Source organism: Bradyrhizobium barranii subsp. barranii, assembly GCF_017565645.3.
Classification (GTDB): domain Bacteria; phylum Pseudomonadota; class Alphaproteobacteria; order Rhizobiales; family Xanthobacteraceae; genus Bradyrhizobium; species Bradyrhizobium barranii.
Map to the genome: position 1 here is coordinate 1 of NZ_CP086136.1, position 57,671 is coordinate 57,671.

The 57,671-nt window shown below is 64.4% G+C and carries 47 protein-coding genes and 2 pseudogenes (1 of these 49 running past the window's edge); 37 read left to right on the forward strand and 12 right to left on the reverse strand.

The window, feature by feature from the left end; translation table 11 throughout:
- The 10 genes and pseudogenes from dnaA to gyrB all read left to right on the forward strand — a co-directional run bounded on the left by dnaA (nt 1) and on the right by gyrB (nt 13,816).
- A complete protein-coding gene (gene dnaA / locus J4G43_RS00005; protein WP_063980098.1) occupies nt 1-1,413 on the forward strand; it encodes a chromosomal replication initiator protein DnaA in 1,413 nt (470 codons plus the stop codon).
- Nucleotides 1,414-1,542: 129 nt separating this feature from the next.
- Complete coding sequence (locus J4G43_RS00010) at nt 1,543-1,689, forward strand: hypothetical protein (protein WP_157791208.1); 147 nt, start codon at nt 1,543-1,545, stop codon at nt 1,687-1,689.
- Between the two features lie 4 nt (nt 1,690-1,693).
- The gene (gene dnaN, locus J4G43_RS00015) at nt 1,694-2,812 is read left to right on the forward strand and encodes a DNA polymerase III subunit beta (protein ID WP_014491013.1); all 1,119 of its coding nucleotides are present in this window, start codon (nt 1,694-1,696) and stop codon (nt 2,810-2,812) included.
- A gap of 109 nt (nt 2,813-2,921) precedes the next feature.
- The gene (recF, locus tag J4G43_RS00020) at nt 2,922-4,058 is read left to right on the forward strand and encodes a DNA replication/repair protein RecF (RefSeq protein WP_208083690.1); all 1,137 of its coding nucleotides are present in this window, start codon (nt 2,922-2,924) and stop codon (nt 4,056-4,058) included.
- Nucleotides 4,059-4,177: 119 nt separating this feature from the next.
- Nucleotides 4,178-4,921, forward strand: a complete 744-nt coding sequence (locus J4G43_RS00025; RefSeq protein ID WP_071917050.1) for a hypothetical protein — start codon at nt 4,178-4,180, stop codon at nt 4,919-4,921.
- 106 nt (nt 4,922-5,027) lie between these two features.
- Nucleotides 5,028-7,196: a hypothetical protein gene (locus tag J4G43_RS00030; protein WP_208083691.1), complete on the forward strand. Its 2,169-nt coding sequence runs from the start codon at nt 5,028-5,030 to the stop codon at nt 7,194-7,196.
- A gap of 143 nt (nt 7,197-7,339) precedes the next feature.
- On the forward strand, nt 7,340-9,880 hold the full coding sequence (locus J4G43_RS00035; RefSeq protein ID WP_208083692.1) for an arylsulfatase: 2,541 nt from the start codon (nt 7,340-7,342) through the stop codon (nt 9,878-9,880).
- Between the two features lie 148 nt (nt 9,881-10,028).
- Nucleotides 10,029-10,215 (forward strand): annotated as a pseudogene (locus tag J4G43_RS55820) (hypothetical protein); the annotation flags it as partial.
- 139 nt (nt 10,216-10,354) lie between these two features.
- A complete protein-coding gene (locus J4G43_RS00040; RefSeq protein WP_208083693.1) occupies nt 10,355-11,098 on the forward strand; it encodes a hypothetical protein in 744 nt (247 codons plus the stop codon).
- A gap of 282 nt (nt 11,099-11,380) precedes the next feature.
- Nucleotides 11,381-13,816 carry a DNA topoisomerase (ATP-hydrolyzing) subunit B gene (gyrB, locus tag J4G43_RS00045; RefSeq protein WP_063980103.1) on the forward strand — a complete coding sequence of 812 codons (2,436 nt, stop codon included), beginning with the start codon at nt 11,381-11,383 and terminating at the stop codon, nt 13,814-13,816.
- A 213-nt stretch (nt 13,817-14,029) separates the two neighbouring features.
- Here gyrB and J4G43_RS00050 read toward each other — a convergent pair whose 3' ends face one another.
- Both J4G43_RS00050 and J4G43_RS00055 read right to left on the reverse strand, forming a co-directional pair.
- A complete protein-coding gene (locus tag J4G43_RS00050) occupies nt 14,030-14,644 on the reverse strand; it encodes a MarC family protein (protein WP_063980104.1) in 615 nt (204 codons plus the stop codon).
- Between the two features lie 272 nt (nt 14,645-14,916).
- Nucleotides 14,917-16,184 (reverse strand): annotated as a pseudogene (locus tag J4G43_RS00055) (IS256 family transposase).
- Nucleotides 16,185-16,573: 389 nt separating this feature from the next.
- Between J4G43_RS00055 and J4G43_RS00060 the strand changes: the two are divergent.
- The 7 genes from J4G43_RS00060 (at nt 16,574) to J4G43_RS00090 (ending at nt 24,150) form a co-directional block, all read left to right on the forward strand.
- Complete coding sequence (locus J4G43_RS00060; protein ID WP_187387846.1) at nt 16,574-17,068, forward strand: hypothetical protein; 495 nt, start codon at nt 16,574-16,576, stop codon at nt 17,066-17,068.
- A gap of 161 nt (nt 17,069-17,229) precedes the next feature.
- Entirely contained in the window at nt 17,230-17,658 is a 429-nt protein-coding gene (locus tag J4G43_RS00065; protein ID WP_208083694.1) for a hypothetical protein, read from the forward strand.
- A 627-nt stretch (nt 17,659-18,285) separates the two neighbouring features.
- Nucleotides 18,286-18,753 (forward strand): hypothetical protein, encoded by a 468-nt coding sequence (locus J4G43_RS00070; RefSeq protein WP_208083695.1) that lies wholly within the window; start codon nt 18,286-18,288, stop codon nt 18,751-18,753.
- A 355-nt stretch (nt 18,754-19,108) separates the two neighbouring features.
- Nucleotides 19,109-20,404, forward strand: a complete 1,296-nt coding sequence (gene murA, locus J4G43_RS00075) for a UDP-N-acetylglucosamine 1-carboxyvinyltransferase (RefSeq protein ID WP_208083696.1) — start codon at nt 19,109-19,111, stop codon at nt 20,402-20,404.
- A 221-nt stretch (nt 20,405-20,625) separates the two neighbouring features.
- Nucleotides 20,626-22,020 (forward strand): MATE family efflux transporter, encoded by a 1,395-nt coding sequence (locus J4G43_RS00080; RefSeq protein WP_208083697.1) that lies wholly within the window; start codon nt 20,626-20,628, stop codon nt 22,018-22,020.
- A 22-nt stretch (nt 22,021-22,042) separates the two neighbouring features.
- On the forward strand, nt 22,043-22,693 hold the full coding sequence (locus J4G43_RS00085) for a 2-hydroxychromene-2-carboxylate isomerase (RefSeq protein ID WP_208083698.1): 651 nt from the start codon (nt 22,043-22,045) through the stop codon (nt 22,691-22,693).
- A gap of 143 nt (nt 22,694-22,836) precedes the next feature.
- The gene (locus tag J4G43_RS00090; RefSeq protein ID WP_208083699.1) at nt 22,837-24,150 is read left to right on the forward strand and encodes an SMI1/KNR4 family protein; all 1,314 of its coding nucleotides are present in this window, start codon (nt 22,837-22,839) and stop codon (nt 24,148-24,150) included.
- A gap of 4 nt (nt 24,151-24,154) precedes the next feature.
- Here J4G43_RS00090 and J4G43_RS00095 read toward each other — a convergent pair whose 3' ends face one another.
- Entirely contained in the window at nt 24,155-25,270 is a 1,116-nt protein-coding gene (locus tag J4G43_RS00095; protein ID WP_208083700.1) for an FUSC family protein, read from the reverse strand.
- A 119-nt stretch (nt 25,271-25,389) separates the two neighbouring features.
- Here J4G43_RS00095 and J4G43_RS00100 point away from each other — a divergent pair, with 119 nt between their 5' ends.
- Nucleotides 25,390-26,757: an MmgE/PrpD family protein gene (locus J4G43_RS00100; RefSeq protein WP_208083701.1), complete on the forward strand. Its 1,368-nt coding sequence runs from the start codon at nt 25,390-25,392 to the stop codon at nt 26,755-26,757.
- Between the two features lie 189 nt (nt 26,758-26,946).
- On the opposite strand, the gene J4G43_RS00105 is transcribed toward J4G43_RS00100, so the two are convergent.
- From J4G43_RS00105 to J4G43_RS00115, 3 genes are all read right to left on the reverse strand, one after another.
- On the reverse strand, nt 26,947-28,374 hold the full coding sequence (locus tag J4G43_RS00105) for a serine hydrolase domain-containing protein (protein WP_208083702.1): 1,428 nt from the start codon (nt 28,372-28,374) through the stop codon (nt 26,947-26,949).
- A gap of 145 nt (nt 28,375-28,519) precedes the next feature.
- Complete coding sequence (locus tag J4G43_RS00110) at nt 28,520-29,584, reverse strand: helix-turn-helix domain-containing protein (RefSeq protein WP_208089215.1); 1,065 nt, start codon at nt 29,582-29,584, stop codon at nt 28,520-28,522.
- A 62-nt stretch (nt 29,585-29,646) separates the two neighbouring features.
- Nucleotides 29,647-30,219 (reverse strand): GNAT family N-acetyltransferase, encoded by a 573-nt coding sequence (locus tag J4G43_RS00115; RefSeq protein WP_166347542.1) that lies wholly within the window; start codon nt 30,217-30,219, stop codon nt 29,647-29,649.
- Nucleotides 30,220-30,283: 64 nt separating this feature from the next.
- Here J4G43_RS00115 and J4G43_RS00120 point away from each other — a divergent pair, with 64 nt between their 5' ends.
- The 3 genes from J4G43_RS00120 to J4G43_RS00130 all read left to right on the forward strand — a co-directional run bounded on the left by J4G43_RS00120 (nt 30,284) and on the right by J4G43_RS00130 (nt 34,809).
- Entirely contained in the window at nt 30,284-31,201 is a 918-nt protein-coding gene (locus tag J4G43_RS00120) for a pirin family protein (protein WP_038935859.1), read from the forward strand.
- Nucleotides 31,202-31,279: 78 nt separating this feature from the next.
- Nucleotides 31,280-32,194 carry a phosphoribosylaminoimidazolesuccinocarboxamide synthase gene (locus J4G43_RS00125; protein WP_208083703.1) on the forward strand — a complete coding sequence of 305 codons (915 nt, stop codon included), beginning with the start codon at nt 31,280-31,282 and terminating at the stop codon, nt 32,192-32,194.
- Nucleotides 32,195-32,592: 398 nt separating this feature from the next.
- Nucleotides 32,593-34,809 carry an SLC26A/SulP transporter family protein gene (locus J4G43_RS00130; RefSeq protein ID WP_208083704.1) on the forward strand — a complete coding sequence of 739 codons (2,217 nt, stop codon included), beginning with the start codon at nt 32,593-32,595 and terminating at the stop codon, nt 34,807-34,809.
- Nucleotides 34,810-34,854: 45 nt separating this feature from the next.
- Here the strand turns inward: J4G43_RS00130 and J4G43_RS00135 are convergent, their stop codons facing one another.
- Together J4G43_RS00135 and J4G43_RS00140 are read right to left on the reverse strand one after the other, a co-directional pair.
- Nucleotides 34,855-35,208, reverse strand: a complete 354-nt coding sequence (locus J4G43_RS00135; RefSeq protein WP_167767947.1) for a nuclear transport factor 2 family protein — start codon at nt 35,206-35,208, stop codon at nt 34,855-34,857.
- A gap of 8 nt (nt 35,209-35,216) precedes the next feature.
- Nucleotides 35,217-36,137 carry an NAD(P)H-binding protein gene (locus tag J4G43_RS00140; protein ID WP_208083705.1) on the reverse strand — a complete coding sequence of 307 codons (921 nt, stop codon included), beginning with the start codon at nt 36,135-36,137 and terminating at the stop codon, nt 35,217-35,219.
- 306 nt (nt 36,138-36,443) lie between these two features.
- Between J4G43_RS00140 and J4G43_RS00145 the strand changes: the two genes are divergently transcribed.
- Complete coding sequence (locus J4G43_RS00145; protein ID WP_208083706.1) at nt 36,444-37,067, forward strand: helix-turn-helix domain-containing protein; 624 nt, start codon at nt 36,444-36,446, stop codon at nt 37,065-37,067.
- An 11-nt stretch (nt 37,068-37,078) separates the two neighbouring features.
- Here J4G43_RS00145 and J4G43_RS00150 read toward each other — a convergent pair whose 3' ends face one another.
- Both J4G43_RS00150 and J4G43_RS00155 read right to left on the reverse strand, forming a co-directional pair.
- Nucleotides 37,079-38,572, reverse strand: a complete 1,494-nt coding sequence (locus J4G43_RS00150; RefSeq protein WP_208083707.1) for an NAD-dependent succinate-semialdehyde dehydrogenase — start codon at nt 38,570-38,572, stop codon at nt 37,079-37,081.
- Nucleotides 38,573-38,664: 92 nt separating this feature from the next.
- The gene (locus J4G43_RS00155) at nt 38,665-39,003 is read right to left on the reverse strand and encodes a hypothetical protein (protein WP_208083708.1); all 339 of its coding nucleotides are present in this window, start codon (nt 39,001-39,003) and stop codon (nt 38,665-38,667) included.
- Between the two features lie 347 nt (nt 39,004-39,350).
- Between J4G43_RS00155 and J4G43_RS00160 the strand changes: the two genes are divergently transcribed.
- Together J4G43_RS00160 and J4G43_RS00165 are read left to right on the forward strand one after the other, a co-directional pair.
- A complete protein-coding gene (locus tag J4G43_RS00160; RefSeq protein WP_208083709.1) occupies nt 39,351-40,544 on the forward strand; it encodes a serine hydrolase domain-containing protein in 1,194 nt (397 codons plus the stop codon).
- Between the two features lie 118 nt (nt 40,545-40,662).
- Entirely contained in the window at nt 40,663-42,357 is a 1,695-nt protein-coding gene (locus J4G43_RS00165) for an AMP-binding protein (RefSeq protein WP_208089216.1), read from the forward strand.
- 154 nt (nt 42,358-42,511) lie between these two features.
- Here J4G43_RS00165 and J4G43_RS00170 read toward each other — a convergent pair whose 3' ends face one another.
- On the reverse strand, nt 42,512-43,513 hold the full coding sequence (locus J4G43_RS00170) for an adenosine kinase (protein WP_208083710.1): 1,002 nt from the start codon (nt 43,511-43,513) through the stop codon (nt 42,512-42,514).
- Between the two features lie 125 nt (nt 43,514-43,638).
- On the opposite strand from J4G43_RS00170, the gene murJ reads away from it, so the two are divergent.
- From murJ to J4G43_RS00190, 4 genes are all read left to right on the forward strand, one after another.
- A complete protein-coding gene (gene murJ / locus J4G43_RS00175) occupies nt 43,639-45,189 on the forward strand; it encodes a murein biosynthesis integral membrane protein MurJ (RefSeq protein ID WP_208083711.1) in 1,551 nt (516 codons plus the stop codon).
- A gap of 75 nt (nt 45,190-45,264) precedes the next feature.
- Nucleotides 45,265-46,317 (forward strand): tryptophan--tRNA ligase, encoded by a 1,053-nt coding sequence (gene trpS, locus J4G43_RS00180; RefSeq protein ID WP_208083712.1) that lies wholly within the window; start codon nt 45,265-45,267, stop codon nt 46,315-46,317.
- Nucleotides 46,318-46,427: 110 nt separating this feature from the next.
- Nucleotides 46,428-46,922, forward strand: a complete 495-nt coding sequence (locus J4G43_RS00185) for a universal stress protein (RefSeq protein ID WP_063980124.1) — start codon at nt 46,428-46,430, stop codon at nt 46,920-46,922.
- Nucleotides 46,923-47,183: 261 nt separating this feature from the next.
- Nucleotides 47,184-47,753, forward strand: coding sequence for a NifU family protein (locus J4G43_RS00190; RefSeq protein ID WP_208083713.1), 570 nt, complete (start codon nt 47,184-47,186; stop codon nt 47,751-47,753).
- Nucleotides 47,754-47,863: 110 nt separating this feature from the next.
- Here J4G43_RS00190 and J4G43_RS00195 read toward each other — a convergent pair whose 3' ends face one another.
- Nucleotides 47,864-49,549, reverse strand: a complete 1,686-nt coding sequence (locus tag J4G43_RS00195) for a methyl-accepting chemotaxis protein (protein WP_208083714.1) — start codon at nt 49,547-49,549, stop codon at nt 47,864-47,866.
- 306 nt (nt 49,550-49,855) lie between these two features.
- Between J4G43_RS00195 and tsaB the strand changes: the two genes are divergently transcribed.
- The 9 genes from tsaB to lnt form a co-directional block, all read left to right on the forward strand.
- Nucleotides 49,856-50,551 (forward strand): tRNA (adenosine(37)-N6)-threonylcarbamoyltransferase complex dimerization subunit type 1 TsaB, encoded by a 696-nt coding sequence (gene tsaB, locus J4G43_RS00200; RefSeq protein WP_208083715.1) that lies wholly within the window; start codon nt 49,856-49,858, stop codon nt 50,549-50,551.
- Complete coding sequence (gene rimI / locus J4G43_RS00205) at nt 50,548-51,033, forward strand: ribosomal protein S18-alanine N-acetyltransferase (protein ID WP_208083716.1); 486 nt, start codon at nt 50,548-50,550, stop codon at nt 51,031-51,033. The genes tsaB and rimI overlap by 4 nt, the downstream gene beginning before the upstream one ends.
- A gap of 39 nt (nt 51,034-51,072) precedes the next feature.
- Complete coding sequence (locus J4G43_RS00210) at nt 51,073-51,528, forward strand: Fur family transcriptional regulator (RefSeq protein WP_028150589.1); 456 nt, start codon at nt 51,073-51,075, stop codon at nt 51,526-51,528.
- Nucleotides 51,529-51,580: 52 nt separating this feature from the next.
- The gene (locus J4G43_RS00215) at nt 51,581-52,261 is read left to right on the forward strand and encodes an HAD family hydrolase (RefSeq protein ID WP_208083717.1); all 681 of its coding nucleotides are present in this window, start codon (nt 51,581-51,583) and stop codon (nt 52,259-52,261) included.
- A gap of 189 nt (nt 52,262-52,450) precedes the next feature.
- Entirely contained in the window at nt 52,451-53,845 is a 1,395-nt protein-coding gene (gene miaB, locus J4G43_RS00220) for a tRNA (N6-isopentenyl adenosine(37)-C2)-methylthiotransferase MiaB (protein WP_208083718.1), read from the forward strand.
- A gap of 64 nt (nt 53,846-53,909) precedes the next feature.
- A complete protein-coding gene (locus tag J4G43_RS00225; RefSeq protein ID WP_071908935.1) occupies nt 53,910-54,905 on the forward strand; it encodes a PhoH family protein in 996 nt (331 codons plus the stop codon).
- 80 nt (nt 54,906-54,985) lie between these two features.
- Complete coding sequence (gene ybeY, locus J4G43_RS00230) at nt 54,986-55,474, forward strand: rRNA maturation RNase YbeY (protein ID WP_225004544.1); 489 nt, start codon at nt 54,986-54,988, stop codon at nt 55,472-55,474.
- A 1-nt stretch (nt 55,475) separates the two neighbouring features.
- Complete coding sequence (locus J4G43_RS00235; RefSeq protein WP_225004546.1) at nt 55,476-56,594, forward strand: hemolysin family protein; 1,119 nt, start codon at nt 55,476-55,478, stop codon at nt 56,592-56,594.
- A protein-coding gene (gene lnt / locus J4G43_RS00240) for an apolipoprotein N-acyltransferase (protein WP_063980133.1) crosses the window boundary here: on the forward strand, nt 56,591-57,671 show its 5' portion. 533 nt of this gene lie beyond the right edge of the window; 1,081 of the gene's 1,614 nt are visible here — the first part of the coding sequence; its start codon is at nt 56,591-56,593; the stop codon falls past the right edge of the window. The genes J4G43_RS00235 and lnt overlap by 4 nt, the downstream gene beginning before the upstream one ends.

Consider the following 57,671-nt stretch of genomic DNA (forward strand, 5'->3'; position numbering starts at 1 on the left):
ATGAACACATCGGAACAGGATCGCTGGTCACGCGTGAAGAGCCGGCTGCGCTCGAACGTAGGCGAAGACGTCTACACGAGCTGGTTCGCCCGTATGGATCTGGAAGGCGTGCAGGAGGAGAGCGTACGGCTCTCGGTGCCGACGCGCTTCCTGAAGAGCTGGATTCAGGCGCATTATGCCGAGCGCGTACTGTCGTGCTGGCAGGCCGAGGCGCCGGAAGTGCATCGCATCGATCTCACCGTTCGCTCCGCGGTGCGCCCGGTCGTGCAGCAGAAGGAGACGCCTGCGCCGGTCGAAACACGCCGCGCGCCCGCGCCGGAACTGCGCTCGACGGCGACAGCGCCGGTCTCCGCAAATCATGACGCGCTCGGCGGCTCGCCGCTCGATCCGCGCCTGACCTTTGCAAGCTTCGTCGTCGGCCGCTCCAACACGCTGGCGCATGCGGCGGCTCGTCAGGTCGCCGAAGGGCGTCGCGGCGACCCCGTCATGTTCAACCCGCTCTACATCCATGCCGGTGTCGGCCTCGGCAAGACGCATCTGTTGCAGGCCGTGACCTGGGCCGGCAATTCCGGCAACGAGCGCAAGGTGCTGTATCTCACGGCCGAAAAATTCATGTACGGCTTCGTCGCCGCGCTGAAGACGCAGACGGCGCTCGCCTTCAAGGAAGCGCTGCGCGGCATCGACGTGCTCGTGATCGACGACCTCCAGTTCCTGCAGGGCAAGTCGACCCAGGCCGAGTTCTGTCACACGCTGAACGCGCTGATCGATGCCGGCCGCCAGGTCGTGATCGCGGCCGACCGTCCGCCGTCCGACCTCGAAAGCCTCGACGATCGCGTGCGCTCGCGTCTCGCCGGCGGTCTCGTGGTCGAGATGGGCTCGCTCGGCGAAGAACTGCGACATGGCATCCTGAAGTCGCGCGTCGCCGCGGCTCGCGCCCATCACGCCACCTTCGACGTGCCGGAGGAGGTGTTGCTCTATCTGGCGCGCACCATCACCCACAACGGCCGCGACCTCGAAGGCGCGATCAACCGGCTTCTCGCGCATTCGAAGCTGAACAACCAGCCAGTGACGCTGGAGATGGCCGAGCGCGAGGTCCGCGATCTGGTCCGGCCGCAGGAGCCGAAGCGGATCAAGATCGAGGACATCCAGCGCGTGGTGGCGCGGCAGTATAATGTCAGCCGTTCCGACCTCCTGTCCTCGCGCCGCACCGCCAACGTGGTCCGTCCGCGCCAGGTGGCGATGTATCTCGCCAAGACGCTGACCCTGCGCTCGCTGCCCGAGATCGGCCGCCGCTTCGGCGGGCGCGACCACACCACGGTGCTGCACGCCGTGCGCAAGATCGAGGCGCTGGTCAACAAGGACACGGCGCTGTCCGAGGAAGTCGAGTCGCTGAAGCGCCAGCTTCAGGAATAAACGCCTAAGGCTCCTGCCATTCTCCCGCCGCCCCGGCCATGCCTGGGCGGCGGTGTTCGTTTGTCGGGACGGCCGCCCTCCTTTTGGGCTGTAAATCGTGGGGAACCACCCCGCAATCCCTTGAAACGGATGGCTTTCCGCGCCACCTTGCGCGACCCTGACGGCTTTGGTCATATCGGCTGGATGATCCGGCTTTTCGGGGTCTTCGATGCCGTGGCGCGCGTCCCGCCGCCCGGCTTTTCCAACGTTGTGTTTCCTTGGGGATCGGGCGAGTAGTGCAATGAAGGTTACGGTCGAACGCGCGCAACTCCTGAAATCGCTGGGTCATGTCCACCGCGTGGTCGAGCGCCGCAACACCATTCCGATCCTCGGCAACGTGCTGGTCCGCGCCGAGAACGCGAAATTGTCGCTGAAGGCGACTGACCTCGACCTCGAGGTGACGGAGACGCTCCCGGCCGAAACCGCGACCGCGGGCTCCACCACGGTGCCGGCGCACATGTTCTACGACATCGTGCGCAAGCTGCCTGACGGCTCGCAGATCGTGCTGGAGGCCGACGGCGACCGCGCCGTGCTGGCGATCCGCGCCGGCCGCTCGCGCTTCACGCTGCAGACCCTGCCGGAGAATGATTTCCCGGATCTTGCCGCCGGCGACATGTCGCACTCGTTCTCGCTCGCCGCCAAGGACGTCAAGCGGCTGATCGACCGCACCCAGTTCGCGATCTCGACCGAAGAGACGCGCTATTATCTCAACGGCATCTATCTGCACGCCGCGGGCACGGCCACGGCCGCCACCCTGCGCGGCGTTGCCACCGACGGCCACCGGCTCGCCCAGCTCGACCTGGTCCAGCCCAAGGGCGCCGACGGCATGCCCGGCGTGATCGTGCCTCGGAAAACCGTCGGCGAGGTGCAGCGCCTGATCGAGGACAACGAGGCCGAAGTCACGATCGAGCTGTCGCAGGCAAAGATCCGCTTCACCATCGGCAATGTGGTGCTGACCTCGAAGCTGATCGACGGCACCTTCCCCGACTATGGCCGCGTGATCCCGCAGGGCAACGACAAGGAACTCGTCGTCGACAAGAAGGATTTCGAGAACGCGGTCGACCGCGTCTCCACCATCTCCAGCGAGCGCGGCCGCGCCGTGAAGCTCTCGCTGTCGCCGGGCAAGCTGGTGCTATCGGTCACCAACCCGGATTCCGGCAGCGCGACCGAAGAGCTCGAAGTCGAATACGCCTCCGACGCCCTCGATATCGGCTTCAACTCGCGCTACCTCCTCGACATCGCCGCCCAGATCGAAGGCGACGTCGCCACGCTGAAGCTCGCCGACCCCGGCTCGCCGACGCTGGTGCAGGACAAGGACGACAAGAGCGCGCTCTACGTGCTGATGCCGATGCGGGTGTGAGGCCTACCGGCCTCCTTCGCATTGACTACATGCGTCATGGCCGGGCTTGTCCCGGCCATCCACGTCTTGGGAGCCTGAGAACGTGGGTGCCCGGCAATGACAGAGTGATATGACCCCCTCCCGCATTCAACGCCTGACGCTGACGCATTTTCGCAATTACCGGGCGGCGGGGCTCGAGACGGCGGCTGACATGGTGGCGCTGGTCGGGCCGAACGGGGCCGGCAAGACCAATTGCATCGAGGCGATCTCGTTCCTGTCGCCGGGCCGCGGCTTGCGGCGCGCCACGCTGGAAGATGTCGCCGACAACCAGGGCGACGGCTCCTGGGCGGTGTCGGCGCAGGTCGAGGGTGCGCTGGGGCTCGCTACGCTCGGCACCGGCATCGACGCGCCGCGCCCCGACAGCACGATCAGCCGGCGCTGCCGCATCGACCGCGAGCCGGTGAATTCGGCCACCGCCTTCGGCGACCATATCCGCATGGTGTGGCTGACGCCGGCGATGGACGGGCTGTTCATGGGCGCGGCCTCCGAGCGGCGGCGCTTCTTCGACCGCCTGGTGCTGGCGATCGACAGCGAGCATTCCAGCCGCATCTCGGCGCTCGAACGCTCGTTGCGTTCGCGCAACCGCCTGCTCGAGACGCGCAATTACGACGACCATTGGTGTGACGCGATCGAGCGCGAGACCGCAGAGCTTGCGGTCGCGGTCGCCGCAACGCGCGGCCAGACCGCAGCGCGCCTCACCGGCATGCTCAACGCCCGCGCGCAGGAATCCGCGTTTCCGTCCGCTCAAATCGCGCTGGACGGCTGGATGGAGAACGCGCTGCTCACGGAGACCGCGACGTCGGTCGAGGACCGCTACCGCCAGATCCTGCGCGACAACCGCCCGCGCGATGCCATCGCCGGCCGCACCACCGACGGCCCGCACCTCACCGATCTCCAGGTGATCTATGCGCCGAAGAGCATGCCGGCGCGCGATGCCTCGACCGGCGAGCAGAAGGCGCTGCTGATTGGCCTCGTGCTGGCGCATGCAAGCCTGGTCGCCGAGATGACCGGCATCGTGCCGCTGCTGCTGCTCGACGAGGTCGTCGCGCATCTCGATCCGAACCGGCGCGCGGCGCTGTTCGAGGAGCTGCGCAAGCTCGGCGCGCAGGTGTGGCTGACCGGCGCCGACCCCGCCGCCTTTGCCGACATTGGCGTAGGCGGCGATGTCTTTGACGTCGAGAGCGGACGTGTCTCCGCACGGCGCTAGACCGCGCCGTTGAACCCGGCCGTTTGTAATCGCGACTAGCCTTTGAGGCCGCGGCGATGCCTGTCACGGCCTTCGCCAGCGCGCAAATGACGTCACGCGCGAAAACCCTGGAGAATGAGATGCGGACGGTAAGGACCGGGGCGCGAGTCCCGGCTCAATGGCTGGCCTTTGCGTGCGGCCTCCTCTTGCTCGCGGTCTGCATGCTCGCAGCAAGCGCCAGCGCCTGGGTGCCGCATCTGTCGCCGCTGTTCGCGTCGGCGCTCACGCCGGACCCCGCTGCCAAGCTGCCCGCGCCCACCCGCTACAGCTACCGAGGAACGCACACCACCGTCGTCAAGGGCGTTGAAACGCCGCTCCGCACAAGGCTGGAGGCCACCGTGCCCGCCGAGCTCGGCGACGTCCTCGCCTTCTACCGCACCGAGCTCAGCAAGCTCGGCTGGCAGGAGCAGCGCGATGGCGCGGTGGTCTCCGCCGATCACGTCAAGCTCGCCTTCGCCTCCCCGCTCGGACCTGGCATGCTGGCGCTCGACCGCAAAGACGCCAGCACCGCCGTCAATCTCGTGCAGAAGAATGCATCTGTCGCGGCCAATGCGAACGTGATGCCCGAGCCCGGCCAGGCGAAGCTGGTGTTCTCCAATATCAGCGAAACGGAAGCCACGCTCACGATCAACGACCGGACCATCAGGCACGCCGCCGGCGCCTACGCGGTTTCGCTGGATCTGCAGCCCGGCAGATATTCCTACGAGGTGAGCGTGCCGGGCCATCCAGCCACGACGAACATCCTCAACTTCGCCGCCGGCGATACCTGGGAGCTTACGGTCGGGCGCGACGGAGAGGCATGGTCGCCGCTCCTGCTGTATTGAACCTCCCGGGTTTCTGCCGCGACTTCTCGTCTGAGGCCGCGCCGACGGTGTCGCAGCCTGCAAATGCGCACGCCTGAGCCGTGCGCAATATCCTGGAGACGTGACGATGTCGATGATCCCGCGCGGGACGCCAGTCCCGGCACGATGGCAGCTGCTTGCCTGCGGCCTTGTCCTGATGGCGAGCTGCTCGATCGCGGCCGCCGCCGACGGAGGCATCGTCGACGTCCATGCGCTGCCGCAGCTCGAGGGCGCGGTGGAAGACACCTCGCGCCCCGATCCCTACCGCGTCGAATACCGCATGCCGACGCCGGAAGCCGTGACATCGCCGGCGGTGAAGAAACTCCTGAGCGCTGACGGCTGGGTGCCCTATGTCAGGCCGCTGGAGGAGAAGAGCACCACGCTGAACTTCAAGAAGGGACGGCAGGGCCTTTCCGTTCACTTCACGCAGGCCCTCGGCCGGCCCGATCAATCCGTGGTCTACTACACGACCGACCGGATCTACGGGAACGTGCCGTTTCCGGACGGCGCGAGCGACATCATGTTCGACGGGACCCGGCCCTATCTCGGCTGCATCGCGCCCAGCGCGCTCGATGCGACGTCGGATTTCTACGCCAGCCAGATGGCTGCGATCGGCTGGCAGAAACTCACGCCGGAAACCGCCGCGCGCTGGACGACCAGCCTCGATGAAACCGTTCCCAACGGCCTGCGCGCCTTCTACGCGCACCCCGACAGCAAGGACACCGGCTTCTACCAGCAGAAGCCCGTCATGCTGACACTGACGCGCCGCGACGACGGCCGCACCAATGTCGATATCCGCGTCGCGCCCTTCGCCCTGCCCAGCGAGCTCAAGGCCGATGGCGATCTGGCCGGCCTGCCGCGGCCGAACCCGACCAAGACGGCCAGGGGCCTCGGCAGCGCAAGCTCCAACAAGCGCGAGATGTCGGCCGCCGCGATGGCCGAGCTGCCCGCCGTGCTGGCCTTCTATCACCGCGAGCTCGCCGCGCGCGGCTGGCAGGAGGATGGCAGCGCGCCGCTCGCGCCCGACGACGAGGTCGCGATCAAGATCTCCAACGCCGAGGAAACCGGCGTGCTGCGGCTCGGCCGCAAATACGATTTCACCATGGTCAGCCTGACCGCACAGGTGAAGGACTCCGCGCTTGCCGCCCGCGCCAAGGCGAAGAAGGAGGCCGACGACAAGTTCTTCAGCGATGCCGCAGCAGCCGCACAGAAGATGATCGCCGCCGACGAGGCCCGCCGCAAGGTGCAGGCCGCCGGACTGTCCGATGCGCCGCTCAATGCGCTCGCCGACAGCAAGACGCCGGTGCCGCTGCCCGAGACCGCCGAAGGCGTGACGTTCGAAGGCGGCGACGGCCGGCTCGAATTCTCTTCCACGTCGAGCGTGAAGGCTCTCGGCAGCTTCTACCGCGCATCGTTGAAGAACGCGGGCTGGAAAGAGCAGCCCTCCGTCATCAACCAGCCCAACATGGCGGTGATGGAATTCTCCAAGGCCGGCAAGTCGATCTCGATGACCGTGATGCAGATGGGCCCGAAGGTGAATGTCAGCGCCAACGGATCCGGCCTGGTCGTGGCTGCGGCGAAGCCGGTTGCGACCAAATCGGCAGAAGCAAAGCCGATCCAAGCAAAATCGACCGAGCCGCTGAAGCCCGATCCCGATTCCGCCCTGCCGGTGCCGACGCAGCGCAGCTCGAGCGGGATCAGCTCGACGAAATTCCCCGGCAGCGACCAGTCGTTCCGCAAGGAGCTTGAAGCCAGCATTCCGGCTGAGCTCTCAGATGTCCTCGCCTTCTATCGCGCAGAGCTCACCAAGCGCGGCTGGCAGGAAAAGACTGACGGCGCGACTGTCACCGCCGATCGGGCGGAGCTGGCGTTCACCTCGCCGGAGGGTCCGGCCATGCTGAAGCTCGGCCGCGCCAGGGAGGAGACAACGGTCAGCCTGGTGCAGCGGAATCCGCAGGCAGCGGCCATGGCCGACATCATGCCCAAGGCGGGCCAGGCCAGGCTGATGCTCGGCAATATCGGGCCGAAGGAGGCGTCGCTGACGATCAACAAGCAGACCATCAAGATCGCGGCCGGGGCCGGCGGCCCGCAATCGCCGAAAGGCCCGATGCTCGACCTGCCGCCCGGCAAGTACCAGTATGCGCTGCGCCTACCCGGGCAGCCCACTCGCAACGAGACCCTGACCGTAGCCGCCGGCGACGCCTGGGGCCTCCTGGTGGGGCCAAGCGGCGACGTGCTTCCGCTGCAGATGTATTGAGGTGCGACGAAGCAGGTGCGCCCACGCGCAGCCGGCGTTTCGGACCCGTGGGCGGAAAGTTGATCTAAATCAACAGAGCGTTGCGGCATTGCGGCCCGAATAGGCGTCAACAGGGTTCTGACGTCTCCAAGAGGGAGCTTGCAATGAACCGTACCCGTCACGTTGACGATAGCTCAAGGCCAGAAAGTCGCTTACTAAACCACCGCAACTTGCTGCTTTGCGGCACCGCACTGACGGTCGCTTTTTGGCTGTGCGCGCTGGAGACGACCAGCCTCGCGCAGCAAACCACCGGCACGCCGGGTTCGCCGAGCGCCACGACAACCATCGATGGCAAGCAGCTTCCGCCTGAACCTCCGAAGTTCGAAGGCGTGATCAAGGAAGATGCCACGGACTCCAAGCCATACTGGCCACCGTCCGTTGTGCCGCCCAAAGGCGCGCCGAACGTGCTGCTGATCATGACCGACGACCAGGGTTATGGCGTGACCGGCACCTTCGGTGGGGTGGTCCCGACCCCGAACATGGATCGCATCGCCAAGGCGGGCCTGCGTTACACGCAGTTTCACTCGACAGCGCTCTGCTCGCCGACGCGGGCAGCGCTGATCACCGGCCGCAACCACCACTCGGTGGGGTTTGGCGTGATCGGTGAAATGTCCACCGGCTTTCCCGGCTACGATTCCGTCATCGGCCCCGACAGTGCAACGGTCGGGACTATCCTTCGGGACAATGGATTTGCCACCTCATGGTTCGGCAAGAACCACAACACCCCGACCTATCTGTACAGCTCGGCCGGGCCGTTCGACCAATGGCCAATCGGCATGGGATTTCAGTATTTTTATGGGTTCATGGGCGGCGAGACCGACCAGTGGACGCCTTACCTTTTCCGCAACACGAGCCAGGTTTTTCCATGGGTCGGCAAGACCGGCTACAACCTCATCACCGACATGGCGGATGACGCCATCAACTACATGAACGGACTGAACGCGGCGGCGCCCGAGAAGCCGTTCTTCGTCTACTACGTGCCCGGCGGCACCCATTCGCCACATCAGCCGAAGAAGGAATGGAGCGAGAAGTTCAAGGGCAAGTTCGACATGGGTTGGGAGAAGCTGCGCGAGCAGATCTTCGCCAACCAGAAGAAGCTCGGGGTTATCCCGGCGAACACCCAGCTCACCGCCTGGCCGGATACGCTGCCGAAGTGGGACTCGCTCTCGTTCATCCAGAAGAAATTGTACGCGCGCGAAGCCGAGGTGTTTGCCGGCTATGCGGCGTATACCGACTACGAAATCGGCCGCGTCATCCAGGCGGTCGAGGACATGGGCAAACTCGACAACACGCTGATCATCTACATCAGCGGCGACAATGGCACCAGCGCCGAAGGAACGCTCGAGGGCACTCCGAACCAGATGACCGCCTACAACGGCATTCTGAAACTGCCCGAAACCGAGCTGATGCTGCACTACGAGGATTGGGGCTCCGACAAGACCTACCCGCATATGTCGGTGGCGTGGTCGTGGGCCTTCGACACCCCGTTCAAATGGACCAAGCAGGTGGCATCGCACTTCGGCGGCACCCGGCAAGGCATGGCCATCTCATGGCCCGGCCACATCAAGGACGTCGGCGGCATCCGCAGCCAATTCCATCACATGATCGACATCGTGCCGACGATTCTGGAAGCCACAGGCATTCAGGCTCCCGACACCGTCAATGGAATCAAGCAAAGGCCCATCGAGGGCGTCAGCATGGCCTATACGTTCGACCAGGCTAACGCCAACGCGCCGTCAAAGCGCGACACGCAGTATTTCGAGATGTTCGCGAACCGCGGCATCTATCACGATGGTTGGTATGCATGTACGACGCCGCCTGCGCCTCCCTGGCTTCTGGGCACCGCCAAGCTGCCGGGGATCAATGAATACAAGTGGGAGCTTTACAACATCGCCGAGGATTACTCGCAGGCCAATGACCTCGCAGCCAAGAATCCCGACAAGCTCAGGGAGTTGCAAGCGTTGTTCCTGTCGGAGGCGGCGAAATACCAGGTCTTTCCGCTGGACAACTCGGTCCTGCCCCGCATTGTGACACCGCGCCCAAGCGCGACCGCCGGACGAACCGTTTTCACATATTCTGGTGAGAACGCTGGCATCCCTGACGCTAACGCTCCGAGCCTTCTCAATAAGGATTACACGATCACGGCCGAGGTTACCGTTCCTAAAGGCGGCGCGGAAGGAATGATCGCAACTCTAGGCGGTCGCTTTGGCGGATACGCCCTCTACCTGCTCAAAGGCAAGCCGGTCTTCGTATACAACTTGCTCGATCTGGAACGGTACCGCTGGGAAGGCGGCATTGGCGGTCGCGACTTGTTTACCGATGCGCTCAAGCCGGGCAAGCACACCATTGTATTCGACTTCAAGTACAACGGACCCGGCCCGGGCAAGGGTGGCACCGGCGTACTGACGGCCGATGGCAAGCTGGTGGCCGCAAAGACGATCCCGCACACGATTCCGTTTCTTATGGCCATCGACGAAACGTTTGACATCGGCAGCGACACCCGCACGACGGTGGACGACAGCTATAAGCTGCCCTTCCGTTTCACCGGCAAGATCGACAAGCTGACCTTCAAGCTTGGCGCAACGCAGATGACGGAGGATGAGCAAAAGGTCATTCGACACGCACTTGAAAGAGCGAGGGACTGAGCGCGACAAGTCGTGGCCAATGCCACGACTCATCCTTCTTCGCTAGGAAATCGTTCGGCGGATCCGCTTCGAAAGCCTGCGCGAAATATCATCGCGTATAGAAGGGAGTGCCGGCAGTGGATCCTTCATTTGGCGCGCTGGATGCGTTGCCGGCGCCGGCGGCCCGCAATCGCCGAAAGGCCCGATGCTGGATCTACCGCCCGGCAAGTATCAGTATGAGCTGCGCCTGCCCGGGCAGCCCGCTCGCAACGAGACCCTGACCGTAGCCGCCGGCGACGCCCTGGGGCCTCCTCGTGGGGCCAAGCGGCGACGTGCTGCCGCTTCAGATGTATTGATCCCGCCGCCTGTGCCTGTAACGGTCAGGTTGAACCTGTCCGGTTGGTGGGGCGACTAGTCGTCCGGAGGCGGCGGCGACTGTGTCGCAGCCGCTGCATCGCGCGAAGACTACAACGCGCGACATCCCTGGAGAGTGGCATGACGACGGTGAGGCGCAGAACGAAGGTCCCGGCACGATGGCGGCTGTTCGCGTGCGGCCTGGCTCTTCTCGCGGGCGGCCTGGTCGCCGCAGGCGCCGGCGGATGGCTGCCGCACCCGTCACCGCAAACTTCGGCCGCACTCACACCGGCGGATCCAGACGCCGCGATGCCGGTGCCGAAGCAACACAACTTCTCCAGCTCCAACACCACCCATATGACCGGCATCGAAATCCCGCTGCGGGTCGGGCTCGAAGCCCGTGTACCGGCCCAGCTCAGCGATGTGCTCGCCTTCTACCGCACGGAGCTCGCAAAGCGCGGCTGGGAGGAAAGGCCTGAGGGCACTGTGGTTGCCGCCGATCACGCTCAGCTCGCCTTTGTCTCCCCGAAGGGGCCGGCCACCCTGAAGCTCGGCCGCGCGAAGGACGAGACCACAGTCGACCTGGTGCAACGGAATACGGAGGCCGTGGCCAAGGCCAATTTCCTGCCGATAGCAGGACAAGCGCGGCTGATATTCGGCTATCTCGCGCCGGACACGGCTTCGCTCACGATCAACGATCAGACCATCAAGATCGCGGGCGGCGTCAATCACCCACAAACGCTGGATCTGCCGCCCGGCAAATATTCCTACAAGCTGGTCGTGTCGGGCTATCCGGTGCGCACCGATACCATCACCGTGGCCTCAGGCGAGGCCTGGTCCCTCAGCTTGGGCGACAACGACAAGAAGCCGGATCAGATCTACTGAACCAAGTGACCTGTTCCGGGACGCCACGGCGCCTGGGAACGCGCTTCTCCGCCCCGCAAAATCCACGCCTTCAAGAGCTAAAAACAGGACCTCGAATCGCCCTTTTCGCAAGCCCCAGAATCGGCCTTCGAGAGCCTTGAAAACCGGCAAAAAACCCCTATTTCGTCAAAGGGTTGCCGGAGGATACTTTGCGCTAGGCGCAAGCGGTCTTTCATGGCACAAATAGCCTGCAAATCAGCGCCTTTTGCGCGGCTGATTCGGGCGACATCTCGAAGGCCTCTCATGACAGAACCTGCTCGGCAGACGCCTGCCGAAAACGAGCCCTCAAATCCAAGCGATTACGGGGCGGAATCGATCCGCGTGCTCAAGGGTCTCGACGCCGTCCGCAAGCGCCCGGGCATGTATATCGGCGACACCGACGACGGCTCCGGCCTGCATCACATGGTCTACGAGGTCGTCGACAACGCGATCGACGAGGCGCTCGCAGGCCATGCCACGCGCGTCGACGTCGTGCTCAATGCCGACAATTCCGTCACGGTGCGCGACGACGGTCGCGGCATTCCCGTCGACATCCACAAGGGTGAAGGCATCTCCGCGGCCGAGGTCATCATGACCCAGCTCCATGCCGGCGGAAAGTTCGACCAGAATTCCTACAAGGTCTCCGGCGGCCTGCACGGCGTCGGCGTCTCCGTCGTCAACGCGCTGTCGAGCAAGCTCGGCTTGCGCATCTGGCGCGACAACAAGGAGCACTACATCGAGTTCGCCCATGGCGATGCGGTCGCACCGCTGGTGGTGGTCGGCGACGCGCCGGGCAAGCGCGGCACCGAGGTGACGTTCCAGGCCTCGACGGAAACCTTCAAGAACATCGAATATGATTTTGCGACGCTGGAGCACCGGCTGCGCGAGCTCGCCTTCCTCAATTCCGGCGTCAACATCGCCCTCTCCGACATGCGCCATGCGGTCGAGAAGCGCGAGGAGATGCACTATTCCGGCGGCGTCGAGGAGTTCGTCAAATATCTCGACCGCAACAAGAAGGCGATCGTGCCGGCGCCGATCATGGTGCGCGCGGAGGCCAACGGCATCGGCGTCGAGGCCGCACTGTGGTGGAACGACAGCTACCACGAGAACGTGCTGTGCTTCACCAACAACATCCCGCAGCGTGACGGCGGCACCCATCTGGCCGGTTTCCGCGGCGCGCTGACGCGCCAGGTCAACGGCTATGCCGAGGCCAATGCGAAGAAGGAAAAGATCGCGCTGACCGGCGACGATTGCCGTGAAGGCCTCACCGCCGTTCTCTCGGTGAAGGTGCCCGATCCGAAATTCTCGTCGCAGACCAAGGACAAGCTGGTGTCCTCGGAAGTGCGTCCCGTGGTCGAGAACGTCCTCAACGAGGCGCTCCAGGCCTGGTTCGAGGAGCACCCTAGCGAAGCCAAGATGATCGTCGGCAAGGTGATCCAGGCCGCCGCGGCGCGTGAAGCCGCGCGAAAGGCGCGCGAGCTGACGCGCAAGAGCCCGCTCTCGGTCTCCTCGCTGCCCGGCAAGCTCGCCGACTGCCAGGAAAAGGACCCGGCGAAGTCCGAACTCTTCATCGTCGAGGGCGACTCGGCAGGCGGCAGCGCCAAGCAGGGCCGCAACCGCGAATTCCAGGCGGTGCTGCCGCTGCGCGGCAAGATCCTCAACGTCGAACGCGTCCGCCCCGACAAGATGCTGGGAAGCGAGCAGATCGGCACGCTGATCACCGCGCTCGGCACCGGCATCAGCGACGAATTCTCGATCGAGAAGCTGCGCTATCACAAGATCATCGTGATGACGGACGCCGACGTCGACGGCGCCCACATCCGCACGCTGCTGCTGACCTTCTTCTACCGGCAGATGCGCGACATCATCGACGGCGGTTACCTCTATATCGCCCAGCCGCCGCTCTATAAGGTCAGCCGCGGCAAGTCCGAGCAGTATCTGAAGGACGAGCGGGCGCTCGAGGATTATCTGATCGACACAGGCCTCGACGACTGCGTCTTCATTCCCGGCGTCGGCGGTGATCGCACCGGCCGCGATTTGCGCTCGCTGGTCGACGACGCCCGCACCGTCCGCAGCGTCCTGCGCAATCTGCACAGCCGCTACAATCGCAAGGTGATCGAGCAGGCCGCCATCACCGGCGTGCTCAACAAGGCAATCTACGGCGATCCCGAGAAAGCCGCCGCAGCGGCACAATACATCGCGGGACGGCTGGACAACCAGGCCGAGGAGGTCGAGCGCGGCTGGGTCGGCCAGTACGTGGAAGGCCAGGGCTTCCAGTTCGAGCGCACCGTGCGCGGCGTCAAGGAAGCCGCCGTCATCGACGCCGCCTTCCTGGGCTCGGTCGAAGCCCGCAAGCTCGACGAATACACCGTGAAGCTCCAGGACGTTTATGCCCGCCCCGGCAAGCTGCGGCGCAAGGACATCGAGCACATGGTCTACGGCCCGGTCGACCTGTTCGAAGCGGTCACCGACGCCGGCCGCAAGGGCATCACGCTCCAGCGTTACAAAGGTCTGGGCGAGATGAACCCGGAGCAGCTCTGGGAAACGACGCTGGACATCGATGCGCGCTCGCTGTTGCAGGTGAAGGTCAAGGAGGTCGACGAGGCCGACGACATCTTCACCAAGCTGATGGGCGACGTGGTCGAACCGCGCCGCGACTTCATCCAGGAACATTCGCTGAGCGCGACGATCGATATCTGAGGCTCGTGGCTTTGGGTGATCGTCATGCCCGGGCTTGTCCTGGGCATGACGTTCCATGCGCCTCAATTATCGTCGAACAGATTGACATCCCGAGACCGAGACCATTTTCCTTTGTGGTGTAAAACGGCTCGAACAAGCGAAAGCTTTCCGCGGGAAGGATGCCCTCGAGCGCCACCTCATTGGCCGATTGTTCGCTACGCGATGATTGTGACCCTAAGTCTCAAGAAACGCCTTTAGGCCGACCAGCACGAATTGCATTCCCATGGATGCTACGATGAGCCCCATGAAGCGTGTGACTGTCGCTTGCGTGCCTCGGCCTAGACGAGGCCCAAGCCGAACAGCGAGGGTCAACGCCACAAATGTTACGCCTGCTCCAGCGACAGCGGCGATGATTGCCGTCACCGGCAAACCATCGGGCGTATGAACAGCTGCCAACGTGACCACGGCCGTAATAGTTCCGGGACCGGCTGCAAACATTAAAAGTGGTACAAGTGAGCCCTGAACGTCCGCGTCGCTATTGTCGGGCGGCGCCTGAGCAACCGTATGGCTGCCACGCAGCATATCGAATCCCATATACGCGATGATCATTCCGCCGACGACCCTGAACACGTCAAGCGAAATCCCGAAGATGCTTAAAACCTTGAGTCCGACCAACGCAGAGCCCATCAATATGATCAGAATGTTGAGGGCGACCTTGGCCGCCTCGCGTCGTCGTTCCGGCGCGGTCAGATTCGGCGTCAGGCTCAGAAAGAGCGAACCGCACACTACGGGATTGATAACGGCCAAAATGGTTACAATCGCTTGCAGAATTTGGTGAAGGTCTGTCACGAGATCGACTCACAAATTCTAGGGGCATTTGCTCAATCGCCGGGTGCGTGATTATTCTGACGCGCGTCCTAGCCTCTGGCAGTGCGAAATCGGTAAACGGGCTGAATGTCGGATCGAAAACATCGCTTTGGCATTCGGGTCGAGAACGACGGCTAGCTTGGTGCGATGTCACAGAGTGTCAATAACTTTTCCAACATCTCCGTCGACAGTTATCCGTCATCGATTCGCAAGCCGAGCGAGAGCTATGGCTGATTTTGGGTGACGCGGCCTGATCAGGCGGCGTGGCTTTCAGTGTTCGGAATGACTTCGATTCCGTCGATGAACTTTACACCGGCGATGACTTTCGGCAACTGGTTCGTGCTCTTCAATCGCCGCCAGGTCTTCGATGCGGCGTCGATGAGCTTGAACACCATCAGCTTCGCAGTTTGTTGCGACAGCGATCCCTTGGTCCGCACCGTTCGGTGGCGCACCGTGGCGAAGACGCTCTCGATCGGGTTCGAGCTGCGTAGGTGGATCCAGTGCTCAGCAGGGAAGTCGAAGAAGGCGAGCAGCGCATGGCGATCCTTGATCAGGCACTCCACCGCACGTCCGTATTTGACGTGGTATTTCTCGACGAAGACGTCGATCGCGGTTTCAGCTTCGGCCCGGTGTGGGGCCAGATAGATGTTCCGCAGGTCGTTCTTCATGGGGCCCTGCACGGATTTGGCGACCTTGTCGAGTACGTTGCTCACTTTATGGCACCAGCATCGTTGGTGCCGCGTGCCGGGAAAGGCCTCGTCCAGTGCCTTCCAGAAGCCGAGGGCGCCGTCGCCGATGGCGAGTTGCGGGGCAATCGTAACCCGCGTTGCCGCAGGTCGATCAGGAGTTCGCGCCAGCTCTGCGCGCTCTCGCGCACGCCGACCTGGAAGCCGATCAGCTCCTTCTTGCCTTCCGGCGTGGTGCCAATCAGCACCAGCATGCATTCGCTGTGATCTTCCATGCGGGCCTGCAGGTACACGCCATCGGCCCAGATGTAGACATAGCGACGCGCCGACAGATCGCGTCTCTGCCAGCGTTCGTACTCGACCTGCCAATCGGCCTTCAGGCCGGCGATCACCGAAGGCGACAGGTTCGGCGCATCCTTGCCGAGCAGCGCCGAGAGCGCCTCCTGGAAGTCGCCGGTCGAGATGCCGCGCAAATAGAGGACCGGGATCAAGGCATCCAGGCTCTTCGTCCGCCGCGCCCATAGCGGCAGGATTGCCGAACTGAAGCGGAGGCGGTCGCCTGGCCCGCTCGCTCCGCGGTCGCGGACCTTGGGACGAGCGACCTCCACCGGACCGATGCCGGTCGCAATCTCGCGCACCGGACCGTGCCCATGTCGGACCAGGCGCGCTCGACCGTCGGGCAGCGTCAGATTGGCCTTGCTGGCCAGAAACGCGCCAACCTCGATCTCGATCGCCCTGGCAAGCAGGTCCCGCGCGCCGGCTCGAACGATATCGGTCAGTGGATCATCAACCGCGGACGGCTGACGGAAAGCAAGAACATTGGTAGTCTCGGTCATGGCGTATCGCTCTCCTCGAGAGGTTCTGGCAGGCTCGTCACCCGCCTCGATACGCCGCCTTCCTCACACCGTCATCACCCAGATTCCGCCATAGCTCGCCGAGCGATTTGGCGCTCGGCTCATTCGGCGACCTTATTGCAAAGCTGAAAATCGAACGACCCGAAAATCTCGCGAAGGCGGTTTCAGTGGGCTGCAACGCTGCGACGCGCCATCACCCGCTACAGGTCCGCCGTGGTCGTCCTCGAGGAACGACGTGGCACGTGATCACCTACACCAAGCGTCAGTCTCCCTGACAATTTTCGTTAGAGTGTCCCGCGGTTCAGGCATATTGCTCTAACTTTATCAGCGTAGCAGTCTCTCCGTCTGGCTCACAAATGACGGAGCATCCCATGACTAAGATGTCACTGCCGCGAAGCCTCATGCTATTGGGAATCATGCTCTCGCCAGAGCCCTCCGCCGCTATCGAAAAACTCAACTGTCCTTTCAATTTTACCAGCAGCGATCCCTCAAAGCTTGAAAGAATGAAGGCCCTTCTTCCCGACGCTGACGCGATGGGAAGTCTCGGCCGGCTCAACTCGACTATCGATACTCTACGTCGTGACGGTATGGCAAAGAGTCAGATTGTAAGTCATCTTGTCGGCGCTTACTGCCTGATCGTCGCTCAAGAAAGCTCGCAGACTGATGCAGAAAAAGCTGCAAAGGTTCGGCGCTTCGCTGGGCAAATCACGCAGTTGGTCTACAGCTTGGAAAGCGGGCTGGACGTCATTGTCAACGTTCCACTTGCGCCGGATGTCGTCGACGCGCTCAATGCCACCGCACGCAAGCAGGGTCTATCGAGTTCTGCATGGATCGCAATGACTGTAGAAAATGCTCTGCAGCAATAATAAGTTTACCTTACAATATGTCACCCGATTTAGTAGCGGAGCGCGACTGATCTGAGCCACTACCGGGGCTTTACAAATAAAGCGGCCTGAGCGCTTCATGGCAGGAAGCAAGGTTCATGGGGCGGGATCGACGAAGAAGCAACCAAGCGGATCGAACCAATATGAATCCCATTCCATTTGTGATGCTCTGCCTCTCCCTGATCGTGAATCCGGCATTGGCGCAGCAGCCTTCTCAGCAGCCATCCGCAACGACGGCCGCAAGGCAGTCGTCAGCTGAACCGGCATTTGACAGGCTACTCGGCCGCTGGGTACGTCTCCAGGGAGGTTACGTGATCACCATCCGAGCTGTTGACGCGGACGGCAAACTCGACGCGAGCTACGCAAATCCGAGACCATTGCCTTTTCATGTCGCGGTCGCGAGCAGGGACGGTAACGCGCTCAAATTGCTCTTCGAGTTGCGCGCCGCCGGTTACAACGGCTCGACCTACACGCTCAATTATGACGCGGCCAACGACCGGCTGAACGGCGTCTTTGATCAGGTGGTCGCCAAACAGAAGTTCGATGTCGTATTCGCTCGCGATAAATCATGACGCAATTGCCATTCTGATGAAGCTCGACGTGGTTCGCTTAGATCGAGCGAGCTCATGACGTTTAATCATCGGTCAACACCTGATGGCGTCCGCACCTGCAGGCCTTCAAACTCTCGATAGACCGTTAACTTCTTGGCCAATGACGCCTTCGATGGCCACCTAAGTATACCCTCCCGCGTCCGCCGAGTGCGGGACGTTCCAGTGCGCCGCCTTGCAAAGGCGTCGATACAACCAGAAGCGGCGCCCGACGCGGTAGAGTCAGAGTTAGGCGTTGGAGCGCGTTCCTAGAGTCAGGCTGTTGAGTTATTTGAGTCAGAGAATTATTTTACGGCACGTCGAGTGACCCTTGATTCTATTGCGAAATTTCGGGCGACTGTGTCAAAGTTATTTGTGTGGAGACACATTCACGAAGGGGCGTCATGCCCGGGATTGTCCCAGGGCACGTTCTTCGTGCATCGGGGCAAAGGCGTGGATGGCCGGGACAGGCGAGCGGAAGCGACGCCGTCCTTTGGACGGCTATGCTCGGCCATGACGCTGTGGAGACACCGCCGATGAACCCGACCAGCGGCCATCACGACGAAATGGCGTGAACCCATCGGCCCGTTCTGGCCGGGAAACGTCGCGGCCATGACCAGTTCCGCAACTGCCAGCCCTGTCCTCCCCTCTCGCCGTCTCGGCGTGATCGGTAGCATCGTCGGTGTGCTGGCGCTGATCGCGGCCGTGTTGTCGCATTGGGTCATACCCGCGATCTACCCGCCGCCGCCGGCCGACAAAGTGATTGTCGACACCGGCCACCGCCTGAAGGATCGCATGATCGCGCGGGTCAAGGGCGTCGAGTATCAGGCGCCGCCACGCGAGAAGTCGACGGGAAGCCAGCTGAGGGAGGCATCCTCGATCGGCGCGATCTCGCTCGGCCTGCTCGCCATCCTGTTCTCCGTGCTCGCGCTCGTGTTTCGCGAGGAGAGGCTTCTGGCGGGCGTCGCGGCCGCGCTCGGCAGCGGCGCCATCGCCATCGAGATATCTTTCCTCGCCATGGGCGTCCTGATGCTGATCGTCGTCCTTTATGTGGTGGCGAACAACATCGGCCTGTTCTAGGGCCGCTTGCCGCAAGCTCCGATCCTCATCCTTGTAACTTCAAGGTCGCCGGGCGGGATAGAATGGCTCGCGCGGTGGCGGACGGGAGACCGGCTCATCCTGGGGCATTGAAGCCCGCTCCTCAGCACGGGACAGAGGAGCCCGCGAAGCGGGCGTCTCGAAGGATGGTCGCAAGCAAGATGTCCGGGCCTTCATGGTTCGAGACGCGCGTTCCGCGCTCCTCACCATGAGGGGCTAGCAGCCTCTTCGGGGCTAACAGGCTGGCTCTAACCGCAGCGAGCACAATTGCTCCCGCGGTCAATTCTCTGTAGTTTCCGCCCGAAACAGCCCCACCCAACAGGACAGCGAGAACCCCGTGGCGCCCATCCAGTACATTGTCGAGGGCGGTCACCGGCTCTCGGGCTCGATCGAGCCGTCCGGCAACAAGAATTCGGCGCTGCCGATCATCGCCGCCGCCCTGCTCACCGAACATCCGGTGACGCTGGAGAACGTACCGCGGATCCGCGACACCGAGACGCTGGTCGAGCTGATCCGCTCGGTCGGCGCGGCGGCGGAATGGACCGCCCGCAACACGCTGCACATCCACGCCAAGAGCATCCGCGCCGCCGACCTCGACCCCGAGCTCTGCGTCCGTATCCGCGCCTCGATCCTGCTCGCGGGCCCCCTGCTCGCCCGCTGCGGCGAAGTGATGCTGCCGCCGCCCGGCGGCGACGTCATCGGCCGCCGCCGCCTGGACACCCATGTGCTCGCGCTCGAACAGCTGGGCGCAAAGGTCACCGCGACCGACCGGCTCGAATTCCGCGCGGCAAAGCTCGCCGGTGCCGACGTGTTTCTGGACGAGCCGAGCGTCACCGCAACCGAGAACGCGCTGGTCGCAGCGGTCGCAGCCGACGGCGTTACCCATTTGCGCAACGCGGCCTCCGAGCCGCATGTGCAGGACCTCGCCAATTTCCTGGTCGCGCTCGGCGCGCGAATCGAGGGCATCGGCACCAACACCATGATCGTGCATGGGCCGGCGGCGCTGGGCGCCACGACCTACCGGATCCAGCCCGACCATATCGAGGTCGGCTCGCTGATCGGGCTTGCGGCCGTCACGCGTTCCCCGCTTCGCATCGTGCGCGCCGGTGTCGAGCATCTGCGTTCGATCCGCATGGGATTCGAGCGGCTCGGCATCGTCTGCCGCATCGAGGGCGACGATCTCATCGTCCCCTCGAACCAGACGCTGAAGATCCAGGACGATTTCGGCGGCCACGTGCCGAAGCTGGAAGACCAGCCCTGGCCGGCCTTCCCGGCCGATCTGATGTCGATCGCGATCGTCACCGCCACGCAATGCGACGGCGTGATCCTGATGTTCGAGAAGATGTTCGAATCGCGGATGTTCTTCGTCGACAAGCTGATCGCCATGGGCGCGCGAATTGTTCTCTGTGATCCTCATCGCGCCATCATCGCCGGCCCCAGCCGCCTGCGCGGCGCATCGATGATCTCGCCCGACATCCGCGCCGGCATGGCGATGCTGCTCGCCGCGGTCTGCGCCGAGGGCACCTCCACGATCAACAACGCCGACCAGATCGAGCGCGGCTATGAGCGCATCGACGAACGCCTGAACGCGCTCGGCGCGAAGATCAGGCGCGTGCCGGAGAGGAAAGGCTGAGGGCTCCTCTTCCCTTCTCCCCTTGTGGGAGAAGGTGGCGCGAAGCGCCGGATGAGGGGTATGTCTCCGCGAATCCACTCTGATTTGAATTCGCGGAGACATACCCCTCACCCGTCTCGCCGCTGCGCGGCGAGCCACCCTCTCCCCTTGGGGAGAGGGTGAAGAAGCATCTCGCACTCGGGGCCATGTTTTCGACGTGCGGCTGTGCTATTGCAACCGCCATGCTCGACACCGTCCAGCCTCGTCCGCAGCCGCAAGCCGGCGTGCCGCAAAACCATCTCGCCGAAGAGTTCGTCGAGACGCTGCGGCTGGCCGTGCCGATGATGCTGACGCAGCTCGGGCAGATCGCGATGATCACGACCGATCTCGCGCTGATCGGGCGGCTCGGCGAGGATGCGGTCGCGGCCGCCGCGCTGGCGCACACGGTCTATTTCGTCAGCTTCACCTTCGGGCTCGGATTGATGGCCGCGGTGTCGCCGCTGGCCGCGCAGGCGTTCGGCGCCGGCGACGTCAAGCGCATCCGCCGCTCCCTGCGCGCCGGCCTGTGGATCGCGCTCCTGATCTCGCTGCCGATGATGGCCTCGCCGCTCTACGGCGAGCGCATCCTGCTGGCGCTCGGACAGGCGCCGCAATCGGCCGCGCTCGCGCAGCGCTATCTGAACGGGCTGGCCTGGGGCATCGCGCCGGCGCTCGGCTTCATCGCGTTGCGCAGCATGATGAGCGCGGTGAACCGGCCGCAGCCGCCGCTGTGGATCACCGTTGCAGCGATCCCCGCCAACGCGGCGCTGGTCTATTGCCTGATCCACGGCCTGTTCGGCCTGCCGGAGCTCGGCCTGTTCGGCGCGGGGCTTGCGACCACGCTCGTCAATCTCGGCACCTTCCTCGCCGTGCTCGCCATCGCCGCATGGCGAAAGCCATTCGCGGACTACCGCCCGCTCGCCCATCTGTGGCGGATCGACTGGCCCCTGATGCGACAGCTCATCGCGGTCGGCGCGCCGATCTCGTTTTCCCTGCTGCTGGAATACGGCCTGTTCTCGTCCGCCGCGCTGCTGATGGGATTGATCTCGACCACTGCCCTTGCCGCGCACCAGATCGCGCTCCAGGTCACGGCCGTGCTGTTCATGGTCCCGCTTGGCATCGGCATGGCGGCGACGGTCCGCGTCGGCCATGCTTTCGGCCGCGACGACCCGGCCGCGGTGAGGCGCGCGGGCCTCGTCGCGGCGGTACTTGGCGTAGCGTTGGTCTCGACCCTGACCGTTGCCATCATCCTCGGCCGCTATGAGCTCGGACGGTTGTTCTTCGGGAGCAGCGAGGCCAGCGCGGCCACTGTCGAGCTGACGGCGACCCTGCTGCTGGTCGGCGCGACCTTCTTCATCGCCGACGGCCTCCAGACCATCATGGCCGGCGCGCTGCGCGGCATCAACGATACAAGGATGACGTTGCTGTTCGCGGCGATCGGCTATTGGTGCGTCGCCTTTCCCATCGCCTGGGTGCTGGCCTTCAATGTCGGGCTCGGCGCGGTCGGCGTCTGGATCGGGTTCTCGACCGGCACGTTCGTCTATGCCGGCCTCCTGATCTTGCGCTTCCGCATGCTGACGCGCAGACTGGCGGGATGATCGGGATCATGGAGCCGGTGCGATGACCCTGTCCGTGGACCTCTTCTACTCCTACCGCAGTCCCTTCAGCTATCTGGCGCTGCCGAAGACGCTCAAGCTCGTCGAAGAGTACGATCTCGCGGTGAATCTGCGGCCGGTCTATCCGCTCGCCGTCCGCGTGCCCGGCTTCTTCAAGAAGGCCAGCCCGAACTTCATTCGCTATGTGGTGCTCGACAGCACGCGCGTGGCGCAGCACGAGGGCATCCCGTTCCGCTTTCCGAGGCCCGATCCGATCGTGCAGGACAAGACGACGTTCGATGTTACGGCCGAGCAGCCCTACATCCACCGCCTGACCCGGCTGGGCGCGATGGCGCAGCTCGAAGGCCGCTCGCTCGCATTCACCGATGCGATCGCGCGCGTGCTGTGGGACGGCTCGGTGGCGGGATGGAACGAAGGCGATCACCTCGCGCGCGCCACTGAAGCAGCCGGCTTCGATCTCGCCGCGATGGATGAAGCGATCAGTGCCGACCCCGATCGCTACGAGCGGGTGATCACGGAGAACGAAAAGGACCACGCCGCCTCCGGTCATTGGGGCGTGCCGACCTTCGTGTTCGAGAACGAGCCGTTCTTCGGCCAGGACCGCATCGACCTGCTGGTCTGGCGCATGGTGGCCAAGGGCCTGAACAGGCGCTGATTGTAGTTTTGGACGCGTTTTCTTCACGCGAACCGCTATCCACTTCGCTCGAAAACGCTCTTGCCGGCCGGCATGAACCGGTTTCCCTGAAACTGCGACTGAGACGTGGCGCCCCGATCCCGGCGGCGCGTTCGGAGGGTCGCATGTATCTGGCAAAGTTCTTCCACCGCGCACCCGGCGATGACGATCGCGAGCTGATGCTGGTCCCGGGCAGCGATCCCATGGTGATCGGCGTTCATATGAACTGGAAGGGCGATCCCGACGCGAACGAATTCCTGCGCAAGGAATTTCCTGATATCGCCGGCGCCGCAGCGGCTTTCCGCCGCCATGTCGCCAAGCTGGTCGCGGCCGGCTATGTCGAGACGGACCATACCAACTACACGCTGCGCGACCTCGGGCCCAATCCGCGAGCCAAGCCGGACTGGCAGAAGGGGCTCGATGAGCTGATGATCCTGGCGCTCAGCGCGCCGATCGCCGAGCAGGCCGCGCAGCTCGACGCGCTCAAGGGCACGCCGGCCGAACATGAGCCGTTGTATCTCTGGCACGCCGCTCGCCGCGGCAAGGTCGCCGGTGAAGATCTCGCACAGGCGGCGCGCTTTGCCGAACAGGCGCGCGATACGCTCGTTGCGCGGCGCGCTGCCGGGCAGCCGCATTATGCGTGGTCCATCTATGAGAACGACCTCGAGGGGCGCATCCTGGAATTGTTGAGCGACGTCTATCTTCAGGCCGACAATCCCGAGGCATCACTGAAGACGATCGAGCATCTTTGCAAGACCGCCCCGAACCACACGCGCATCCTCAAGCGCGCCGAGCTGCTCTGCGGCTATTTTCCCGAGCGGCGCGAAGAGGCCTTCGACGACGCCTTTCAATGGTCGCGGTTCGGCGGCTACGAGGACATCATGGCGTTTCCCGGCTATGAGGATTACGAAGCCCAGCGCAAGGCGGGAACATCAAGCAAAGGCTGGCGCTGGAAACCCGGTGCGCCGGCGAGCGAAGCGGACGTGAGCAAAGCGGAGCAGACGCTCGGCGTCCGGCTCCCCGATGACTATCGAAATTTCCTGCTGACACGCGGCGAGACCGAGCTGCTGGTACGGCTGCCTGAATCGTCCTCCGAGCTACGCTTCTATGCACCGGACGAGCTGGCCACGCAGCTGCGCAACGTCCTCGACTTCATTGCTCATTCCGAGGACGAGCTCGAAGAGGCCTGCGCCTATTTCCGTCAGGAATACGGCGTCTCGCTGAAACAGCTGGTGCCGGTTGCCGAGCCGTCGCAGCTCAGCCGCTGCCTGCTGCTCCATGTCGAGCCGGGCGAGCGCTATGGCCAGTGCTTTCAATGGGACCATGACGGCGCATGGGAGTTGGAGCAGAAGCAGCCCGGCTTCGATGTCGCGCTGAAGGCGCTGACCGACGGCATCGAGCAGCGCAACGCGGCAGTGCTCGCTTTCTTCGACCTCTAAAGAATCATTCCGCCACGCGCGCGGACTTGTCGGTCGAGGCTTCCGACCATTCGCCGACGACGCGATCGAGATCGCAGAGGTTCTGGTGCATCTGCTCCAGCGAGAAGCCGATCGCGAAGAAGCGCTCAGCGGTGTCGCCGGGCTGACCGCGGATCAGGCCGTCATGACGGACGGCGGCAACGGCCTCGGCATAATGCTGGAGCGCGACGTGGACCGGATGGATCGCCGGCGCGCCGGCACCCTCGCGCAAGGCAGCAGCGGCGGAGCGAAGGAACCGCGCGATCACGGTCGAGACTTCCGTCAGCGGGGCCGCAAGCCGCATCTGCACCTCGGCCGGCAGCGGCACCACCGTGGCACGGCCGATCATCACGACGTCATGGCGCAGCCGCAGCACGGTGCGCAGCAGCGGGCCGGTGTCGGGCCCGCTCGACAGTCGCGCGGAGCGCTCACGCTCGGCTTCGGCGCCGATGGCATTCATGCCCACCATTGCCGTGCCGATGCCGTCCTGGATCCGGTGCAGCGCATCGTTGTCGCGGCCGCGCGTGAGCCCCGCGAGCAGTTCGGTGAAGGCATCCGCGATCAGCTCGAGCAGCGTGGCCGCGCTGGCGCGGATCTGCCGCACAGCGCGCGACGGCAACACCAGGAATGAGACCAGCAGGCCAGTGATGGCGCCGACCCCGACCTCGCTGACGCGGTCGATCGCCGACGCCATGGGATCGGAATGATGCATGGTCGGAACCAGCAGCACGATGATCGCCGTCACCGTGGCGGCGTTGAGGCTTGGGTTGATCGCAGCCACGAAGGCGAGCGGCGCGACCGCCAGCACCAGCAGCCCCAACAGGCCCGCCTCGGTCGAATAAGGGATCAGGATCGCGATGGCGCCGCCATAGATGGCGCCGCCGATGGTGCCGAGCACGTAGTCGCGCGTCGCCTTCAACGAGCGGCCGACGCTCATCTGGGTCACGATCAGCGAGGTTAGGACGGCCCAGAGTGGCAATAGCAGATGCAGCGCGGTGGCGATCGCATAGGCCGCCACCGCGGCCACCGTGACCCGGATCGCCAATCCGAGTTGCGTCCGCCGCGACCCGATCCGGTCGAACAGCTGTTTTGCAAATGCCATCGTCAGAAGTCCCGATCCTTTTGAAGCCAGGCAAAAGCATGGCTGATGCCCGCGGCCCCAAGGCCGCTTGAAAGGCCAAATCAGCCCGCCTAACTTGCGCGCCAAAACGAGGAAACACGATGGCTCACGAAACCGCAACGCTCGCCGCCTATGTCGTCAATCTGACATACCAGGATATTCCGGTGGAGGTGCTGGATCGCGCCAAGGTGCTGACGCTGGACTTCCTCGGCAGCGCCATCCGGGCCCGCAGCGAGGCGGAATCCACCCCCTCGATCCTGAAGATGCTGGAAGCGCTCGCGCTCGACACCAAGGGTGAGTCCACCGTGTTCGGCGACAGCAAGACCTGGACGCCGGCGGTCGCCGCCCTCCTCAACGGCGCGCTCGGCCATTCCCTCGACTTCGACGATACCCACGCCGATTCCTCGCTGCATCCGAGCGCGCCGGTGGTTCCGGCCGCCTTCGCCGTCGGCGAGATGATCGGCGCCTCGGGCCGCGACGTGCTGACCGCGATCGTGGCGGGCTATGAGGTCTGCTGCCGGCTCGGCAACGCGCTCGACCCGACCTCGCATTATGCGCGCGGCTTCCATCCGACCGCGACCGCCGGCACCTATGGCGCGGCGGCCGCCGCCGGCAAATTGTTCGGCCTGTCCGAGCAGCAGATCATCGCCGCGTTCGGCGTCTCCGGCAGCCAGGCCGCGGGCTCGCTGCAATTCCTGGTCAACGGCGCCTGGAACAAGCGCTACCAGGTCGGCGCCGCCGCGATGAATGGCGTGATCGCCGCGACGCTGGCGCGCAACGATTTCGTCGGCGCGACGGAATCGGTCGAGGGCAAGCACGGCCTGCTCGCCGGCTACACCGACGATGCGCATCCCGACAAGGCGGTGGCCGAGCTCGGCAAGACCTACGAGACCATGAAGATCGGCGTCAAACCATATCCGAGCTGCCGCTACACCCACGCCGCGATCGACGCGCTGATCGCGATGCGGCGCGAGCACAATCTGACGCCGGACCAGGTCAAGCGCGTCGAGATCGGTTTGCACCGGAACGGCATCACCTTGACCGGCGATGCCGCGACCAAGCGGCATCCGACCTCGATCGTCGGCGGCCAGTTCTCGATGTTCTTCACCGGCGCGCTCGCGCTCGACCAGGGCTCGTTCGGCTGGGACGATTACAACCGTCTTGGGGACGCCGCGATCGATGCGCTCGCCGACAAGTTCGACGTGGTGCAGGATGACCGGCTCGAGGTCGGCCGCACCCATCCGTTCGGCGCGCGCGTCAGCATCACGACGGACGATGGCGTGCATGAGCGGCTCTATGCCGATCCTTCCGGAGAGCCGAATTCGTTCCCCGATGCGCAGGCGATGCAGCAGAAGTTTCTGACGCTGGCGCGCCCGGTGCTGAACGCGCGCGCGGAGAAGTTTGCCGACGCGATCATGACGCTGGAGCGGTTCGACCGCGTGGCGAAGGCTACGGAGCTGGGGCGGTAGGAGATTCCCTCCGCGCAGACGGTGCACCCTCGCCCCTTGTGGGAGAGGGTGGATGCGCGAAGCGCAGCCGGGTGAGGGGTTCTCTCCGCGCGCGACTCTCTAGCGGTCTAATTCGCGGATAGAGACCCCTCATCCGGCGCTTCGCGCCACCTTCTCCCACAAGGGGAGAAGCGAAGAGGAGCTCGCACCTCAATCCACCCCCGCCATTTTCCCCTTCTCGCGCGTGGCTGCCACCACATCCCGCACCAGGTCGAACACGCCGTCGGCTTCCGGCGGCCAGTTCGGCGAGCGGCCCAGCCGCACGATCACCAGACGCTCCGAGGGAATGATGATCGTGTACTGCCCGATCGTGCCCTTGGCGAAGAAGGCATCGCGCGGCCAGCCGTGGTCGACACGAAACTTGGCGCCAAAGCTGTCGCCCTGGTTGGTCCAGAAGCCTGCGCCGATCCCGACCCAGGCATTCGGCGTGGCTGACGCCGCGTAATTCACCCAGCCCTCGGGGAGGATACGCTTGCCGCCGGCGACGCCGTCATTGAGATAGAACTGACCGAAGCGCGCCCAGTCGCGCGCGGAGGCCAGCATCTCGCTCGATCCCTCGATCGTGCCGGCGCCGTCGAGCTGGAGCGTGACGTGGCGCATGCCGAGCGGCGCGAACAATTCGCGGCGCGCGAAGCGCAGCGCGTCGGCGGGGTTGCCGCCGGCGGCGTTGCGGATCAGGTGCGCGAGCATGATGGTGTTGCCGTCGTGATAATTCCACACCGTGCCCGGCGCGGTCGCAAGCGGCATGCTCGCAGCATAAGCGGCCATGTCGTCCTCGATGAATTTCATGCGATTGACCGGTTCGAAGGCGGAGCCGAGCGAAGCCTGCAGCGAGCTGCCGAGCGCGAGGCCCGCGGTGTGCCGCAGCAGCTGGTCGACGGTGATGGCGTGGCGGGGATCGTTCGGGTTTTTCCAGGCGGCGACCGGCGCGGGCTCGTCGAGCTTGAGCTTGCCCTGGCGCACGAGAATGCCTGTTAGCGCCGAGATCACCGACTTCGTCATGGAGAAGCCGAGCAGGGGCGTCTCCGGCCCGACACCATCCGCATAACGCTCGGCGATGACGCGGCCCGACTTCATGACGACGATGGCGCGGGTGCGGCGGGTGGGCGGTTGCGCGGGTTCGGTGAAGGCGCGATCGAGTGCGGCCGATAGCCCCTCGCTTTGCGGCGGCACGATCGAAGGTCCCGCGATCTCGGGGAGCAATGCGGGCTGTTTGTCATCGACCGGCGGCGCGACGTCGGCGATATCAGCGCCGTGCTCGAGCGTGCAGCCCAGCCCCTCGCGATAGACGGCATGGCTACGGCCGAGGCCGAACAGCGTCACGGTGACGTCCTTGCGCACCCGGTCGATCCGGTAGTCCATCGCCCAGGTGATCAGGCCCGTGCCGGGCATCGCGTCGGTGGTCTCGGTGAAGGTGCGCTGCGGATCGAGGCCGGAGACAAATGTCTCGGCGCAGAGAATGTCGGCGAGGAAGCCGGTGGCGACCTGCGGCGCGTTGCGCGCGCGAGCCGCGCCGAATGCGAGGCCGATACAGGCGACGGCGGTGGTCAGGAGGATGATCTTGCGGCGGCGGGTCACGGGCTTTCTCCGGCTTCGGGGAACGTGCCGGGCAGGAAGCCGGAGCGGGCGGAGGAGTGCTCGCCGGATTTGGAAAATGGACTGGCTGAAACTGAACCGGGCTGGTCGATTCTGGAATTTCGGCGTGATTGGAAAGGGTTAGAGCTTACGCCGCACTCACCTTGAGCCGCCGATATTCCGTCGGCGTCACGCCCGTCACCGCCTTGAAGGCGCGGTTGAAGGGACCGAGCGATTGGAAGCCGGCGTCCATCGCGATGGTGATGACGGGGACCTCGGCCTGCGCGGGATCGGCGAGCGCCGCCTTGGCTTCCTCGATTCGGTGGTTGTTCAGGAACACATTGAAATTGCGGTAGCCGAGCCGCTGGTTGATCAGCCGGCGCAGCCGGTATTCGGGAATTTTCAGCCGGCCCGCCAGCGCGCCGATGGTGATGTTCTCCTGGCGATAGATCCGTTCGTCCGCCATCAGCCGCATCAGGGCATCGATTAGCTTCTGGTCGGCGGCTTCATCGGTGGCTGCGGGATGGCTCAGAACGACCGCTGGCGTGATGCCCGTGTTCGCCGGAAACAGGTCCGCGCCATCGACACGCATCATCGCGTAGGCGATGGCCGCGACGACGCAGGCCAGCACGCCGGCATTGATGGTGTTGGCGGCATCGCCGACGTCGCTGCCGGCGACGGCAATCTGGAGCAGTGCGTTCAGTCCACCATAGAGCGCGGCGGCGCAGACGATGAAGACGCGGGCACGCCGCCGGCGCTCGACCAGGTCGGCCGGCCACGAAGTGATCGTCTGCCCCACCGCGAGCGCGATGAAGCCGAGCACGATCAGGTTCACCACGGTGACGGAGAAGCGCACATGGCCGCCCGGCGCGATCCAGACGCACCCGGCGAAGCTGAAGGCTGTCACCAGAGCCCAAATCAACCCATGCCACCAGCGCAAGCGAAAATCGTCGTCGAACAGCGCGCGCGTGAACAGCCAGAACACCACGATATTGCCGGTCGACAGTGCGATCAGCGGCGCATGCCAGGCCGGCACCAGCGACGTCACGCCGACCGAATAGCTCACCGCATGCGCGGCCGAGCCGAGCGCGAAAGCTGCGCCGAGGCGAGCCGCCAGCACGTTGCGGAAGTCCGAGAACAACGATGCCGCCAACACCAACAGCAGCGCCACTGCGCCGGCGCGAAAGGCAAGTTCGAGATGGGCAAGCAGCATCCGGTCGACCCGATCGCGCACGCACGCGCGTGACGCGAACCTAGTTCAGATCAAAGACCGATTCAATTTCGCCGGGTCCACGCGGCGCGCGACGTGATCCAGGCGTCGGCCGGCTTGCCGAACAGATCGATCTCGCGCTCCTTCCGGGCTCCCAGGCTGCGCGCCACGCCCTGCGACGGTGTATTCGTGCTCTCGATACAGTGCATGATCTCGTCGATCTCAAAGCTGTCGAACACCCAGTCGATCGATGCGCTGGCCGCTTCCACCGCATAACCTTTGCCGCGGAATTCCCTGGCGATGCCCCAACCGACCTCGAAGCCGGGCCAGCCCGGCGGGCACCACGGACCAACCCGCCCGATGTAGCTGCCGCTCGATTTCTCCTCGACCGCAAACATGCCGAAGCCGTGGAGCGCCCAGTGTCCGGAGATCACGGCCGCGTTACGCCAGCCGGCAATCTCGGTCGTGACCGGCTTGCCGTCGGCGGCGATGAAGCGGGCGGTGCCGGGATCGGACAGCATCGCTGCGTTCGGTGCAATATCGCCCGCGCGCCATGGCCGCAGGATCAAATGTTCCGTCTCGATTCTGGGGCCTGTGACCTCGAGCAGCCTGGCGCCTGGCTTGAGCGGTGGGATCATCGGTCTTCTCCCGTTCCCGACATTGTTCTGTTACGATCATACCAGCAAGAAACAGGAGACCAAGATGAGCTGGCAACCCTCGAACGATCCCGTGCTCGGCGATCCCATGTCCTGCGACGCGCTCGATCTCGTCATCGTGCCTCGCACCCGCGACCTCGGCGACGGGTTCGTGGTGCGCCGCGCGCTGCCGCACGGTAAGCGGCAGATGGTCGGGCCCTTCATCTTCTTCGATCATTTCGGCCCCGTGCAGTTCGTCTCCGGCAAGGGCATGGACGTGCGGCCGCATCCGCATATCGGGCTTGCCACCGTCACCTATCTGTTCGACGGCTCGATTATGCATCGCGACAGCGAGGGCAACGTCCAGGAGATAGCGCCCGGCGCGATGAATCTGATGACCGCCGGCCGCGGCATCGCCCATTCCGAGCGCACCCCGGACGCGCAGCGCGCCTCGGGCCAGCAGATGCTGGGCCTGCAAAGCTGGATCGCGCTGCCGGCCGGATCCGAAGAGATCGCGCCGTCGTTCCAGCATTACGGCGCGGGCGATCTGCCGATGATTTCCGAGCGCGATTTCACCGCGCGGGTGATCGCGGGCTCCGCGTTCGGCATCACCTCGCCGGTTACGATGGTGTCGCCCTGGTTCTACACCGAGGTCACGGCGGTCGCGGGCGCCAGCGTGCCGCTCGACCCCGACCATGAGGAGCGCGCCATCTACGTCGTCGACGGCGAGGTCGAGATCGCGAACGAGCGTTATGAGGGGCCGCGGCTGCTGATCTTCCGGCCCGGCGACCACATCACCGTGAAGGCGCTGAAGGCGACGCGCATGATGTTTCTCGGTGGCGATGCATTGGAAGGCCCGCGCCACATCTGGTGGAATTTCGTCTCCTCCAGCAAGGAGCGGATCGAGCAGGCCAAGCAGGACTGGAAAACCGGCCGCTTCGCCGCGGTTCCGCAGGAACATGAGTTCATTCCGCTGCCGGAATAGGCTATCCCGATTTAGGCCGTACCATCCAGTGCGGCCTGAATCCCCTGTCCGAAGGACTTGTCTGCGAAGGCCCTGCCGATGACCGCCATGCTCTCCAGTGACCTGCCCCTGCCCAAGATCGGACGCGGCAAGGTGCGCGATATCTACGCCGTCGACGACGACCGCCTGCTGCTCGTCACCACCGATCGCATCAGCGCCTTCGACGTCGTGATGGGCGAGACCATCCCGATGAAGGGCGCGGTGCTGACCCAGATCAGCGCATTCTGGTTCAACGAGCTCGAAGGCGTGGTGCCGCATCACATGATCAGCGCCGACGCCGACGAGATCATTGCCGCCGTGCCGGCCTTGAAGCCGCATCGCGCCGAGATCCTCGGCCGTGCCATGCTGTCGCGCCGCACCACCGTCTTCCCGATCGAATGCGTGATCCGCGGCTATCTCTCGGGATCGGCCTGGAAGGAATATGCCGCCAGCGGCACGCTGGCCGGCGAGAAGCTGAAGGCGGGCCTCGTCGAGAGCGAGAAGCTGGAGCCTTCGATCTTCAGCCCGGCGACCAAGGCCGAGACTGGCCATGACGAGAACATCACCATCGCCAAGATGCGCGAAGTCGTCGGCGACGAGGTCGCCTACACGCTCGAGAGCATGACGCGCGCGGTCTATACGCTCGGCGAGGAGCTCGCCCGCGAGCAGGGCATCATCATCGCCGACACCAAGTTCGAGTTTGGCCGCGACAAGGACGGCCGTATCATCCAGATCGACGAAGGCATGACGCCGGATTCTTCGCGCTTCTGGGCGGTCGATGCCTACAAGCCCGGCCAGCCGCAGGCGAGCTTCGACAAGCAGCCGTTGCGCGACTATCTCGACGTCGAGCGCCACGCCGGCCGCTGGAACGGCGACGCGCCGCCGCCCCCGCTGCCCGCCAGCGTCGTGGACGCAACCAGCAAGCGCTATCTCGAAGCTTACAGGCGCGTGACGGGGAAAGAGCTGAAGATTTAGCACGGCTGTTTCGTCTCGCTCCGTCATTGCGAGCGAAGCGAAGCAATCCAGAATCCCTCTGCGGTAACGGTCTGGATTGCTTCGTCGCTTCGCTCCTCGCAATGACGGGATTGGAAAGCTGTTCGCCACACCCTCAACTGTCATCGCCCGGCTTGACCGGGCGATCCAGTATTCCAGAGACGGCGATGGGATACGGAGAGGCTGCGGCGTACTGGATTCCCCGCTTTCGCGGGGAATGACAGCGGTGGGTCCACCATATGGTTGACCATTCACACATCATGAACGGAGATCCTCACCGCAAAACTGTCGGATATTTCACAGTTACAAGAATCCAGTTGCGCTAGGCCCGTACTCGTCTACGTCTCGGAACGGGACTTTTCAGGGGCGAGCGCAACGGCGTGACCGATCCAGCAATTATTTTCAGCCCGGCTTCGCGATTCAATCCGGCCCTCAAGCGTGCGTTGAATGATATATTGGGCGGAACGGCGGCCAGCGTCCTGACCGTCACCTTCGGGCTGTCCTATTCGCTGCTGATCTTCGCCGGGCCGCTCTCGCCTTACCTGTCCTACGGAATCACGGCGACGTTCGTCAGTTCCGCGGTGCTCGCGGTCGTCATCGGGCTCGGCAGCTCCCTGCCCTTCGCAGTTGGTGCCCCCGACAGCTCGACCGCGGCGGTGACTGGAATCCTGGCGGCCTCGGTGGTCGAACGCCTCGAGACGGCGAACCTGTCGGCACCGCTGCTCTCGCCGGTTCTTGTCACGCTCGGCCTGTCGACGGTGCTGACCGGATTGGTGCTGTGCGGATTGGGCCTGACGCGGCTGGGCCGCGCCATCCGCTACGTGCCCTATCCCGTCGTCGGCGGCTTCCTCGGCGCCACCGGACTTCTCATCGCCCTGGGCGCGGTGCGGGTGATCACCAACCACCCGCTCCAGTTCACGACGCTGACGCACTTCGCCAACGGCACCACATTGCTCGAGCTGGGCGCCGCCTGCGCGATGGCGCTGGTGCTGTACCTGACCTGGCATCGCTCGCGCAGCCCGTTCGGACTGCCGATCATCCTGGTCGGCGGCGTGCTCACGGCGCATCTGGCGTTCTGGATCACCGGTGTTTCATTCGATCACGCCCGCGCCCTGGGCTGGACGTTTCAGCCGCCGCCGCAGGCGGTCTTCGTGCTGCCCTGGCACACCGACGATCTCGCCCGCTATCCCTGGTTTGCCGTGCCGGACCTGCTCGGCAACGTGGTTGCCGTCATCTTCGTCACGGCCTCCAGCACGCTGTTCAACACCACCGGCATCGAGGTTGCCGTGCATCGCGAGGCCAATCTGGAGCGCGAGCTGAACGTCACCGGCGCCGCCAATATCCTGACCGGCATGCTGGGTGGCTATGCCGGCTGCAGCTCGATCAGCCGTTCGATCCTCAATTTCTCCAGCGGCGGCCGCGGGCGCTTGTCCGGCCTCACGGTCGCGGCGCTGTCCCTGCTGATGCTTGCCGTCGCGCCCGATCTGCTCGGCTTCATCCCGAAATTCGTCATCGGTGGCCTTCTGCTCTATCTCGGTGCCGACCAGCTCCACAAATGGATCATCGAGTCGCGCAAGCGGCTCTCGAAGCTCGAATATCTCTCCCTGATCGCGATCATCGCGATCATCGTCGCCTGGGGCTTCGTGCCGGGCATCCTGATCGGCGTGATCATCGGCTGCGCGACGTTTGCGTTCAGCGCCGCTCGGGTGGAGTCGATCAAGTACAGTTTCGACGGCTCGGAATATCGCTCCTCGCTCGACCGCTCGCGCGACGACCAGGACGTGCTGCTCGCCCATGGCGGCAACATCCGGGGCCTGAATTTGCAGAGCTATCTGTTCTTCGGCTCCGCCAACCGGCTCTACCAGCACGTCAAGCAGCTGCTCCAGGAGCGCCCGGAGTGCCGTTATCTGCTGTTCGACTTCAAGCTCGTCACCGGCGTCGATTCCTCGGCTGCCTACAGCTTCGCCCAGATCAAGCGCAGCGCGCATGACCTCGGCGTCGAGCTGATCCTGGTGCACCTGTCGGCGGCGGCCGAGAAGGTGCTGCGCTCCAGCGACTTCATCGGCGAGGGCGTCACCATCATCGGCGAGCTCGATCATGCGCTGGAATGGTGCGAGAATGAGATCATCTCGCAGCATCAGGGGCGGGAGCAGGAAGAGGCCAGCCTGCGCGACTGGTTCACGGGGATACTCGACAGCGAGGCCGACGCCGACGCGCTGATCCACCGCTGCCAGCGCCTCGAGGTCGAGGCCGGCGACATCATCGTGCAGGCCGGCGACCCCGCCGATTCCATGCATTTCATCCTCGACGGCCGCGTCGGCATCATGGTCCCCGCCGACGACGACCGCACCACGCGCGTGCGCAGCCTGGGACGCTACACCACGATCGGCGAGATGGGCCTGGTGTCGAACTCGCCGCGCAGCGCGACGATCCAGGCCGAGGTCGCCAGCGTGCTCTACGTGCTCAACACGCTCCAGTTCGACGCCATCAGGGACGAGGACCCCGCGCTCAGCCACAAGCTGCTGACCTACTTCGTGTCGGTCATGGCCGAGCGGCTGACGTTCGCGAACCGCACGATTGCGGTGCTGAGGCGGTGACGGGCGCGCAGCCCGGATGGAGCGGAGCGCAATCCGGGCTACACGCTATTGGTCCCGCGGATTTACAAATCCATGAAGCTGCCGAATGCGGTCACCGTCCAACACCGCCATGTCGACGCCTGTGGCGGCAGGTGTTGCGGCTCCGGGCGCAGCCAGCGTCCAGCCGAACAGGACCTGATCGTGATGCGCGTTCACGTGACCGGCGAGCGTGAAGCGGAGATCCGGAAGTCTCGCTTGCAAGGCTTGCACCAGGCGCTCGATCGCATCCTTTCCAGCCACCGAGTCATTCGGATCGATATAGACGCACGCGTCGCTGAAGACTCTGTCGATCAGCAACCGGCGCTTCCCGGCATCTCTCTCGTTCCAGACCGCGATGTAGTTCTGGACGAGATTGGTCACCTGTCCACTCATTTTGCTTCCTTCCCTGTCGCATCCATGTCTGCTACTTGCGAAAGTGTGTCGCGAACCATCGTGTCCAGGCTGCTCGCGGTGACGCCCAGCAGTTTCTCTGTATCGCCGGCATCGAGCAAAAGCGGCTTTTCGAACAAATAGGCCATCTCGATCCCTTCGCTGAAACCGATGCCTTCCAGCTCAGCCGGGGCGAGTCGCGACAGGCGAGGAGTGTCGATCTTCAGCGCGGCTGCGAATCTCCGTACCAGTTCGCGCACCGACGCCGACTGCGACGGAACGTGAAAGGCGCGGCCCCATTCTCCAGTGAAGCGCGACGCCGCAACCAGCGTCTTCGCCGTGTCCTTGGTGAAAGACCAGGCATGCGCGGCATCCGGATCGCCGAGGAAGGCAACCGGCTCGTTCCTAAGCAGCGACGGCAACGCCAGCAGGGAAAAATAGGCGACTGCGCCGTCGCCGAGATAATCGCTCGCCCGCACTTCAAGGGCGGGAACGCTCGATCGCAACGCACGCTGCCACATGATGTGCCGGGTCGTGCCCTTTCGGGTGGTCGGGTCCGGCGCCAGGTCCGGCGTGAGAGGGCTCGCAGCTCCCGCGCCATAGCCATAGACATTCCCGACCACGAGCAGCCTGGCACCAACCTGCTCGGCCGCCTTGACCGTTCCGTCCATGATCGGAAAGAAGTCGGTCGGCCAACGATGATAGGCCGCCATCGCGCACATGAAGACCGCATCCGCGCCCTTGCTGAGTACCGCCAGCTGTGCGGCATCGGTGGCATCCGACGAAACCGTACGCACATCGCCGGCATTGAGCGATCCGGCATTCCTGCTGGTCAGGATGACACTGTGCCCTTCTTCCGCCAGAAGGCGCGCGGTTTCGCGCCCGACCGGGCCGGTTCCCACAATCACGTAGTGACTCACTTGGCATCCTCATTTGTCGGGAAACGACAGATGAGTTCTTTGACGCCGGCGCCGTTGAAAATCGCGCACGATCCGCCAAATATCGAACACGTTCCGCCAAGATCTGGAGCCTGACCCATGCGTGCGAGATCGAGTTCGGCGTCAACATCGGCCGGCGCCACCGCTGCGGCCAGGCGAACCGAGCCTGACGCCGTTGCGCTGGAGCCGATCGGCGATCACCGCATCATCATCCACCTCAGCCGGGCGACGCGCTCATTCTGTCTCGAGACCGGGGAGCATTTTCTACGTCAGGCCGGCGATATCGATGTGGTTCCGTCCGGCGCCATCGGCGGCTTCGTGGCTGAGACGCCCTACCAGTCGCTTCAGATCCGGCTCGCACCAGGCATGCTGGACCATGCAGCATCAAGGAGCCGACAATTGGCAGCCGCCCGGCTCACGCATCATCATATGCTGCGGAATGACCGCATCGTTCTGCTTGGACAGGCTCTCGAAAGCGACGTGAAAGCGGGCTCGCCGAGCGGCCCGTTGTTTGCCGAAAACGTGGGAATGGCCCTGGCGGTCGAATTGATCAACCTGGTGAATGATCCGCCGGGAGAGGCCATCCGCCTCTCGAACGCGCAGCTCCAGAGAGTCCTCGCCTATATCGATGCAAATCTCGACCAGCCGCTCACAATCGACATTCTCAGCCGCGAGGCCGGCGTCAGCAGCTCGCATCTACGGACCTGGTTCAAGGCGGCCATGGATGTCACGATTCATCGCTACATCCTGAGAAGGAGAGTGGAGCACGCGCGCCAGCTCCTCCTTCAAGGCGATCGCAAGCTAAGCGATGTTGCCCTCGAAGCGGGCTTTGCCCATCAGTCCCATCTGGCCAAATGGATGCGACGCGAGCTCGGACGCAGTCCCAGCGAACTACGTCGAAGCAAGGACTGATCGGCGAGGCCCTACACCCCCGCCATCATCACGTATTTGATCTCGACATATTCTTCCATGCCGTGACGCGAGCCTTCGCGGCCAAGGCCGCTTTCCTTGACGCCGCCGAAAGGCGCGACTTCGGTCGTGATCAGGCCGGTGTTGACGCCGACCATGCCGGATTCCAGCGCTTCGGCGACGCGCCAGACGCGGCCGAGATCGCGCGAGTAGAAGTACGAAGCCAAGCCAAACGGCGAGGCGTTGCACATCGCGATCACATCGGCCTCGTCCTTGAAGCGGATCACCGGCGCGAGCGGGCCAAACGTTTCTTCCTGCGCCACCAGCGAGTCCGCCTTGACGTCGGCAAGCACCGTCGGCTCGAAGAAGGAGCGGCCGAGCTCGCTGCGCTTGCCGCCGGTGACGACCTTGGCGCCGCGCTTGACCGCGTCCGCGATGTGGCGCTCGACCTTGTCGACCGCTTTCAAATTGATCAGCGGGCCCTGCGTGACGCCGCTCTCGGTGCCATCGCCGATCTTCATCGCCGCGACCTTCTTCGAGAGCTTCTGCACGAACTCGTCGTAGATCTTGTCCTGGGCGTAGATGCGGTTGGCGCAGACGCAGGTCTGACCCATGTTGCGGTATTTCGAGACGATCGCGCCTTCGACCGCGGCATCGATATCGGCATCGTCGAACACCACGAACGGCGCATTGCCGCCGAGCTCGAGGCCGAGCCGCTTCACGCCGACGGCGGCCTGCTGGTAGAGGATCTTGCCGACCGCGGTCGAGCCGGTGAAGCCGACGAAGCGCACCGCCGGATGCTCGCACAGCACCTTGCCGATCGGCGGCGCGTCACCGGTGATGATGTTGAGCACGCCCTTGGGCACGCCGGCCTTCTCGGCGAGCACGGCCAGCGCCAGCGCCGAGAGCGGCGTCTCGTTGGCAGGCTTCAACACCACGGTGCAGCCGGCCGCCAGCGCCGGCGAAACCTTGCGGGTAATCATCGAGTTCGGGAAATTCCACGGCGTGATCGCGCCGCAGACGCCGATCGGCTGCTTGATCGCGAGCAGGCGCGCATCGGGCCGCTGCGTCGGGATGGTCTCGCCATAGACGCGACGGGCTTCCTCGGCGAAGAACTCGATATAGGCGGCACCGATATCGACCTCGCCGAGCGCCTCGGAGAGCGGCTTGCCCTGCTCGGAGGTGAGGATCAGCGCGAGATCCTCGCGGTTGGCGATGATCAGCTCGAACCATTTGCGCAGGATGTTGGAGCGCTGCTTGGCGGTGTGCTTGGCCCAGGCCGGAAAGGCGCGCTCGGCGGCCTCGACCGCCTTGGTCGTATCGTCCGCACCAAGCTGCGGAACCTTCGCGAGCTCGATGCCGGTCGCGGGATTGTTCACCGCGAAGACCGGCGAGCCGACCCAGGCGCCGTCGATGTAGCAGGCCTCCTTCAGCAACGACGGATCCTTCAACCGGTCGCGCAGATTGGACGTGGCTTGCGGGGCGCGTGCGGCGGCAGTCGGGGTCATGGCGTTACTCCTCGGGGCGCGATCGGATCGGCCCCGAATATAGGGACAGACGGCGCGCAATGCACCGTCCCGCAACGCACATCTGCTGGGAGTTAAAGTGGCAACGGCGCGGTTATGCCGCGCCTCATATAGGTCTCGCGCCGGCCGATCATGCGCTCGGCGGCTGCCTTGGCGTCGGCCTTCGAGGACGTCGCGCACGTCCGGTATTCGAGATCGGGAACGTCCGAGGTGTCGCGGCGGCCGAACCAGGATTTCGAGCCCACCGGCAGCAGCGCCAGCGCCTGCGCCAGATTGTCGACGGCGCCGAACGAATAGAGCGCGCCGGTGCCGGCGATCCGGACCTCGTAAATGCTGGGCGAAATCGGCGCCTCGAGATTGTCGCCCCGTCCGGGACGGGGATAGCGCTTCCATTCGCTCCAGGTCGAAATCATCTGAGGTCCCCCTCGCGGTCATGAACGACCGCTAATATTTGCATCAAGTCTTAACGTTGGCCGTCGATTGGCCGCGTGCGGAAACGCCGCAACGCACAAAATGTTTCAAGTGCTTCAAACACGTGAAACATATCGCCAGAGCCCATCCACGGTCACGGTGAGTTGCGGCCATCCACCGCAGATTGTGACGGAGTGTTGCAGTTCAGCCCTCTCTCGTCCTGCGCAGGCCACGGACCGTCAAGTCACGACATCGCGACCGGCGCGGGCATCTGGACGCGCTTGCCGCGCGGACCGTGCAGGAGGACAATCATTCACTTCCAACAATAATCAAACCGGAGGAAACGCGTATGCAAAGCAAAGCCCAGATCGACGAGATCCTGCGCCAGAAGAGCGACGCCAAGGAGATTCCCGGCGTCGTCGCGATCGCCGCCAGCGGCAACGACGTGATCTATCAAGGCGCGTTCGGCAAGCGCGACCTGTCCAAGCCCGATGCGATGACCGACGACAGCGTGTTCTGGATCGCGTCGATGACGAAGGCGGTGACATCAGCGGGCGCGATGCAGCTCGTGGAGCAGGGCAAGCTGTCGCTGGATGCGCCGATCGGTTCGGTGCTGCCCGACCTCGCCAAGCCGCAGGTGCTCGAAGGTTTTGATGCCAAGGGCGAGCCGAAGCTGCGACCGGCGAAGGGCGCGATCACGCTGCGCCAGCTCATGACCCACACCGCCGGTTTTGCTTACAATGTGTGGAACGGCGATCTCGCGGTCTATCTGGAGAAGACCGGAACCCCGAACATCTTCTCCTGCCAGGACGTCGCGCTGAAGACGCCGATCATGTCTGATCCCGGTACGCGCTGGGAATACGGCATCAACATCGACTTCGTCGGCAAGGCAGTGGAAGCCGTGAGCGGCAAGCGGCTCGATGCCTATCTGCGCGACAATCTCTTCACTCCGCTCGGTATGAGCGACACCGGCTTCAAGATCACCGACGACATGCGCCAGCGGCTGGTCGCCACCCATGCTCGCGGCGAGGATGGATCGCTGGCGCCGATCCCGTTCGAGATCGAGCAGAATCCGGAATTTTGCATGGGCGGCGGCGGCCTTTACGGCACTGCCGGCGACTACATCAAGTTCACCCAGATGATCCTCAACAAGGGCCGCGGCAACGGCAACCAGGTGCTGAAGCCCGAGACGGTCGCGCTGATGGGCCAGAACCACATCGGCGATCTCACCATTGGCAAGATGACGACGGTTGCGCCCATGTACACTAACGATGTCGATCTCTTCCCCGACATCGTGAAGAAGTGGGGGCTGTCCTTCCTGATCAATACTGCCAAGACGCCGGAGGGCCGCAGCGCCGGCAGCCTCGCCTGGGCCGGTCTCGCCAACACCTATTTCTGGATCGACCCGGCGCGCGATGTTTCCGGCGTGATCCTGATGCAGGTGTTGCCGTTCGTCGACGCCAAGTGCATCGAGGCCTTCACGGGATTCGAGCGTGGCGTGTATGCCGGGCTCGATGCGGGCAGCGGGAAGAAGGCGGCCTAACCCCTTAGTATGAGGCGCGCGGCGTCGCGCGCCTTCGCTGCAATGGATAACCTCGTGCCAAGGCCATCGGCTTCAGGCACGAGGCAAGAGCTTTGAGGAGACGAGCTTGGCGGACAATTTGGCTGATAAAGCCGACAGCTATGTTTGCGGCATCTCGGACACGCCGCTGCTCGGCCAAACCATCGGCCGCAGCCTTGACCGCGCCGTGCGGCGCTGGGGCCATCGCGAGGCGCTGGTCTCGCCTAGCCACGGCGTGCGATGGACCTGGACGGAATTCGCCGAACGGGTCGACGCGCTCGCCGCCGGCTTTCTCGCGCTCGGCCTCGAGCGGGGGCAGCGGATCGGCATCTGGTCGCTGAACCGGCCGGAATGGACGCTGACCCAGTTCGCCGCCGCCAAGGCCGGCCTGATCCTGGTGACGATCAATCCCGCCTACCGTTTGAGCGAGCTGGAGTTCGCGCTGCGCAAGGTCGGCTGCAAGGCGATCGTCACGGCGACCGTGTTCAAGACCAGTCATTACATTGAGATGCTCAACACACTGCTGCCGGAACTGGCCGGCGCCAAGCCCGGACAACTCAACGCAGCGCGACTGCCGGACCTGCGGATGGTGATCCAGATCGGTGGCCCCGCGGCATCGGGCACGATCCCGTTCGAAGAGGTCGCGCGCATGGGCGGAGCGCAGCATCGCGAGCAGCTCACTGCACTCGGCGCTGCCTTGCAGTTCGACGATCCCGTCAACATCCAGTTCACCAGCGGCACCACGGGATCGCCCAAGGGCGTGACGCTGACGCACCACAATATCCTCAACAATGGCTATTTCACCGGCCGTGCGATGCACCTGACCGAGCAGGATCGCATCTGCATTCCGGTGCCGCTCTATCACTGCTTCGGCATGGTGATGGGCAACCTCGCCTCCGTCACGCTCGGCACGACGATGGTATATCCCGGCGAGGGCTTCGATCCGCTCGCGACGCTGCGCGCGGTCGAGCAGGAAAAGTGCACGGCGCTGTACGGCGTGCCGACGATGTTCATCGCGGAGCTCGATCACCCCGAATTCCCAAAGTTCGACCTGACATCGCTGCGCACCGGCATCATGGCGGGCGCGCCCTGCCCGATCGAGGTGATGAAGCGCGTCAACACCGAGATGAACATGCGCGAGGTCACCATCGCCTACGGCATGACCGAGACCAGTCCGGTCAGCTTCCAGAGCGCGACGGACGACCCGCTCGAACGGCGCGTCTCTACCGTCGGACGGATTCATCCGCATGTCGAGGTCAAGGTCGTCGATCTCGAGGGCAGGATCGTCAAGCGCGGCGAACGCGGCGAGCTCTGCACCCGCGGCTACAGCATCATGCTGGGCTATTGGGAGGAGAAGGAAAAGACGGCGGACGTGCTTGATGCCAATGGCTGGATGCACACCGGCGATCTCGCCACCATCGACGACGAGGGCTATTGCAACATCGTCGGCCGCATCAAGGATCTGGTGATCCGCGGCGGCGAGAACCTCTATCCGCGCGAGATCGAGGAATTCCTGTATCGCCACCCCAAGATTCAGGACGCGCAGATTTTTGGCGTGGCAGACACCCGCTATGGCGAGGAGCTCTGCGCCTGGATCCGCGTCAGGCCGGGCGAGACGCTGACGGCCGAGGAGGTTCGCGCGTTCTGCGACGGCCAGATCGCGCACAACAAGATCCCGCGCTATGTGGAGTTCGTCGACGAGTTTCCGATGACCGTGACCGGCAAGATCCAGAAATTCGTGATGCGCGACGCGGTGGAGCAGCGGCTGGGATTGAAGGCGGCGAAGACGGCGTGAGGGGCTGAGTGCTCTCGCCACAGCACGACTGTCATTCCCCGCGAAGGCTGGGAATCCAGTACGCCGCGGCTTCTCGATGAACCACTAAGGTCTCGGAGTACTGGGTCGCCCGGTCAAGCCGGGCGACGACAGCGGAGAATGAGGCGGCGTCGCCTTAAACAGTCAACCCGCGCTGCTGCGCCAGCTCCTTCAGCGATACCTGCGGACGCGCGCCGATGTGCTGGATCACTTCGGCAGCCGCGAGCGCGCCGAGCTCGCCGCACTGCTTGTGCGCAAGGTTACGCGCGAGACCGTACAGGAAGCCGGCGGCGAAGAGATCACCGGCGCCGGTGGTGTCCACCAGCTTCGCGATCGGTGAGGCCGGCGCTGCGACGGCCTCGGTCGGCGTCACCACCACGCAGCCCTTCTCGCTGCGGGTGACCACGCCGAGCTTGACGTCGTTGCGCAGCTGCTTCAGGGCGGTGTCGAAGTCCGAGGTCGTGTAGAGCGAATGCAGCTCGGATTCGTTGGCGAACACGATGTCGACGGTGCCGTTGCGCATCAGTCCGAGGAATTCGTCGCGATAGCGATCGACGCAGAACGAATCCGACAGCGTCAGCGCCACCTTGCGCTTGGCATCATGCGCGATCTGGGCGGCCTTGACGAAGGCGTCCTTGGCGTTCTTGGGGTCCCAGAGATAGCCTTCGAGATAGACGATGCCGGCCGACGCGATCTCGGCCGGATCGATGTCGGCGGGCGACAAATCCTGCGCGGCACCGAGATAGGTGTTCATGGTGCGCTCGCCGTCATCAGTGACCAGAATGTAGGAACAGCCGGTTGCAGGGCCATCCTTCGCAGCGGGCGTGTTGAAGGCGGCGCCGGCGGCGCGGATGTCGTGGACATAGAGCTTGCCGATCTGGTCATCCTTGACCTTGCCGACATAGGCCGCGCGTGCGCCGAGGCTGCCGATGCCGACGATGGTGTTGGCGGCAGATCCGCCCGAGACTTCGGTCGCCGGCCCCATGTCCTTGTAGATGGCGGCGGCCCGCGCCTCGTCGATCAGGGACATGCTGCCCTTGGTCATGCCGTGCTTGACCAGAAAAGCCTCGTCGGTCTTGACCAGCACGTCGAACAGCGCGTTGCCGATGCCGAGAACGTCATATTTCACGTCAGCCATTCACCTTGATCCTGTTTGCCGGATTGCGATACCCGCGGAAATCCGGTTCCTGTCGGTCTGAAATCTGGCCCGCGGCCTATCACGACCGGCCCCAAGCGGGCAAGCAACGGTATTATGTCGGCGCAATGATCCGCTCTTTCCTGACAGTTTCAACGGGAACACTGGCCTCGCGGCTGCTGGGCTTTGCGCGCGATTCCATGATTGCCGCTCTGTTGGGCACGGGCGCCGTGGCCGATGCGTTTCTGGCGGCGTTCCAGCTCGTCAATGTGGTGCGGCGGCTGCTCAGCGAGGGGGCGCTGAACGCGGCCCTGATCCCGGCCTGGCTGCGCGTCCGTGACCGTGATGGCGAAGAGGCCGCTTCCGCCTTCGCGGGACGCGTGCTCGGCACGGTCAGCGCGGCGCTGATCGCGATCTCGATCGTGATTGCGCTGCTGATGCCACTGATCATCACGGTGATCGCGCCCGGATTTCTGGGTAGCGGCACGCTCGATCTCGCCGTCGCGAACGCGCGGCTGATGCTGCCCTATCTCGCCTTCGCCGGACCCGTCACGGTGCTGATGGGGCTGCTCAATGCGCAGGGGCGCTTTGCACTCACGGCATTCTCGCCGCTGCTGTTCAACATCGCGCTGATTGCGGCCATTGCGATGCTGCTCGTCTGGCATGCCGACGCCGGCTTCGCAGCATGGATGCTGGCGGCGACCGTCGGCGTGGCCGGACTGCTGCAATTGCTGATGCTGCTGTCGCAGCGAAGCGCGCGACTGGCGACGCCGCTGCGGATCAGCTTCGACCAGGAGATGCGCGGCTTTTTCGCCAAGGCAATCCCCGGCATGATCGCAAGCTCGGGCCCGCAATGGCTGATGGTCGCGGGCGCGATCATCGCCTCTGCAACGCCCTCCGCCGTGTCCTGGCTCTATTTCGCCAACCGCCTGATCGAGCTGCCGCTCGGTATCGTCGGTGTCGCCATGGGCACCGTGCTGGTGCCAGAGCTGACGCGCGCGGTGCGTAGCGGCGACCGTGACGCCGTGGCGCATGCGGAATCGCGGGCGCTGGAACTGGCAACCGGGCTGGCGCTGCCGGCGACGCTCGGCCTGATCGTTCTGGCCGAGCCGATCGTGCGGCTGTTGTTCGAGCATGGCGCGTTCGGCGCGGACGACAGTACGGCCACCGCGCATGCGCTGATGTGGCTGGCGCTGGGCCTTCCGGCGCATGTGCTGATCAAGGCGCTGTCGCCGGCCTACTTTGCCCGCAGCGACACGATGACGCCGCTGCTGGCGACCGCCAAGGGCTTTGTGGTCGCGATCGCCCTCGCTGTCGTGCTCGGACACGTCCTTGGCGCGAGCGGAATCGCTGCCAGCATCACGGCCGGCGCCTGGAGCAGTGCGATCTCGCTGCTGCGGAAAGGCACCAGCGAGTTCGGCTTCTCGGTCGATGCGGCCGCCCGCAACCGGCTGCCGCGGATCGTGCTCGCCGCGCTCGCCATGGGCGCCCTGCTCTGGCTGACGACCGGTCTGTCGCCCGCCGAGGCGCATGGGCTGATCCGCTTCATCGTCCTGGGCGTGCAGATCGCGGCCGGAATCGCCGTCTATGGCGTGCTCCTGCAGGTCCTCGGGGCGGCCTCGTGGCGCGAGGCGGCTAACGTGCTGAAGCGCCCGCCCCGGACCGAGCCCGAGGCGTGACGCCATCGAATTACCCTTGACGGGGCAGCGCCGCTGTTGGAAACGACGGCCGAATACCTTCCAGGAAGACTTACCATGGCATTCGTTGAACGGGTCTTTTCGGGCGTCCAGCCGACGGGCAATCTGCATCTCGGCAATTACCTCGGCGCGATCGTGAACTTCGTGAAGATGCAGGAAACCCATAACTGCATCTATTGCGTCGTCGACATGCACGCGATCACGCAAGGCGTGGACGTCTGGGGCGGACCGGTCAAGCTCGCGCGCAACACCCGCGAGGTGACCGCGGCGTTCATCGCGAGCGGCATCGATCCGAAGAAGCACATCGTGTTCAACCAGAGCCAGGTCTCGGGCCACGCCGAGCTCGCCTGGATCTTCAACTGCGTCGCGCGCATGGGCTGGCTCGGCCGCATGACCCAGTTCAAGGAGAAGGCCGGCAAGGACCGCGAGAACGCGTCAGTTGGCCTCTTCGACTATCCCGTGCTGATGGCCGCCGACATTCTGCTGTACCGCGCCACCCACGTTCCGGTCGGCGAGGACCAGAAGCAGCATCTCGAGCTCTCGCGCGACATCGCGCAGAAGTTCAACAACGACTTTGGTGACTCGATCCGCAACCTCGGCGCCAATGACGGCCTGTTCTTCCCGCTGCCGGAACCGCTGATCACGGGACCGGCGACGCGCGTGATGAGCCTGCGCGACGGCACCAAGAAGATGTCGAAGTCGGACGCGTCCGACAATTCGCGCATCAATTTGACCGACGACGCCGACACCATCGCGCAGAAGGTACGCAAGGCGAAGACCGATCCGGAGCCGCTGCCGTCAGAGGAAAAGGGCCTGGAAGCGCGCCCCGAGGCCGACAATCTCGTCGGCATCTTCGCCGCGCTCTCCGGCCGCTCCAAGGCCGACGTGCTGCGCGAATTTGGCGGCGGCCAGTTCTCCAGCTTCAAGAATGCGCTGGTGGATCTGTGCGTCACGAAACTCTCCCCGATCGCCGGCGAGATGAAGCGCCTCGTCGCCGACCCCGGCCATATCGACGCGATCCTGAACGATGGCGCCGACCGGGCCCGCGCGATCGCCGACGAGACCATGAAGCTCTCGAAGGACATCGTCGGCTTCATCCGCCGGCGCTGATCTCCCGCATTTGCGAAACCCGGCCGGCGCCCACTGCGCCGGCCGCTTCTCCTCTCCCCAAGCGTGGGGGAGTGTGGCAGCATGCCGGCCGTGCACATTCCGGGACATGCATGACCAGCAAGCGACTTTGCTTCGAGCCGGGTCACAAGCCCAAATGCCTCGTGATCGTCGATGACACCGCCGAATGGGATCGCGCGGTCTACTATGCCAGCCGCTGGGCGATCCGCGCCGGCGGCGGCGTGGTCATGCTGCGCATCATCGAGCCTGAGCAGCAGAGTCAGGAATGGCTAGGGGTGGCCGAGATCATGCGCGCCGAGGCGCAGGAGGCGGCGGAAGCCGCGCTCGACCGCGCCGCCGGCCGCGCCAACGGCATCGCCGCGATCACGCCGGAGCGGGTGATCCGCGAAGGCGATGCAATGGAACAACTGCTCGCCGTGATCGACGAGGACCCCGACATCGCCATGCTGGTGCTCGCCGCCAATCCCGGCGCGGAGGGTCCGGGACCGCTGGTCTCGCTGCTGGCGCATGAACTGGGCACGTTCCCGGTGCCGGTGACGATCATCTCGGGCGCGCTGAGCGATGGAAGCGTGGATTCGCTGTCGTAGGCGTCCCTATCTGGACTGCGGCCAGCCAGATATCCGTCATGCCCGGGCTTGTCCCGGGCATCCACGTTCTTGGCGCCACGAAGCAAGGCGTGGATGGCCGGGTCAAGCCCGGCCATGACGGCGCGGAAATATTAAAGTGTCCTAACCCGCTGATATCGCAACGAAACGTCCTACCTACCCCTTGACCGTGCGTTCCCCGTCGCCATCTGCTACTGGATAGCTTACGCGCCGGCCTTGAACCGGCGACGTCTGGAGAAAACCATGTTCATTCAAACCGAAGCCACCCCCAATCCCGCCACGCTGAAGTTCATTCCCGGTCGCGTCGTCGTCGACGGCGGCCCGATGGAATTTTCGAGCCGCGAATCGGCCACGCGCTCGCCGCTGGCCGAAAAGCTGTTCGACGTGCCCGGCGTCACCGGCGTGTTCTATGGATCGGATTTCATCACCGTGACCAAGGCGAACGGTGAATGGCAGCAACTCAAGCCCGCGATCCTCGGCGCCATCATGGAGCACTACATGTCCGGCGCGCCGTTGCTCGCCGATGGCGCGGCTCCAAGCGATGCCGACCTCGACGACGAGGATGAGTTCTTCGACGAGTCCGATGCCGAGACGGTCGACATGATCAAGGATCTGATCGAGACCCGCGTGCGGCCCGCGGTCGCCAATGACGGCGGCGACATCACCTTCCGCGGCTTCAAGGACGGCATCGTCTATCTCAACATGAAGGGCTCATGCGCCGGCTGCCCGTCATCGACCGCGACGCTCCAGCACGGCATCCAGAATTTGTTCAAGCATTTCGTGCCTGACGTGGTCGAAGTCCGGCCGATGTAGGCGAAGTGCCGTAGGGTGGGCGAAGGCGCGCTTGCGCCGTGCCCACCATGCAATCATCGCGAAAAGAAGAGGTGGGCACGCTTCGCTTTGCCCACCCTACGAGATCTCTCCTACGCCGCCTGACCGATGCTCGCCGCCTCTTCCGCGGCCTTGCGCATGCTCGCCGACATTTCGCTGGTGACGGTGCTCTGCTCCTCGACGGCGGCGGCCGTTGACGACACATATTCGCTGACGCCCTCGATCGCGCCCCGGATCGCCCCCAGCGCGGCGACCACGTCGACCGAGATGCCGTTCAGATTGCCGATCTCCTGCTCGATCCGGTCGGCGGCCTGCTTGGCCTGATTGGCGAGGTTCTTCACTTCAGATGCCACCACGGCAAAGCCGCGACCGGCCTCGCCGGCGCGCGCGGATTCGATGGTGGCGTTCAGCGCCAGCAGATTGATCTGACCGGTGATGCTGCCGATCAGCTGCACGATCATGCTCATCGACTCCGCCGCCTGCGTCAGCCGCTGCGCCTGATGGTCCGCCGCCTCGACCCGATCGACCGCGGTCGATGCGGTCTCGCGCGAGCGCGTCATTGCCTCGGCAATCTCGCGCACCGAGGCGTTGAGCTCCTCGGCGCCGGCGGCAACCGATTCCATCATGTCGCGCACCTTCTCGCTGCGCTTGCGCGCGATCACCTGGGCGGTGGTGTCGGAGGCGTATTTCACGACCTTGAACGGATTGCCGTTGAGGTCGCGGATCGGGTTGTAGGAGGCCTGGATCCAGACCTGCCGGCCGCCCTTGCCGACGCGCTGATATTCGCCGGACTGGAATTCACCGGCGTTCAGCCTGGCCCAGAAGGCGCGATAGGCTTCGCTGTCGCGCTCGTCGGCGCCCACGAACATGCTGTGATGCTTGCCGACGATCTCGGACAGCGTATAGCCGAGCGCGCCGAGGAAGTTTTCATTGGCCGTCAAAACCTTGCCGTCCATGTTGAACTCGATCACGGCTTGCGACTTGCCGATCGCCTCGATCTGGCCGGCAAAATTCGCATTCGACAGCTTCTGCGCACTGACGTCGGTCGCGAACTTCACCACCTTGAACGGCTTGCCGGTCTCATCGAGGATCGGATTGTAGGAAGCGAGAATCCAGACCTCCTTGCCGCCCTTGCCGAAGCGCTTGTACTCGCCGGACTGGAATTCGCCGCGGCCGAGCTTGGCCCAGAATTCGCGATAGGCTGCGCTATCGCGCTCACCCGCCCCCACGAATATGCTGTGATGCTGCCCCTGGATCTCGTCGAGCCGATAGCCCACCGTGCTCAGGAAATTCTCGTTGGCGGTGATGATGGTGCCGTCGAGATTGAACTCGATCACCGCCTGGGCGCGGCCGATCGCGGAAATCTTGCCGGCATCCTCGAGGCTGCGGATCTTGCGCGCGGTGATGTCTGTCGCGAACTTGACGACCTTCACCGGTTTGCCGGCTTCGTTGATGATCGGATTATAGGACGCCTGGATCCAGATCTCGCGGCCGCCCTTGCCGAGCCGCTTGTATTCGGCTGATTGATATTCGCCGCGACCGAGCTGCGCCCAGAACTCGCGATAGGCCGCGCTGCCCCGCTCCTCCGGCATCGCGAACATGCTGTGGTGCCTGCCGGCGATCTCGTCGAGCCGGTAGCCCATCGCGTCCAGGAAATTCTGGTTGGCCGTGATAATGGTGCCGTCGAGATTGAATTCGATGACCGCCTGCGACTTGCCGAGTGCAATGACCTGAGCCAAAGCCTCCCTAGCCGAAGAACCGCTTCGCCAAAAAGACATAAATGAACCCTTCCAAATGACCGAACAGGCGCGGCTTGATCTGCCAAAGCGCCCCGTCTGAGTCGTCGTTGACTCACTCTCCCGCCCGTTGACGGTGTCATTGGTTTGCTAATGATTACTTAAAATGCCAACATTTCAATCACTTAGCTATCTCTAAGGTTGCAAATTGATGCATCCGCATCGAAAATGGGGAGCGAAAATTTTGTCGCCTTCGCGTCCACGTAGAATTACGGGGCCGATCGTGCGCCTGTCGAGAAATCAAACTTGGACTGGTTCGACCGCGGCTCGACCGACTAAGCTGATTCGATGCTGATCCTTGCCATCGATACCGCGCTGGAAGCGTGCGCGGCTGCCGTTCTCGACACCGACGCCGGCCAGCTGCTTGCGGAGGAATCGCTTCTGATGAAGCGCGGCCACGCCGAAGCGCTGATGCCGATGATCGCGCGCGTGATGCAATCGGCCGATCTTGCCTTCACCTCGCTCGACCGCATCGCCGTCACCGTCGGTCCCGGAAGCTTCACGGGCCTGAGGGTCGGCATTTCGGCGGCGCGCGGCCTTGCGCTTGCGGCGAAGCGGCCCGCGGTCGGGCTGACGACGCTTTCGGCCTATGCCGCCACCGTCGTCGGCCAGAGCGGAACGGCGCCAGTGATCTCGGCGATCGATGCGCGGCACGATCACGTCTATTGCCAGATCGTAGCCGGCGACGGCAGCCCGCTGGTGCGGCCGAGCGTCGTGCCAATTGACGCGGCGATCGCGGCCTCGCAATTCGGTGCGCCGCATCTGGTCGGCAATGCCGCAAAGATCCTCGCCGATCGCTGGCCGAAGGACGGTCCGCAACCCGTTGCGGTCGACGCGCAGCCCGCGCCCGACATCGGCTGGGTCGCCTGGCTCGGCGCCGCGGCCAATCCCGAAACCACGCCGGCGCGGCCGTTCTATCTGAAGGCACCCGACGCAAAGCCGGCCGCACAGCCACCGTTCGCCGCACAAGCCGCAACCTCATGATGAGATGGCTTTCGGAATGGTGGCGCGGCGGCACGGCCGCCGTCGAGCCGGCGACCACGCGCGACGCCGCGCGGCTGGCGCAGCTGCACGGACAATCCTTTGCCCGCGGCTGGGGCGAAGGCGAGTTCGAGGGCATGATCGGCGAGCGCAACACGCTCGTGCATCGGTTGCGATTCGGCCGCAAGACAATCGGATTCGCGGTCTCGCGGATCGGCGCGGACGAAGCGGAAATCCTCTCCATCGCGGTCGACCAGGCACACCGCGGCCGCGGGCTGTCCGGCACGTTGCTGATGACGCATCTCGGCCACCTCGCAGGGCGCGGCGTGCGCACAATATTTCTCGAAGTCGAGGAAAATAACCAGCCGGCGCGGCGGCTCTACGATCGGGCCGGATTCATGGTGGTCGGGCGCCGCGAACGCTACTATAAGCAGCCCAACGGGGAACAATTGAACGCACTTCTGATGCGACGTGACTTGTCGTAACATTGATGGCAGAAAGCGCCCCCGTCAGGCAGACACACTATGACTGGACTTAAACCTTCCTCCGCCTCCAAGGCGACCGGCATCGAGGCTCGCTGCGCCGCCACCGGCATGCGCATGACCGAGCAGCGCCGCGTCATCGCCCGCGTGCTGGCGGAATCGGTCGACCATCCCGACGTCGAGGAACTTTACCGGCGCTGCGTCGCCGTCGACGACAAGATCTCGATCTCGACTGTGTATCGCACCGTCAAGCTGTTCGAGGATGCCGGCATCATCGAGCGCCATGATTTCCGCGAGGGCCGCGCGCGCTACGAGACGATGCGCGACAGCCATCACGACCACCTCATCAATCTGCGCGACGGCAAGGTGATCGAGTTCACCTCCGAGGAGATCGAGAAGCTGCAGGCGGAGATCGCCCGCAAGCTCGGCTACAAGCTGGTCGACCATCGGCTCGAGCTCTATTGCGTCCCGCTCGACGACGACAAGCCGACGTCTTAAGTGGCATGATCTTGTCGGAAAACCGCTTCACACTTTTCCGGATCATGCCCTCGTGCCTATAGATCTCATCATCTTCGATTGCGACGGCGTGCTCGTGGACAGCGAGGTGATCTCCTGTCGCGCACATGCGGACGTGCTGACACGGCACGGCTATCCGATCACGTCGGAGCAGGTGCTGGTCCGCTTCCTCGGCGTATCCGAGAAAGACGCGCGGCGGATGGTCGAACAGGAAATCGGCCACAACCTCCCCGACGATCTTGAGAGCCAAGTGAGTGCGGCCACGCTGCAATTTTACGCCAGCGATTTGCAGCCGATCACCCACGTGGCCGCGGCGATTGCCGCAATCGATTTGCCGAAATGCGTCGCATCGAGCGGCACGCCGGAGAAGATCCATCACGGCCTGACATGCGCCGGGCTCTACGACCTGCTCGCCCCGAACATCTTTTCCGCAAGCCAGGTCGCTCGCGGCAAGCCCGCACCCGATCTGTTCCTGTTTGCCGCCGAACGGATGAAAGCTGCGCCTGAACGGTGCGTCGTGATCGAGGACAGCGTCCCCGGAGTGACCGGCGCGCATGCCGCCGGGATGAGCGTGCTGGGCTTTCACGGCGGCAGCCATTGCCCGCCGGGTCACGCCGAGAGGCTGCGCGCCGCCGGCGCCGGATTGACGTTCGACGATATGCGGCACTTGCCGGAGCTGGTCCGGCGGGTTGCGGGGAACACCCGGGCGGGCTGATTTCGGCCTCGTGGTCATTCCGGGGCACACGCAACGCGTATGAACCCGGAATCTCGCGCCAAAACCTCCGGATTCCGGGTTCTCCCGCTTTGCGGACGCCCCGGAGCCACCCCGCTGGGTGTCATTCGCTGGATTTTCGCCCCTCCAGCCTATATCTGAGGGGCGTCCTCCACCTCAATTCCGGGTTCCATGACGCCGCCGCGCAAGCTGCACATCAAATCATATGGCTGCCAGATGAACGTCTACGATGCCCAGCGCATGGTGGACACGCTGGCTCCGGAAGGATTCGTGGAGACGGCCAACGCGGAGGATGCCGACCTCGTCATCCTCAACACCTGCCATATCCGCGAGAAGGCCTCCGAAAAGGTCTATTCCGAGCTTGGCCGGCTGCGGGTTGCCAAGGACGAGGCCGCGCGCGGGGGCCGGGCGATGCAGATCGCGGTGGCGGGCTGCGTGGCGCAGGCCGAAGGTGCGGAGATCACGCGCCGCGCGCCGGTGGTTGACGTCGTGGTCGGCCCGCAGAGCTATCATCACCTCCCGGAGCTTCTGAAGCGCGCGCGCGACGAAGGCCGTGCGATCGAGACCGAATTTCCTGCGGCGGACAAGTTCGGCTTCCTGGCCCAGCCAAAGCCCGATGCGATCCGCGCGCGCGGCATTTCCGCTTTCGTCACGGTGCAGGAAGGCTGCGACAAGTTCTGCACCTTCTGCGTCGTGCCCTATACGCGGGGCTCGGAAGTGTCGCGCCCCGTCGCGAAGATCGTCGATGACGTGAAGCGGCTGGCCGACAACGGCGTGCGCGAGCTCACGCTGATCGGCCAGAACGTCAACGCCTATCACGGCGAGGGACCGGACGGAAAAGCCTGGCCGCTCGGCCGATTGCTCGAACATCTCGCGAAGATTCCGGGCATCGCACGGCTGCGCTATTCGACCAGCCATCCCCGCGATGTCGATGACAGTTTGATTGCAGCCCATCGCGATCTCGGCGAGCTGATGCCGTTCGTGCACCTGCCGGTGCAGTCGGGTTCGGACCGGATTCTCGCCGCCATGAACCGGAAACATACCGCCGATGATTATCGGCGTGTCATCGACCGTTTCCGGTCCGCGCGCCAAGACATTGCTTTTTCATCAGATTTTATCGTGGGATTCCCCGGCGAAAGCGAGCAAGATTTTCTCGCCACCCTCGCGCTTGTCACGCAAATCGGCTACGCTGCGGCATATTCGTTCAAATACTCCGCCCGGCCGGGAACGCCGGCCGCGGATATGCAGGAGACGGTGTCCCCCGCCGAGATGGACCAGCGATTGGAGCGGCTCCAGGAACTGATCGACAGCCAGCAATCGGCCTTCAACAAGGCCGCGATTGGCTCAACGGTCGATGTGCTGTTCGAGCGTCCGGCCCGCAAGGAGGGCCAGATCGTCGGCCGCACTGCCTTCCTCCAGCCTGCGCATGTGATGGCCTCGCCCGACATCATCGGACAGATCCTGCCGGTCCGGATCGACAGCCTCGAACGCTATAGTTTCCTCGGTGAGCTCGTGACGCCGCGTAACGCGCGCGAGCCCGCTTTATCGCAAGCCATTGGAGCCTGAACCCTTGCCAAAAAGCGCATCGGATTCGTCTTCGTTCGCTCCCAGCCGCAAATTTGACCGCGACATGCAAGTTCCGCCCGAGACCCAGGTCGTCATCGACTTCGACGACAACCGCGCCGCATCCGCGCTGGTCGGCCCCTACGGCCAGCATCTCGCCCAGATCGAGCGGCGGCTCGGCGTCGTGGTCGACTCCAAGGGCAACCACATCACCATCGGCGGCACGCGCGACGGCTGCGACGCCGCGCGCCGCGTGCTGGAGACACTCTACGCGCAGGCCGTGAAGGGGCAGGATCTCGACCAGGGCGAAGTCGAAGGCGCGATCCGCGCCGTGATCGCACAGGGTTCGCTGTTCGAATTCGACGCCAAATCGGCCAAATCCACTTTCGACAGCATCAATTTGCGCAAGCGCCCGGTGCGCGCGCGCACCGCCGCGCAGGATTCCTACATCCGCGCGCTGAAGCGCCACGAGCTGGTGTTCGGCATCGGCCCCGCCGGCACCGGCAAGACCTGGCTCGCGGTGGCGCATGCCGCGCAGCTGTTCGAGCGCAAGGAAGTCGACAAGATCATCCTGTCGCGTCCGGCGGTCGAGGCCGGCGAGCGGCTCGGCTTTTTGCCCGGCGATCTCCGCGAGAAGGTCGATCCGTATCTCCGTCCGATCTACGACGCGCTTTACGACCTCATGGATGCGCGCATCGTCGAGCGGGCGCTCCAGACCGGCGAGATCGAGATCGCGCCGCTCGCCTTCATGCGCGGCCGCACGCTGACCAACGCTGCGATCATCCTGGACGAGGCGCAGAACACCACGTCGATGCAGATGAAGATGTTCTTGACCCGTCTCGGCGAGAACAGCCGCATGATCGTGACCGGCGATCCCTCGCAGATCGACCTGCCGAACGGCCAGACTTCGGGCCTTGCGGAAGCGACGCGCCTGCTGGGCGGCGTCGAAGGTATTGCACAAGTTCATTTCAAAGCCGAGGACGTGATCCGCCACGAGCTCGTGGCACGAATCGTCTCTGCCTATGAGGGGCAGCCGCAGCGGCCGGCCACCGGTAAATCCTAGCGAGACAACAACCGGACCATAGGGACGCGGACAGGGTCCTTTGGTTCCGAACAGACAAGATGTCACATCCAAACCTTCCCATGACCGAGGTCCTCGTCGTTGCCGATTGCTGGCAGCGCGACCCCGATTCCGAAGCGGTGATCCAGCGTGCGGTGGCGGCCGCCGCCGAGAGTGTCGACGAGGACGTTGCCGACGCCGAAGTGGCCGTGATGCTGACCGATGATGCCGGTATCCGTACGCTCAACAGCAACTGGCGCGGCATCGACAAGCCGACCAACGTGCTGTCGTTTCCCGCGCTCCAGCCGGAGGGCGAGTGGAAGGAAGGCGATGCGCCGCGCATGCTCGGCGACATCGCGATCGCCTACGAGACCATGCGGCGCGAGGCGGACGAGGAACAGAAGCCGTTCGATCATCATTTGAGCCATCTCGCCGTGCATGGTTTCCTGCACCTGGTCGGCTACGATCACGAGAACGATGGCGACGCGGAGGAGATGGAAGCGCTCGAACGAGAGATCCTGTCTCATCTCGGCATACCCGATCCCTATGCAGACCGCCCGGGGACGCATTGAGATGCCCGATTCCGACCCTATTCACGACAATCCGCGCAATACCGCCAATTTGCCGGTCGTGGTGACATCAGGTGAGGTGATGCGGCCGACCGCGGAAGGCTGGCTGCTGCGTGCCATTCGCACCCTGTTCGGCTGGAAGGCGGGATCGGTGCGCGACGATCTCCAGGTCGTGCTCGATGCCACGACGCCTGACGACACCGGCTTCTCGACCGTCGAGCGCACCATGTTGCGCAACATCCTCGGTCTGCACGAGCGCCGCATCGCCGACGTCATGGTGCATCGTGCCGACATCATCGCGGTGAAGCGCGACATCCCGCTCGGCGAGTTGATGGACTGCTTCGAGAGCGCCGGCCATTCGCGCCTCGTCGTCTACAACGAGACGCTGGACGACCCCGTCGGCATCGTCCACATCCGCGATCTGCTCGCCTTCATGACCGCGCGCGCACGGGTGTCCGAGGCCACGAAAACCAAGCGCAAGAAACCGCTGCCGGCCGGCCTCGACCTGCGTACGGTCGACCTGGCGTTACCGCTGCAGGATGCGCGCATCATCCGCAAGCTGCTCTACGTGCCGCCGTCGATGCGGGCGATCGACTTGCTGGCGCAGATGCAGGCCACGCGCATTCATCTGGCGCTGGTGGTCGACGAATATGGCGGCAGCGACGGACTGGTTTCGCTCGAGGACATCGTCGAGCAGATCGTCGGCGAGATCGACGACGAGCATGACAGCGACGAGCCGCCCTCGATCGTGCGCCTGCCCGACAACGCCTTCATTGCAGACGCCCGCGCCAGCCTCGACGACGTCCGCACGGTGATCGGCGAGGATTTCGTCACCGGCGAGGCGGGTGAGGAAGTCGAGACGCTCGGCGGCTATCTCGTCAGCTTCGTCGGGCGCCTGCCGGTGCGCGGCGAGGTGATCTCCGGCCCCGGCCATTACGAGATCGAGGTGCTCGATGCCGATCCGCGCCGCGTCAAGCGGCTGCGCATCTCGACACGGAAGGAGCGCCCTGCGCCGCGTACCCAGCGCGAGAGCCGCCGCCGCGAAGCCACGCCGGAGAGCGGCCAACCGCCTTCCAGCGACACGCCCGTCCCGCCGCCAAGCGACGGGACCGGTTCGCAGTGAGCCCGTTCCAGCGGTTTCGGCAGATTGCGCTTGCCATCATCCTCACCTGGGGATGGAAGCGTGCGCTCATCGCGATGGGATGCGGTGCGCTGTCGGTGCTGGCGCTGGCGCCATTCAATGTCTTTCCGGTGCTGTTCATCACCTTCCCGGTGCTGGTCTGGCTGATCGACGGCGCGGGCGCCGGACGATATCGCGGCGTCCCCGCCGCGGCACTGACGGGCTATTGGTTCGGGCTCGGCTATTTCGTCCCCGGCCTCTACTGGATCGGCTACGCCTTCTTCGTCGACGCCGATGTGTTCGCGTGGCTGACACCGTTCGCCGTGCTTGGCTTGCCGGCCTATCTCTCCATCTTCACTGCGATCGGATTCGCGCTGGCCCGCCTGCTCTGGACCAAGGATGCCACGCGCATCCTCGCGCTGGCCGCAAGCCTCACCATCGCCGAATGGCTGCGCGGTCACGCATTGACCGGCTTCCCCTGGAACGCGTTCGGCTATGCCCTGTCCGAGCCGCTGCCGCTGGCGCAGACGGCGTCGCTGATTGGCCTGTGGGGCATGACATTCCTTAGCGTCGCGATCTTCGCAAGCCCCGCGGCTCTGATCGACCGTACTCCCGATCGCCGCCCGGCATGGCGCGCGCCGGCGGCTGCGATTGCTCTTCTGATTGTCATGAGCATCTTCGGCGCGATCCGGCTGTCGCTGCATCCGACCACGATGGTCGCGGGCGCGAAGCTGCGCCTGATGCAGCCGGACCTCCAGCAGGACGCGAAATTCAACTACGCCGCCAAGGCGGAGGTGATGAAGAAATATCTGGCGCTGTCGGACCGCGCCTCGGGGCCGCAATCCACCGGCGTGCGCGATGCCACCATCCTGATCTGGCCGGAATCCGCCTTTCCGTTCTTCCTGACCCGCGAAGCCGACGCGATGGCGCAAATCGCCGAGCTGCTGCCGAAGGGCACGGTGCTGATTACTGGCTCGGTCCGCGCCCCCGACCTGCCGCGGGGCACGCCGATCACGCGCGCCTATAATTCGATCTACGTGATCGATCACGACGGCAGCGTGCTCTCGGTCTACGACAAGC

Bases quoted from the DNA above. Each gene is read 5' to 3' on its own strand.
- recF (WP_208083690.1), top strand. From the start codon at position 2,922: ATGACCCCCTCCCGCATTCAACGCCTGACGCTGACGCATTTTCGCAAT.
- J4G43_RS00030 (WP_208083691.1), top strand. From the start codon at position 5,028: ATGTCGATGATCCCGCGCGGGACGCCAGTCCCGGCACGATGGCAGCTG.
- J4G43_RS00235 (WP_225004546.1), top strand. From the start codon at position 55,476: ATGCCCGATTCCGACCCTATTCACGACAATCCGCGCAATACCGCCAAT.
- J4G43_RS00150 (WP_208083707.1), bottom strand. From the start codon at position 38,572: ATGACCCCGACTGCCGCCGCACGCGCCCCGCAAGCCACGTCCAATCTG.
- J4G43_RS00120 (WP_038935859.1), top strand. From the start codon at position 30,284: ATGAGCTGGCAACCCTCGAACGATCCCGTGCTCGGCGATCCCATGTCC.
- J4G43_RS00100 (WP_208083701.1), top strand. From the start codon at position 25,390: ATGGCTCACGAAACCGCAACGCTCGCCGCCTATGTCGTCAATCTGACA.
- J4G43_RS00210 (WP_028150589.1), top strand. From the start codon at position 51,073: ATGACTGGACTTAAACCTTCCTCCGCCTCCAAGGCGACCGGCATCGAG.
- J4G43_RS00155 (WP_208083708.1), bottom strand. From the start codon at position 39,003: ATGATTTCGACCTGGAGCGAATGGAAGCGCTATCCCCGTCCCGGACGG.
- J4G43_RS00115 (WP_166347542.1), bottom strand. From the start codon at position 30,219: ATGATCCCACCGCTCAAGCCAGGCGCCAGGCTGCTCGAGGTCACAGGC.
- J4G43_RS00070 (WP_208083695.1), top strand. From the start codon at position 18,286: ATGACCAGTTCCGCAACTGCCAGCCCTGTCCTCCCCTCTCGCCGTCTC.
- J4G43_RS00170 (WP_208083710.1), bottom strand. From the start codon at position 43,513: ATGGCTGACGTGAAATATGACGTTCTCGGCATCGGCAACGCGCTGTTC.
- trpS (WP_208083712.1), top strand. From the start codon at position 45,265: ATGGCATTCGTTGAACGGGTCTTTTCGGGCGTCCAGCCGACGGGCAAT.
- rimI (WP_208083716.1), top strand. From the start codon at position 50,548: ATGATGAGATGGCTTTCGGAATGGTGGCGCGGCGGCACGGCCGCCGTC.
- J4G43_RS00065 (WP_208083694.1), top strand. From the start codon at position 17,230: ATGAATCCCATTCCATTTGTGATGCTCTGCCTCTCCCTGATCGTGAAT.
- J4G43_RS00040 (WP_208083693.1), top strand. From the start codon at position 10,355: ATGACGACGGTGAGGCGCAGAACGAAGGTCCCGGCACGATGGCGGCTG.
- dnaN (WP_014491013.1), top strand. From the start codon at position 1,694: ATGAAGGTTACGGTCGAACGCGCGCAACTCCTGAAATCGCTGGGTCAT.
- tsaB (WP_208083715.1), top strand. From the start codon at position 49,856: ATGCTGATCCTTGCCATCGATACCGCGCTGGAAGCGTGCGCGGCTGCC.
- gyrB (WP_063980103.1), top strand. From the start codon at position 11,381: ATGACAGAACCTGCTCGGCAGACGCCTGCCGAAAACGAGCCCTCAAAT.
- J4G43_RS00190 (WP_208083713.1), top strand. From the start codon at position 47,184: ATGTTCATTCAAACCGAAGCCACCCCCAATCCCGCCACGCTGAAGTTC.
- J4G43_RS00060 (WP_187387846.1), top strand. From the start codon at position 16,574: ATGACTAAGATGTCACTGCCGCGAAGCCTCATGCTATTGGGAATCATG.
- J4G43_RS00025 (WP_071917050.1), top strand. From the start codon at position 4,178: ATGCGGACGGTAAGGACCGGGGCGCGAGTCCCGGCTCAATGGCTGGCC.
- miaB (WP_208083718.1), top strand. From the start codon at position 52,451: ATGACGCCGCCGCGCAAGCTGCACATCAAATCATATGGCTGCCAGATG.
- J4G43_RS00090 (WP_208083699.1), top strand. From the start codon at position 22,837: ATGTATCTGGCAAAGTTCTTCCACCGCGCACCCGGCGATGACGATCGC.
- J4G43_RS00010 (WP_157791208.1), top strand. From the start codon at position 1,543: ATGGCTTTCCGCGCCACCTTGCGCGACCCTGACGGCTTTGGTCATATC.
- murJ (WP_208083711.1), top strand. From the start codon at position 43,639: ATGATCCGCTCTTTCCTGACAGTTTCAACGGGAACACTGGCCTCGCGG.
- ybeY (WP_225004544.1), top strand. From the start codon at position 54,986: ATGACCGAGGTCCTCGTCGTTGCCGATTGCTGGCAGCGCGACCCCGAT.
- J4G43_RS00195 (WP_208083714.1), bottom strand. From the start codon at position 49,549: ATGTCTTTTTGGCGAAGCGGTTCTTCGGCTAGGGAGGCTTTGGCTCAG.
- J4G43_RS00125 (WP_208083703.1), top strand. From the start codon at position 31,280: ATGACCGCCATGCTCTCCAGTGACCTGCCCCTGCCCAAGATCGGACGC.
- J4G43_RS00185 (WP_063980124.1), top strand. From the start codon at position 46,428: ATGACCAGCAAGCGACTTTGCTTCGAGCCGGGTCACAAGCCCAAATGC.
- J4G43_RS00095 (WP_208083700.1), bottom strand. From the start codon at position 25,270: ATGGCATTTGCAAAACAGCTGTTCGACCGGATCGGGTCGCGGCGGACG.
- J4G43_RS00080 (WP_208083697.1), top strand. From the start codon at position 20,626: ATGCTCGACACCGTCCAGCCTCGTCCGCAGCCGCAAGCCGGCGTGCCG.
- J4G43_RS00085 (WP_208083698.1), top strand. From the start codon at position 22,043: ATGACCCTGTCCGTGGACCTCTTCTACTCCTACCGCAGTCCCTTCAGC.
- J4G43_RS00035 (WP_208083692.1), top strand. From the start codon at position 7,340: ATGAACCGTACCCGTCACGTTGACGATAGCTCAAGGCCAGAAAGTCGC.
- J4G43_RS00160 (WP_208083709.1), top strand. From the start codon at position 39,351: ATGCAAAGCAAAGCCCAGATCGACGAGATCCTGCGCCAGAAGAGCGAC.
- J4G43_RS00225 (WP_071908935.1), top strand. From the start codon at position 53,910: ATGCAAGTTCCGCCCGAGACCCAGGTCGTCATCGACTTCGACGACAAC.
- dnaA (WP_063980098.1), top strand. From the start codon at position 1: ATGAACACATCGGAACAGGATCGCTGGTCACGCGTGAAGAGCCGGCTG.
- J4G43_RS00110 (WP_208089215.1), bottom strand. From the start codon at position 29,584: ATGCTGCTTGCCCATCTCGAACTTGCCTTTCGCGCCGGCGCAGTGGCG.